The sequence below is a fragment of the Pseudomonas sp. 21615526 genome (assembly GCF_013386245.1).
GTDB lineage: Bacteria > Pseudomonadota > Gammaproteobacteria > Pseudomonadales > Pseudomonadaceae > Aquipseudomonas.
On record NZ_JACAOM010000082.1, the window covers coordinates 1 to 52,293 of the forward strand.

Consider the following 52,293-nt stretch of genomic DNA (forward strand, 5'->3'; position numbering starts at 1 on the left):
CGGATATACCTCCCCAAAAAGCTACCCCCCACAATTCCCACCAATCACCTCCCCCGCAAACGCCTTACGCACAAACAGCGTCGAGTCCACCAGCGAACCATTGACCGTAGCGGAGTGATCCAGCTCAGGATAAAAATGCCATTCAATCCGGTCCCCGCCCTTGCACGCATCCCTGACCAGCGCCTTTTGCCCAGGCACAAACACATCCTGATCCCGCCCCCCCGTACCGACAAAAACCGGAATATCCGTCTTCAACGTCGGATACGCCGACTCACGATAAACCTTGTCGAGCGCCTCTTTCGGCGACCGCTTGAAACTGTCATTGAAGCTGAGCCCATCAGCCATCACCCGCTGCTCAATGGTATGCAAACAATCCCGCCGGCTGCTCTCAAACGCAGGCACTGCACGCTCGCTCAAGTAATCCGCAGCCACAAACCCAGGATCAAACAACGTGACAGTACTCAGCCGCAGCAAGTTATAGGCAAAGGTCGGCACCACCGAACTGCGGGCCTTTTCCAACTCGGCACCGTCTCCCGTTTTATGGGCAGCCGCGTAAGGCGTACCGGTCGCCACCACCCCCACGATATCCAACTCGGGCGCATAGTCTTTCGCATAGACCGCCGTGGCAAACGCAGCACGGCCACCCTGTGACTGCCCAAACACCACCACACGTTTGGAGAGTTCGAAACCACCCGCCCCTACCGCGCGAATACTGTCGAGCACCCCATAGGCCAGCGGACTGGTCAGCCCATACGGATGCAGGCCAGGCGTCCCAAGCCCCTGGTAATCGGTAGCGACAATCGCGTAGCCCTGAGCCAGCCAATAATTGAGATAGCGCGTATCCCGAGGGCTGCGACCGGCGAACGACGGCGCGCAGATATCGGCACTCCCCACCGTGCCGTGGGCCCACGCCATCAGCGGCCAGCCACCCGGCGGCGGTGTGCCCTTGGGCAGGAACAGCGCACCGGAAACGACAATCCGTTTATGGGTATCGAGACCGTCGGTGGACGTGTACAGGATGCGAATATTCTGCCCCGCCTCGACCAGGCTTTGCTGATCGGTCAACGGCTCGCTGCGCAGCATCCGCCCGGGTGACGCGGGCACCTTGTCCGCCCAGGTATAGAACGCGGGAACACCACCATCACCGACGGGCGTTTGCGCAGCACTCACACCACTGCATCCCGCCAGCAACACCGCCAGCGCAAGCGATAACCGACGCGACATCACCAGCCCTCTTTCAACATCCGCAATTCAAGGTACTGCAACAACATGATGGTCTTGCCGTCGACGATCTCGGCACTGTCCACCATGGCCAGGGCCTCCTCGAATCCCAACTCCAGCACTTCGATATCCTCACCTTCATCCTCCAGCCCGCCGCCATCACTGACTCGGTCGCCAGGCTGATATTCGCCGATGAAAAAGTGAATGCGCTCGGTCACCGAGCCCGGGCTCATGAAGGCCGAATAGATCTTTTCTACATGGCCCACACGATAGCCCGTCTCTTCTTCCGCCTCCAGGCGAATGCGTTCCTCGGGGCTGGCGTTGTCCAGCAGGCCGGCGGCAGACTCGATCAGGTAACCGTGGTAGCCGTTAACGTAGGTAGGCATGCGGAACTGGCGAATCAGCAACACCGTGCGCCGCTCGCGGTTGTACAGCAGGATCGTCGCGCCATTGCCCCGGTCATAGATCTCGCGGGTCTGGGACTGCCAACTGCCGTCGCGGCGGCGCAGGTCAAAGGTGTACTTTTTCAGCACATACCAATTATCCGAGAGCAGTTCTTCGGCGTGGATGCGGACGGGACTGTTTTCCATGGCAGGACCTTTTTGTCTTGTGTTATTCAGCATGTCGTGCAAAATCGTGCACAGTCAAGAAAAAACGTGCAGGAAGCTTCCGATGCTGACCCAACAACGTAAACAACACCTGCTGGATACGCTGCACCGCGACGGCCGGCTGATTGCCAAGGAGTTGAGCCAGGCACTGGAGGTTTCCGAGGACACTATTCGGCGTGACCTGCGGGAAATGGCCAAGGAAGGTTTGCTGCTGCGGGTGCACGGCGGCGCCTTGCCGGCATCCCCCGCGATGGCTGATTTTTCGGTTCGGGAACACTTGGTACCCGAGGAAAAAATCGCCATTGGCCGGACGGCTGCGCAACTTGTGCAGCCCGGCCAGGTGGTGTTTATCGATGGCGGTACCACGTGCCTGCAACTGGCCCATCACTTGCCGGCGGACCTGAATGCCACCGTGGTCACCCACAGTCCGTCGATTGCCATGGCCCTGGTGGATCATCCGCAGATTGAAGTGATCATGCTCGGCGGGCGGCTGTTTCGCCACTCACTGGTGGGGGTGGGGGCGGCCACGCTGGAGGCCATCGGCCGGGTCAATGCCGACCTGTATTTCATAGGGGTGTGCAGCGTGCACCCGAATGCCGGCCTGTCTACCGGCGATTATGAAGAGGCAGTGGTCAAGCGCGCGTTGTGTCACGCGGCCGCAGAAACCATCGTGCTGGCCACCTCGGAAAAGCTCAACACCGCGTCGCCCTACCAGGTGGTGGAGCTGGCACACGTCAGCGCGATCGTCGCATTGGCCAGTACGCCGCGTGCCCTGCTGCAACCCTACGAAGCTCAGGGCCTGACGCTTTACCTGGCGTGACCGTCAACAGTCCTTGATGGCTTGCCATGACGCGGCGACTTGCACAGCGTCCGAGGCGTTGACCCGCGCCAGGTCAACCGGATACTCGACCCCCGGATTTTCCGCGAACCGCGTGGCGGTGAACTGGCCGTTGCTGGCACGCAGGATATAGCCGCTGTCCTGGCACGCTGCCGAAGCCAGGAAGATCACGCCAGGCGTGACCCATTCCGGCTTGAGGTTGTGCGGCTCGCCGGTCACGCCCCACATGCGGGTCTTGGCCACGGGTGAGATGGCATTGACCAGGATCCCGGCCTCCGCCCCTTCCCCGCTCAAGGCATTCATGATCCCCAGTTGCGCCATCTTCCCCGCGCTGTAGGCCGCCAGGCCCGGCTGGACGTAGCGCGTATACATCGCACGGTCGGAGGTGGTCAGCACAATGCGGGGTGCGGCAGATCGCGTGAGGTGCTGCCACGCGTGTTTGCACAGCCAGATCGGTGCATAGACATTGACGTCCATGGCCCGCCGGATGAAAGCCTCGTCGGCGGCCTCGATGGGCTGATAGCCGACCCAGCCAGCATTGTGGATCAGGATATCGAGCTGCCCGAAATGCGTGATGGCGCACTCGATCAGCGCTCGACACCCCGCTTCGCCGGACAGGTCACCCGCGTGGCCAACCACCCGCAGGCCTTCACCCTGCAGCGCCAGCGCGGCCGCCTGTACCACCTGGGGATCAGCCCCATCGCCGAGGGTGTCGGCACCGATATCACTGATTACCACCTGCGCGCCGAGTCGCGCCAACTCGCGCGCATAGCTGAACCCCAAGCCACGGGCGGCACCGGTCACGATTGCGGTTTTACCTGTAAAGTCCATCGTCGCGTTCTCCTGATAGGCACTCCACCCTAACAACCCGTGGCCGTCCTGTTTAATACTGAAAAACAGCGATATTGATACCTGCGCCGTATCAAGCCCCACACCGCCATCTACCTGAAGGAACAGCCCAGATGATCGAAACCCGCCTGTTGCGCCAGTTCGTTGCCGTTGCCGAAGCGCTGCACTTTCACCAGGCCGCAGAGCGCCTGCATATGGCGCAGCCAGCGTTGAGCCAGGCGATCAATCGCCTGGAGGCAAAGTTGGGGTTTGCCCTGCTGCAGCGTGACCGTCGTGGCGTGAAGCTGCTGCCAGCCGGGGCGGCGTTTCTTCAGACGGCCTACACCGTCCTCGGGCAATTGCAGCAAGGCATTGAGCAAGCCCGGCAGGTGTCCCAGGGAACCGCCGGCACGCTCACCATCACCTCGGTGTCGATCACCGGCTATCCGTGGTTGCTGGATACCCTCAGGCAGTTTCGCCTGGCGTTCCCCAGGGTTCAGTTGGTGATCAAGGAAATGCCCTCTGCCAACCAGGCCAAGGCCTTGTTGAGTGGTGATACCGATATCGCTTTTTTGCGCTACCTGCCAGGCCAGGCAGATAACATCGAATCCCGGCTGCTGCTGGATGAACCGATCCTGCTGGCGCTGCCCGCAGACCATCCGAATGCGGATGACGTCGCTATCGAGCTGAAGGACTTTGCCGGCGCCGATTTTGTGTTCACGCCCCAGGCATTGGGCAGTGGCTATCACCACCAGTTGATCGCTTTATGCGAGGCCGCGGGCTTCTCTCCAAGGGTGGTCCAGGAAGCCGATCAATTACCCACCCTGATTGGCCTGGTGGCGTGCGGGTTTGGTGTGGCGCTGGTGCCGCAGTCCATTGCCCGTTCGATGCCCCGTGACAAAGTGGCGTTTGTGCCCCTCGCCGCCGCGTCCTCCAGCATCGGGCTCTACCTAAACTGGAACACCAGCCATTCTTCCCCCTTGGCCGGGCACTTCTTTTCTCTGCTGGACGAGGCGATGTAATACTTTGCAAGCAATGTCCGGTGACGACCGTCTGAATATTTCCTGCGCGCCCAGGGCATCTGTTAAAACCCGTGCTTCGCCTGTGTCCTGGAACCTTCATGTCTTCACGTTTTCTGTCCCGTCTCGGCCTGCGCTGGTTTCCCCTGCTGTGCATGGCCGCCCTGATCATCGGCCTGCCCGTGGGTTGCGCCGTGCTGCAACACAAGGAACGCGAGTTGCTGTTTCGCGTGGAGCCAGGCACTGCCAGCTGGTACAGCGGGTTGCCGCGTGATGTGCAGGAATTCGACCTGAAACCCGCGAGTTTCAAGGCAGGGCAGAATATTCATGGCTGGTGGTGGCCAGCGGCACAGAAGGACGCGCCGGCGATTCTCTACCTGCACGGCGTGCGCTGGAACCTCACTGGCCAACTGTTTCGCATCGAACAGCTGCGGGCCCTGGGCTTTTCCGTACTGGCCATCGACTACCGCGGCTTCGGCCAGAGTCGAGGCGACCTGCCGTCGGAAACCAGCGTGTACGAAGACGCGCGCATTGCCTGGGAACGCTTCCAGGTGCTGCAACCCGATCCTGCCAAGCGCCTCATCTACGGGCACTCCCTGGGTGGCGCGGTGGCCATCGACCTCGCGGTGGAACTGGGCAAGCAAGCAGCGGATGATCATGTGCCGCCGCCAGTGCGCGGACTGGTCATCGAGTCCACCTTTACCTCCCTGGCAGATGTTGCCACGGCGGTAGCCAATACGTCATTGCCGGTGCGCTGGCTGCTGTCGCAGAAGTTCGATTCCATTGACAAGATCGCTGATATCCACATGCCGCTGCTGGTGGTTCACGGGCTCGCCGATGCCTTCGTGCCACCGCGCTTCAGCCAGCAACTGTTTGACGCCGCCCAACAGCCGAAACACCTGTTGCTGGTACCCGGTGCCACTCATAACGACAGCATGCGACTGGCCGGCAGCAGTTATCGCCAGGCGTTGGACAGCCTGATGCAATCGAAGCGCGCCACTCAGGTTGCCGGGCCCTCCACCGGGCGCCCAAACGACTCGTAAATCTGCATTTCGGCACCGGTTTCGCCGGTGCCTGTCAAGGCGCAAAGCCTGCCCATGCTGGCCATAAACAGTGACTGATCAAATATTAACCGCAGGTTAAATCGCCATACCCGCCGGGCTCAAGCGAAGTTATCCACAGAGATACCCACGGTTTTCGTGGACAACTCTTTTTACTTTTTTACGATTATTTTGCTCGGTAATGCCCTTCTGGAAAGCTTGGCGGCAGCAAAATCTCCTGCATCACTTCGCGAATCGAAACATGGGGTTCGGTACCGGACCGGGTGTGGTTTTTCCATGGTGCTCAGCTCACTCGGCAGGGCATCACCGACACCCCAACCCATTGCGTTTGCGCCTAATGCTGATTAATCTCGCATAAACACGCATCAACGAGCAAAAACATGCATAACACCCATGCTGCCATCGACCTGCCCTCCCTGCGCAAACAGAAAATCCTGTTGCTGCTGGAGCGCGACGGTAAAGTCACTGCCTCGGAGTTGGTGGAGCATTTCGCCGTTTCCCAGGACACCATTCGCCGCGACCTTGGCGAACTGGCCTCCGCCGGTCTGCTGCAACGCGTGCATGGAGGTGCGCTGCCACGGCCCAAGGACACCGGCAAGGATTTCTTCACCCGGTTTGGCGAAACCACCGCGACCAAACGCCACCTGGCGCAACTCGCCGCCGATCGCGTGGAGGACGGCCAGATCGTGCTGTTCGACTCCGGTACCACCACCCTGCAAATCGCCCAGTCACTACCGCATTCCATCAAGCTGACCGCCGTCACGCACTCACCGATGATTGCGATCGCGTTGTCCGAACATCCCAATGTGACGGTGATCCTTGCCGGTGGCCAACTCAACCCGGTGACCATGGCCGCCAGCGGGCATGAAGCATTGCGGCTGATCCAGGGCATCAAGGCCGACCTGCTGTTCACGGGTGTGTGCGCACTGCATCCACAGGTCGGTATCAGCTCGTTGCACTTCGAGGAAGTGGCGGTGAAACAGGCTATGCTCGACAGCGCCTCCCACGTGGTGGCAGTCACCCTGGCCGACAAGCTGGGCGCCGTGGAGCCATTTGTGGTGGCGCCGTGCAGCCGCATTCATACCCTGATTACCGAGTGGCACGTGCCGCCGGGCAGCGTCGAGGCTTATGAATGCCTGGGGCTGGAGGTGATGCAAGTGGATGCCTGAGGGGCGAGCATCGCTTGGAGGGCAAGCGCATCGACCAGCGCATGACCGCTGGCCGTATTATCGAAAATACACCAGGTCGGAATGCCCTCCTCCAGGGAGGCTCTCAATACCTCGGCCAGCGCGCACAAACGCTCGGTTTCGTAAGCGCTGTGATAGATACGCGGCGAACCATGCAGGCGCCAATAACGCACGCCTTGCCAACCTTTCGGTACATCCCCATAAGCGATCACCGGCGGGTCAGCGGCGACCCGTCCTATCTGGTAATCCTGCAAAAGCCCGCCGGCCTGCGCCCAACTGGCGTGTCGCGGCTCCAGCACCACAGGCCCAGGGAAGCGTTGACGCAAGGATGTGAAAAAGCCGCCGGCAATGATCGGGTCGTAGCTTAAAGAAGGCGGCAATTGCACCAGCAGGCAGCCCAGGCGGTCGCCCAATTGCAGGCACTGTGCAAGGAACTCATCCAATGCCGTATCGCAGTCACGCAGACGTAATTCATGGGTGATGTACCGTGGCAGCTTGACCGAAAAACCAAAGCCCGACGGCACTGACTGCGCCCATCGTTCGTAGGTCTGCGGGCGATGGGGGCGGTAGAAGGAACTGTTGATTTCAACCGCATTCAAGCACGCGGCATAACGTTGCAGATGAGTGCCCTGCCGGGGAAATCTTGGCCATTGCTCACGAGGCAGGCTCCAACCGGCACAACCGAGAAAAATCGGCATCAGAACAACACCGACGCCGCATCCCTCATGAAAATCTCCACCGTCTTCGGCCCGACGCCCTCGAACGCATTCAAGCGTTTTTCAAACTCCCCACGGTCGGCACTGGCATCGTGGATATGGCTGATCTTGCCCGCGTACTCCGCATTCAACTTGCTGCTGAGGTCGAGCAGGCGTTGCGCGGTGCTTTCGTCGTAACGCACGTAATGCGCCTCACCGAGCATGGCCACCAGTTCGCGAGAGGTGCAGTGTTGCAGTTTGCGCGGGGTGTCCCGGCCATGCTTCACCACAATCACCTGATAGGCCTGCGCCGCGATCTGCGCCTGAATGCGCTTGCCCATCAGGAAGCTGGCGACAAACCACTTGAACAGTGCGTTGTCATCACCGGGCTTGAGCTCAATACCCAGTTCCCCGGCGCTGATGGATCGCCCCATGACTGCCTCCGTTCTTCACTGACCCAGCTTGCGCTCGGCCTTGGCGGCTTGCTCGTTGATCTGCTCGGTTTGCCGTTGTGTGTCCTTGATGGACGTCGGCGTGATCACCTTATCAACGGTTTCAGTCTTGGGGTTTGGGCGCTGCAAGGAACTGTCCTTCTCGTCAAGCTGGCGACCTTTCTGCGCCTGTTCGGAGCTGATTGCATTGGGGGTTTTGTCAGTGGTTTTTTCAGTGCCCATGGTGATTCTCCTGCTGTTAAAAGATCAGGCTCCAGCGCGGAGCCGTTATGCAGCAGAGCCCATGATTTTTTGATAGTTCAAGGAAATTGCGTGGGCTGCGGCCCGGAGAAATAAGCGCAAATTAATTTAAACCTTTTGCTCAGGCACCCGCTCAACAGTCAGGTAACGGCATCGCGCCACTCTTCAGGAGAAGCATCATGAAGCACTTGCTGATGAAACAAATGGGACTGACCTTCGCGCTGGCCGCGGGCTCGATGGGTGTGGCCATGGCCGCCACTTCCAATGACTTCGTTGACGCCGCAGCCCAGGGCGGCATCACCGAAGTAGAAGCCGGCAAACTGGCGCTGGAAAAGAGCGGTGCCGCTGATATCAAGGCGTTTGCCCAGCACATGATCACCGACCACACCAAGGCCAACCAGGAGCTGACGGCCCTGGCGACGAAGCTCGACATCAAGGTGCCTGACGATGCCAGCCTCACCGACAAGGCCAAGAAAATGATCCTGGAAATCCGTGAAGAGTCCTTTGACAAGGCTTACGCCGACAACCAGGTAAAGGCCCACGAAGACACCGTGGCCCTGTTCAAAAAAGAAGCCGCCTCCTCGGATAACGCCGAACTGAAGGCTTTTGCCGAGAAGACCCTGCCGACTCTCGAAACCCATCTGAAGATGGCCAAGGAGTTGCAGTCCCAGCACGCCAATTAATCATTGACCCACTCAGGAGACACTCGACCATGAGTTCGCAACTGCACGGCAAGAAGATTCTGATCATCACCTCCAACACCGGTATCGAGCGCGACGAGTTGCTCAAGCCGCTGGAAGCCCTGCGTGGTTTCGGCGCCACGGTGACCCACGGTTCCAGCAAAGGTGGCAGCACCCAGACCTTTCTCAAGGACACCGAGAAAGACAGGACGGTAGAGTCCGACGCCAAGCTCTCGGACCTGCACGGCAGTGACTTCGATGCACTGGTCATCCCCGGGGGCACCGTCAATGCCGACACCTTGCGCCAGGACGCCGATGCACTGCGGCTGATCAACGACTTCGTCAAGGCCGGGAAAACCGTAGCCGCCATCTGCCATGGCCCTTGGGCCCTGATTGATGCCGGCGTGATCGGCGGCAAGACCCTCACCTCCTACAAAAGCGTGCGCACTGACCTGGTCAATGCCGGCGCAGCAAACTGGGTGGATACGCAGGTGAAGGAATGCCCGGCCAATGGCTGGACCCTGATAACCTCGCGCACGCCCGACGATTTGCCGGCGTTCAATGAGGCCATTGCCAAGACACTGGCGGCCTGACGCCCGCCAATGCAAACAGGCGCCCTCGGGCGCCTGTTTTTTTTCGATTCTGTCTTAGCCTTTGCCATGCTCAGTGGCATGTGTCGCCCGGTTCACACCCTTGGGTCCAAACAGCGCCCAGAGGATCAGCCCCAACAGCGGCATGAAGATCAGTACCACCAGCCATAACCCCTTGGTCTCCCAGCCACTGCCACTGCGCAGAACGCTGTTGATCGCCCACAGTTCCAGCAGCACCAGAATCACCGCCAAGCCAATCCAGACATATTCGATTTGCATGATTCATCCTCCTGAGGTCGTATGCGTTAGGTCAAGCAACGCGCCCGAGGGTTCATTAAAATTGCAACGGATGGCTCTCGCCCAACGGTTGCGGCACACGGGCCGTAACCTTCTAGACTCAAATGGACACTACCTTTTACCCCTCGGAGGCCCGGGATGACCGAGCACATCATCCACTTTCACTGCCAGATCGATCAGGGCACCACCGAGCGCTTTCGTGATTGCTGCCTGGACGCGATCGATCAAGGCGCCAGTTCGTTGCTGTTGAACCTGTCGACCACCGGCGGCAGCACCAATTTCGGTTTTACCCTCTACACCTTCCTCAAGTCCCTGCCGGTGCCGTTGTGTGCGATCAATGCGGGCAATATCGAGTCCATGGGCATCATCATGTTCCTGGCGGCAAACCGCCGGATCACCACGCCACACTCGCGCTTCCTGATCCATCCGATGAACTGGTACTTCAACCAGAACTCGGTAGACCACCAGCGCCTGCGGGAATACCTGTCGAGCCTGGACAACGACCTGGCGCGCTACGTGAAAATCTACGAACTGGAAACCGCCAGCGCCGAAACCCACCTGGATATTTTCAAGTGCCTCTCGGCCGAGGAAAAAGTCATCGCCGCCCACGAGTCACTGGCCTACGGGATTGCCCATGAGGTCGAGCAGATCGTGTTTGCCGACGACATCAAGCACTGGAAAGTCAGCGGCGGCTAGGCATTGTTTAATGCATGCAAGCCACCACTCGACCGTGCAACCTGCACGACCAGAGCCGCTTTTTATCACACATAACCTATTGTTTTATAAGCAGATAAATATTTTGTTCAACTTGGTACAACTCATGCTGTAGAGGTCTGCACAGGCGGGCAATTCGACCCGCCCTTTCGCTACCCGTGAGGTGTCACCCATGAATGCCATTGATCTTCTCAAGGCCGACCACGAACGCGTCAAAGCCATCCTGAACCAGCTGAGTGAGTCTACTGAACGCGGCGTCAAAAAGCGCACCGAGCTACTGGCGAAACTGGAAATGGAAATCAGCCTTCACACCCGCCTTGAGGAAGAAATCCTCTATCCGGCTTTTCGCAAGGCTGGGGGCAAGGATCAGGAAATCATGTACCACGAGGCCAAGGAAGAACATCGCACTGTCGACTCCCTCGTCCTTCCGGACCTGAAGCAGACTTCGCCATCCACCACCGAGTTTTCCGGCCGGGTGAAAGTCGTCAAGGAACTGTTGGAACACCACATCGAGGAAGAAGAAAGCGAGATGTTCCCGCAGGCCAGGAAGCTGTTGGGCAAGGCCTTGCTGGAAGAGCTGGGCGCGGAGATGGAAGCGATGAAAGCCGCGCACAAGAAAGCACCCGGCGCGAAGCCAATGGCGGCTTGATGTCCATTCGTCGCATGCCTGGAAACTATTTCAAACTTTGAATTGGGTGGAGGATTCCCAATTAGGCAACACCATTGATTCGCTCATCATTGAGGGTTTTCAAAATGGCTAATAGTGGAAAAACTACCCCAGGTGCTGGTCACAAAGACCAGAAAGACCCAAACCGTAAAAGCGGCGGCCAGGGTTCAGGCGGCAACTTCGCCAATGACCGCGAGAAGGCTTCTGAAGCGGGCAAAAAAGGCGGGGCTCATAGCCACGCCCCAGGCTCCAAGAAGTCTTGATTGAGGCGTCGCCGAAGCCTGGATGTGCTCCGGGCTTCGGTCCCCATCGCCACGAGGGATTGAGTCATGAAGACCAGCATTTCCCAAAGGATCGTACTTGTCGTCAGCCTGGCGCTCGTTCTGTATGCCCCCGCCTACGCAGCCTTCGGCGACAACACTGCCCCCGAGGCGCCCGCCCTGAGCGGCAACAGCGCTCCTGGCTCGGCACTGCCGCCCGGCACCTATCCCAGCAGCCCGTCCGGGGCTGACAGCAGTGGCAACAAGGACGCTGAAACGAAAGCACCTGCACCGTCTAAAACCGTGAAGAGCACGCGCCATAAAGGCACCTCGACCCAGCATCCCGGTACCAAGACCGGCAAAAAGGCCGTGCCAGAATCGGGCAGTTGACCGATTAGTTCTCGCTGGGGCCGCCGATAAAGTCCAGGCGCAGGTTCATCCACTGCCGAACGATTTCCCGGGCTGCTTGCCTGGCATCAGCAGCAGAGAAGCCGCGCTCGCGTTGCAGCCAGTCACTCGTCGCTTGCCGTGCGGGCTCAATGGCGGCCAGCGCTTGCTGGCGTTGCCTGGCAGGCCACTGTTTATCCGCGCCCCAGTTGCGCAGGGCTGATTCCGGGTCCTGGGACTGCGCTGCGGTGCCTGGCTGGAGAAACAGCCGAGGCGAAGCGGTGGCCTTGAGGGAAAGCGTGTTCCAGTCGGCGTAGCTGGCAAAGCGGATGGTGCCTTCGTTCTGCGATGCAGTGGACAAAGGCTCGGTAAACGAATCGTCCAGCCGCTTCCAGGCCGGCTGTGCAAACAGATCACCCTGAGGGGCACAAATCGGCGCAAAGCTGTCGCGGGTGGAGCCGTACAACGACCCGAACGACTCATACCCGACCTCACCCTGCCGGCTGAAAACGAAACAGTGCACATACGGGCGTTGGTCGGCGTACATCTCATACTGTTGGCGCTCGATCATCATGCGCAGCAAGGTCAACATCACCCGGTCACGGCTGACAGCAGGATCATTCTGCAGGTCCTGCCAGATCGACCAGGGAAAACTGTCTTCCTTGAGTGCTATGAGAACCTGCTTGCGATTCTCCTCGGCCTCATTCTCCGTAACGCCACTGTCAGGTTCAAAACGCTGCAGGTAGACAAGCCAGGCGGCGGCCAGATCGTTCATCGGGTAGCGCCGAAGCCCTTCAGCTGCCTGGGCCGGATGGTATGGAATACTGGCAATGATTGCGTCAAGGGCTGCGGTGTCTTTGTGGGTGATGGTTCCCACCTCGACCACTCTCTGGCTCAGTTGAGATTGCAGGCAGCCGGGCAATTGTTCGGGGGCACCGGCACACGCGTTGCGAGTCTGCAACCACGTGCGCTGGCCACGGCGCAATTCGTCGCGCTGGTCGGGTGCCAGTTTGGCCATTGCCTGGCTGTAGTAAACGCTCAGCGTAGTGTCGAGTTCGCTTAATTCAGGGCTGGCGCAAATGGCCTTTTCCACCGTGGTGGAGGCCTTTTTACAATCGAAGGACGCGCCACTGGCAGGCATCGCTGCGCCTATCAGCGCGCCAGCGAGCAACAACATTGGGTAGGCAGAATGAATACGGCGGGCCATGGCTTTCCTTGGGTGAGTTCCTTTCAAGGCGCTCATTGTGCCGACGCGATTGCCAATGTCCAGCCTGTCGGCACAGTACTACGAAGCACTGGCCATGGAGGGGCGATCACTTGCCAGTTCACGTTCAATCTGTTCGATGCTGGGCAGGCTGGTTTGCAGCTCTGCCGGCAGGGATTCCACCAGCTGATACTCGGCAACCCCAATAGGACGGGAGCTGTCACGCAGAGCGTATTCGGCCACTACTTCGTTCTTGCTCTTGCACAGCAGCAGGCCGATGGTGGGGCTGTCCTGCGGGTGCTTGAGCTGGGCGTCTACCGCAGCGAGGTAAAAGCCCAACTGCCCCAGATGGTCGGGTTTGAATTTACCGGCCTTGAGTTCGATCACCACGTAGCACCTCAGCTTGAGGTGATAAAACAGCAGGTCGACGAAAAACTCCTCGCCCCCTACGTCCAGCAATACTTGCCGTCCCACGAAGGCAAAACCGGCGCCCAGCTCCAGCAGAAAATCGGTGACATGTTTGACCAGGGCGTTTTCGATTTCACGCTCCTGCGCGTCAAGGGACAGGCCCATGAAGTCGAAACGGTAAGGATCTTTAAGCGATTCGCGAGCCAGGTCGGATTGCGCCTTGGGTAGAAGCCCCTCGAAGTTGCTGACCGCATTGCCGCTGCGCTCCAGCAGGCGACCCTCGATTTGCATCACCAGGACGTTGCGCGACCAGTTGTGCTCGATGGACTGGGCAATGTACCAGCGACGGGTTTCGCGCCCGGGCAGCCTGTCCAGCAACACCAGGTTATGGCCCCAGGGCAATTGTGCAGCAGCCTGTTGCACAAATTCGGAGTCCGGCCACGCCTCCGCAAATGCGCGCATGTACTTCAGGTTACGCGGCGAAAAACCCTTCATCTCCGGAAATGCTGAACGCAAATCCTGCGCCAGCCGCTCAATCACCTTGGTCCCCCAGCCCTGCCGCGCTTGCCGGGTCAGAATATCCTGGCCGATTTGCCAATACAGCAACACCAGCTCGCGGTTTACCGCCAGGGTGGCGCGTTGCTGGGCGCAGTGGATTCGACTCTTGAGATCGGACAGCCAGTCGCTGTATCCCTCGGGTGGTGTGTTCAGGCTATCGGGGGTCTCACTCATTCCTTTTCCCTCGTGGGTTGGGCAGGCGGCCGATAGTAGCGAGGGAAAAATGCGTGATGGGCCAGCAGAATGCTTTCGATACAAATCAACTGGAACCGTACCTTCAGGCGCATCAAGGGGTGCCTCAACATGCGTGCTGTGGTCAAATGAGCCGGTCACTTCCATGGTTATTCCCGATCTATGAACGCCACACCCACCGACGGCAGCCAGGCATCCACCGGGGACCGCATTCTGTTCCTGCTCAAGACCCGTGGCCCGCTGAAAACCACGGACCTGGCTGCACTGCTGGACATCACCTCCGAAGCCGCCCGCCAGCAAATCCAGAAGTTGCAGGTCGCGCAGTTGATCGTCGGCGTATCAGCCCCCATCTCGGGTGCCGGCCGGCCCTCGTTGAAGTGGACATTGACCGAAACCGCCCAAAGCAAATTCCCCGATTCCCACAGCGTACTGACGTTGCACCTGATCGAGTCCATTGAAGGAATTTTTGGCAGCGAAGGCGTGGAAAAAGTCATCGCCAGCATGGAAGCGACGGCCAGGCACGAATACACCCAGGCCTGCTCCGCCGCGTCGACCTTGCGGGAGAAAGTCGAGATCCTGGTACAGATTCGAGAACGCGCCGGGTACATGGCGCAGATGGAGCCGCTGGACGATGGCTGGCTGCTGGTGGAGAACCACTGCCCGATCTGCGTCGCCGCCCGTAAATGCCAGGGGTTCTGCCGCTCGGAACTGCAGATCTTCCAGGCAGCCCTGGGCGATGAGAATGTGGTGGAGCGGCGCGAGCATTTGATTTCCGGGGACCGGCGCTGCGCCTACAGCATCCAGCCCCGCCGCCTGTAAGAAAGAGGCTGCGATGGGCTGCGCAGCAACCGCAATTCCAGCGCCGCAGTGTCCCGGATACACCAACGGTTCAGGATTCACGAGCGCTGCGCAGTCCATCGCAGCCTAAGCCTCACGCCGTACTCAAGCCCATTGCAGGAAGGACAGATTCCGGTGTAGTGGCGCAATGCCCACCAATCATATAACCAAGAGAGATCTTGGATAATACGTTGAGCGCTTTGAATTACACAAGCCAATACTTTTTACGGTGCCGTAAACAGCCTAAACCCTGACCCCCAGCATGCCGCTGGTAATGATGATCGTGACTATGGCGCCCATGCCGATCACCAGCCAGGTCAACAGCGAACTGCGTGACTCGCTGACATTGTGATTACGCAATACACCTCGCAAACCACAACCCAGATGCCCAATCAGCAGGAACACCGCCAGCGAGTAATGCGGCAGCAGCCGAATGCTCCATGGATCCGCCAATAACCCTACGGGCTCGGCCACGGCCCAGGCGTAATCGGTGTCGGTGCCGAAGTAACGCGCCAGGGTAAACACCGAGTTGATATGGGACGCGATAAACAGCGAGAGATAGGTGCCGGAGGCGGTCTGTAACGCGTCCAGCAGGTCGGCACGCGTGACGGTCTTCGGGCGAATCAACACCAGCCCGCTGAGAATCTGAAAGAAAAACGTGACAATGATCACCGGCTCCAGCCAGCCATTGCGATACACCCGTCGCAGCACGTCCATCACCGACTTATGCACATCGGTACCCAGTACACCCAGGAGGTGGTTGAACAGGTGCGGCGCGAGAAACACCAACAGGATCGCCACCGAGGCGATGCCGTGGGCGACACGCAGCTTGATATAGGTCTTGTCCAAGGTCACCAGGCTGGTGCTCGGGCCCGTTGACGACACCATCGCAAAAAAGCCCGCCAGCGCCAGCCACAGCCAGCTCCATACCGCGATGTCGTGGCCCTCGATTTTCATCAGGTACAGCAAGACGCCCATAAGCGTGTACGCAGGAGGCGCAGCCACCGCCAGGCACGACAAGCGTCGCGCCAGGACCAGGCGTGCGCTCATGACCGGTTGAACACCGGTGACATACACACAGGCAAACGCCAACAGCGGCACCGCATAGGCACTCAGGATCAGCGCCAGGACGACCGGGGTGCCGGCGCCTGCCACATGCGCCTGGTTACTCCACGCCAGCGCCCACGGATAATACAGCGCCGCGGCGAACGGCAGCAGCCACAGCCATTCCAGCCAGGGTTTGATAGCTTTGCTTAACATATTGATTTCCCGGTGATAAATATCACCCGGATAGTGCCCAGCCATCGCCACCCGCGACAATTAGGCACCCAGGCAAAAGCCTTTTACCCAATGGTCATGCCTGGAAGGCTTGCACCATGTAGTCGACGAACAGCTTGACTCGCAGCGGTATCTTGTCGCGCTGCCGATAGCAGATGTAATGCCCCCTGCCCCGCGCCTGCGCCGCATAACCCGGCAGCAAAACGATCAAACGCTGTTGCGCGATCCAGTGCTGCGCCTGATAGCCGGCCAGCTGTGCCACACCACCGCCGGCTACGGCCGCGAGCGCCACTAGCTCCGGGTCATTGAACAACTGGCTGTAAGGCAACGGCAGCCGTATGAACTGCCCGTCGACTTCAAACTCCCACACATGCGGCTTGCCCGACTGTGCCAGGCGAAAGGCGATAGTCTTGTGCGCCGCAAGGTCTTCCAGGGTCTGCGGGTAGCCGGCTGAGTGCAGGTACTCAGGCGCGGCGCAGGTGACGAAACTCATCGGCGCCAGTTGCCTGGCGATCACATCGGCGTTCTCCAGCCGCCCGTTGCGAATCGCGACATCCACGCGACCTTCGGCGAAATCCACATGGCGATCATTCAGATCAAATTCGAGGGTGATGTCCGGGTGGGACTTACAGAACCCAGGCAACAGCGGCGCAATGCACTTGCGCCCAAAACCCACGGTAGAGCTTACGCGCACTACGCCGGACGGCGACTGGGTAGCGTGTTTCAGCGCTTCGGTCGTGCGCAACAGATGCTCGACACTGGGCAGGCACTCTTGAAAAAACCGGCGCCCTTCCTGCGTGACCGCTACGCTGTGGGTCGTGCGTTCCAGCAGCTTGATCGCCAGTTGGGTTTCCAGGCGCGTAATGCTGCGACTCACCGAAGGCACTGAAATGCCCAGGTCGCGTGCTGCCTCGCTGAAGCTTTCGCTGGCCGCGACTTTCATGAAGGCGATGACGCCGGCGAAGTTTTTTCCGATGGACATCGGTGAGGTTTCCTTGAAGGGCGCACGCCAAAAGCATCGACAGTACCCAACCGCAAACCCAAGCGCCCTAGCCAATCCGACGGTTTTTCGGTAGGCCAAACTGCGGCTTTACAGCCCTTTTGATCTGGCACAAAATCCCTCCTTATCTAGAAAATATCGGGATCGCGCCATGCTTGAACACCCATCGATTAAGTTTGGCGCGGCCCCCGTGCAAGGTTTGGTCCGGGAGTATTTGCCCGGCTTGCGTGAACCTCACGTTCACCCGGAACACGCGCAAATCATGTACGCCATCAAAGGTTCGATGACGGTACTGACGGCCGAAGGCATCTGGGTTCTGCCACCGCAGCGGGCGCTCTGGATTCCGCCAGGTGTCAGCCACACCTTCAAGCATTCGCGTCAGGTGTCGATGCGTACCGTATATGTGCGTCAGGGCGCGGCCAGCATTCCACCGTGGGCCCGCTGCGCAGTGTTAAATGTCGGGACGCTGGTGCGCGAGCTGATCCTGGCCTGCGCGCAACTGCCAGGCGAGTACCCCGAGCACAGCCGCGAAAGCCGCCTGGGCACCGTGCTGCTGGACCACCTGGCATTGCTTGAGCAAGACGCCTTTTACCTGCCTGAACCCTCGGATAAACGCGCGGTGCGCGCCGCCAACCTGATCAAGCAAAACCCCAACGACACTCGGCCGCTCAAGGAAATCGCCTTCGAGGTAGGCGCCAGTGCACGCACCCTGGAGCGGCTGTTTGCTGCCCAGACCCGCATGGGCTTCGGCGCCTGGCGCCAACGCTTGCGGATGATGGTGGCCCTGGAAAACCTCGCGGCGGGGGAAAGCGTCAGCAGCACCGCCGCCGCGATTGGCTACGAAAGCTCCAGCAGCTTTATCGCCGTGTTCCGCTCGGTGTTCGGTTGCAGCCCGGCCAGGTATTTCGCCCAGCGTTGAGCCGGCCTACAGCAAGGGAATGCTGTAGCTGACCATCAACCGGGCTTCGTCTTTGTCAGCGCTGTCATTACCCCGCAGCACCGCACCACGCCACATGAACCCAATCCCCTTGAAGGTGCCGGCAGGAATCACATAGTCAACCCGCACGTCCCGCTCCCACTCGGTATTGTCACGACCTGCCGTGCGGATGTGGCTGCCATGTATGTAGGTGACGCTGGTCTTCAGCCCCGCCACGCCCAGGTTCGCAAAATCATAGGCATAGCTGGCCACCGTGGCCTGTTCCCCGGCGTTGACGAACTTCAACGACTGGGAGTTGGTGATCAAATACACCGAGCGGCCCTGCCCCTGGTTGATATGGGGGAAGTCACTTTCGCCCGTGGTTTTCTGATACCCCAGGCTCACCGAATGGCCTTGCAGCGAATAAGTAAACAAGGCACTCCACAGGTTATTGTCGACCTTGCCATTGTTGACGCCCGGCCCGTAGTAACCCGAGCTGACGTAGCCCTCGGCACGCCCCGCCGCACTGGAGTTCTTACCGTCCGAGGTACTGTGGAAGTAGCGCAGGTCACTCTTGAACTGGCCCACCGGCAACTGCCAGTTGTGCACCAGGCCGAAGAAGTGTTGCTGGTAAAAGTTTTCAAGATTCGCGTAGTAATACTGCAACTGCATCTGCTTGCTTACGGCGTAATCCACACCACCGTAGTAAAACTGATTGCTGGACGTGCCCTTGACCGGATCGTTTGCGCCAGCGATGGACAAGCCCTGGCCGTTGCTGGAGTTACGGTCAAGCACCTGCTCGATTTTGCCGGCGACGAGGTTGAAGTCTTTCAGGTCCTTGGAGTCCACCTGGTAGCCACGAAAAGTCTGGGGCAACAACCGGCCGTCTTCATACATCAGTACCGGCACCCGGGGCATCAGCGTGCCCACTTTCAGTTGGGTCTGGGAGATGCGCACTTTGCCGGTGACCCCGGTCTTGCTGAAATCATTGGCAGCCTTGCCATCAGACAGCGGGAAGACGCTACCGGGTGTGTTGTCCTCCCCCACCTTGCCGGCACGCCCTGACGCATCCAGCCGTACGCCGTACAGCTCTTGCAGATCCAACCCCAGGCCCACCACCCCCTCGGTGAAACCGGACTGATAATTGAACATGAAGGCCTGGCCCCATTCCCGGTCCGAGGCCCCCTTGGCATTGCGCGTGTCCTGGTTGAGATAGAAGTTGCGCAGGTCCAGGGTCGCTTTACTGTCGTCGATAAAACCCGATGCAGCCGCCTGCTGTACAACGCCGAAAGAAACGGCCAGGGCCAGGTAAGTCTTGTGGTTCATGAAGGCTCCGAACAGTGAACACGACTGTCCCGTCGACCCAGTGATGGCAGCCGTTTTTTATTGTGTGTTGCAGTGTTTTCATTCGACGGGAGGCGCGCACGATATAGGCCTGGCGGTTGTGAAAACAGCCGCCAAAACGGGCATTCACTTTTCCAGTTTTTGTAACAATGAGGACGACGCGCAGGCGTCTGGAACGGGCTTTCCACGAAGGTCTTAAGTCAACTGCGAGTACAACGACTCACGCTGCAGTGCCGTCTCGCTCCGACAGCCAGCGGAGCTTTTCCAGCATGGGATCGAACATCGCGCGTACCGCCTCGACTGCCGCGTCTTCATCGCCAAAGATAATCGCCTGGACGACTTGCGCATGGGCTTCAAGCCCCGGCTCATACAACTCGTTGTCGGCAAAAATCGCCAGATACTGGCTGTGGAACGAAGAGCTGAATGCGCGGTACATCGACTGCAAGACCACGTTGTGGGAAGCCACGGCCACCGCACCGTGCAAGGCCTGGTCGCGGTCGACGAAATCGTCGAGTTGATCCCCGAGGTTATATTCGCCACGCCGCGCCAGGGCGTGCCACAACCGGCGGATATCCTCCAGGGTGCGACGGCGCGCAGCGAGTCGGGCGGTTTCGACTTCCAGCAGGTACTGGGCCTCCAGGTGGTCGCGGATCGCGCTACGTTGTTCACGAATGCCATCGATGATCGAGGCGACCCAGGCGTGATTGCAAAGACCGACGTACATGGGCCACTCCTGAAAGATCATGCCCCTCGAGTATGGAGATTGATGCTCACCCAGACTCCTTCCGGCCCGCCAACTAGTCGCTCGATTGCGCCACTTTTTCTCCCGGCTGGTTGTAGTGGACCAGCGGCGATTGCGGGTCGAGCAGCGAGGTGCGGATGAAGTGCAGGTAGCTTTCCACCCGTCTCAGGGCTGAAGTCTCAAAGTTCCCGGCGAATGGCTCATCGGTCTGTTGCACGCACTCAATGGCGTGCTCGACAGCCTCCAGCGCGCGCTGCAAATAACCGGGCCCAGGCTTGACGAACAACCGCACCAGTGCGCGACCCATTGCCCGGATGGCGAGGCGCCAGGGCATGCTCTCGGCGTAACAGGCCTGCGCCGGCAACCGGGCCTGCTCGCGGCGCAACTCGATGATCGCGTGCCCCACGTCCAGTACCACGAACGTCCAGCGCAGCAGGCGATGCTGCACCGATGCCCTGCCCGCCGCAAAGTTGTAGGCCTGGTTGAGCAGGTCGCGGGTGCCGCTTTCGAAACCGGAGCCCAGCGCCGGCAACGGCGCGCTGATGGCAACCACCACCTGGCGGCGCAGATCCTGTTCCAGCCGGCGCCACAGCCAAGGGCTGTTGGGTGGCAGGATAATCGCCCCCGCCGCGGCGCACACCAACATGCCAAACACCATGGCGAGATAGTCATTGATCAGCCCGTAGGGGTTGTACAGCGTCAGGTTGGCAGGCACTGAGCTGGTGCCGAAAAACACCAGCATGCCCAGGCCATAGCCGGCCAATTGCGGCCTCGCCAGCCAGAACGAACCCAGTACGATCACCGGCGCCATGACCACGCACAGCAACGGAAAACCGTCGATCATCGGGTACACGAAAAACACTTCGAAAATGCCAATCACCGCTGCCAGTAGCGTACCGCAGGCGATTTGAAACGACATGCGCCTGGGGTTGGCAGAGAACGCCGACAGGCCTACGGTCAGCGCCGACACCAGGGTCATGGCCGCGCCGCTGGGCCAACTGGTGGCAATCCACAACGTACTGAGCACCAGTAACACCACCGCGGCGCGCAACCCGGCCGCAAGGGTCGCCAGCCAGTTGGTCCGAGGTTGAAACGGTTCGTTCCATTGCTCTCGCACATGGTTGTGATCGGCGAGGGACGCATGCGTCTGGGCGTAGCTGTGCAGCTCGTCGACAAAGCGGTAGAGCAGTTCATACGCGGTGTGAAAGTCCAGCAGGTCATCGGCTACGGGAGCGGTATGTTGCAACGCCGCACGCAGGCGCCGGACCCGGTCTGGCAAGCCGGCTTTGTAGACTTTCAGTTCGGTGGACAGCACGGCCGCGTCACGGTCCGTCAATGGGTGCCCGGCGAAGGGTTTGAGCAGCTCGGCCAACGCGATCAACCCCGGATCGACGGCCTGGACCACCTCCACGCCACCGCGCAGGCGAACCCGTTCAAGCAGTTGATGCAGCGCGTTGAAACGCGTGGTGATCGCCATGAACTCGCTGTTGAGGCGGTTGATTCGCCCATTGCGCTGGCGCATGTAAGGGTCTTCGAACACGCTGACGCTGCGCATTACTTCCAGGCCAACGGCCTCGGCGATAAACCCCAGGTTGGCGCTCTCGAAGGCCGCCTGGTCACCGGTATCACGCAGGCGCTGCCGCACAAATCCGGCAAAGCGGCCAAAGCGTTGGTACAACGTGTTGCGCATCGCCACGCTGGAGGTTTTAGGCAATACGGTGGCGCTGATCAGCGTCGCGCAGACGATCCCCAAGGTGATCTCCAGCACTCGCCAGACGGCCGCCATGAATACCTGCTGCGGATGGCCCACCACGGGAAGCCCGACCATCACCGCCGTGTAGCCGGCGAGCACAAATCCATAGGCGCGGAAGTTGCGATTGCGCGCGGCACCACCGGAACACAACCCCACCCACAATGCCAGGCCCGCGAGAAACAGCTCGGTGCTCTGGGCAAACAGGGCCATCAACAGCACCATGAACGATGAGCCCACCAACGTGCCGATGAAGCGATAGATACTCTTGGCGAGGACGTGCCCGCTGTGGGGCTGCATCACGATAAACACAGTGGTGATCGCGGTGCTCGGTTGTGGCAGTTCCAGGCGCATCGCCAGCCACAGGGTCAGGTACGAGGCGATCAATACCTTGCCCAGGTAGATCCACATCACCCCATCGCTGCGGGCCCACTCCATGAAGCCCCGGCGCCAGGGCAGCGACACCAGCCAGCGGCCCGCTCTACCGGCGATATTGAAACGACGAACAGTGAGTCGAGGCACGCGACCTTCCGGCTGACGGGAAATGGGGCGGCGACTCTAGGGGCTTCCATGCGCCCCGGTAAGTCATCAGAAACGTGAATGACTGTTACGTAAAAATCCACAATAAATAGCGTTTACAGCCGTGGATGAGTTCATGCCACACTAAAAAACGTTCCACCTGGAGAGCATCGATGGACATCCTGCAGAACATGCGCATCTTCCGCTGCGTTGCCGAAGTCGGCAGTTTTACTGGCGCGGCAGTGCAGTTGAATAGCAACACCACCCATATTTCGCGCTCCATTTCCAACCTTGAAACCCACCTGCGAACCCGCCTGTTCAACCGCACCACACGCCGTACCGCACTGACCGAATCCGGCAAACGCTACCTGTTGCGTTGCGAGCAAATCCTGCGCTCCGTCGAGGAAGCGGAGCTGGAAGCCGGCGACGCCCACACACGCCCTACCGGCCAGTTGAAAGTGCACTCGATGACAGGCATCGGCCAGCACTACGTGGTGGACGCCATCGCACGCTACCGCAAGAACTACCCCGACGTGACGTTCAACCTGAGCATGAGCAACCGCACGCCGAACCTGGTCAACGAAGGGTTCGACGTGTCGATTGTGTTGGCCATTGACCTGCCCGATTCTAGCCACGTTTCACAGAAACTGGGCACGACCTACAGCATCGTCTGCGCCTCACCGTCCTACATAAAAAACCATGGTGCCGCGCAAACGCCGCAAGACCTGCTCAGCCACGCCTGCCTGCGGCTGGTCAGCCCGGTGATCCCGCTGGAAGACTGGACGTTCGACGGCCCCCGTGGCCAGGAGAGCGTCACCATCAGCAGCTCGCCGTTCCTGGTGGACTCGGTCGACGCCATGAAGACCGCCATCAGCAACGACATGGGCGTGGGCATCCTGCCGGTGCATGCGGCAATCAAGGGGCTGCGCAGCGGCACTCTGGTGCGAGTCCTGCCCGAGTACCGCCTGGAAGAACTGAGCCTGTACGCCATCTACCCTTCCCGGCACTACCTGGATGCAAAAATCAAAACCTGGGTGGAGTACCTGCGCAGTTCACTCCCGGAAGTGCTGGCCGACCATAAGGCTGTGCTGAAGATTCGCGACCGGGTCAGCTACGGCTGATCATCGCTGATAGTGCTGATTCAGCCATCCGAGTGCCCACCGGCGGGCACTGGCGTCGGCCTCCATGACGCCATACAGGTCCGTCACCGCCACCACAGGCTCCTTGTCCAGCACATGCCGGATGCACTCGGCGATCTGCATGAAGCCGATGCGTCCGTCCAGAAAGGCCTGCACCGCGACTTCATTGGCCGCATTGAGCGACGCCGGTGCCGTGCCGCCCACATCCGCCACCTCGCGCGCCAGGGCCAGGCAAGGAAAGCGCTTCTCGTCCGGTACTTCGAAATCCAGCCGGGCCACCTTGAACAAATCCAGTGGTTCAACCCCTGAATCGATCCGTTGCGGCCAGGCCAGGGCATGACTGATGGGCGTGCGCATGTCCGGGTTCCCCAACTGCGCGAGCATTGAGCCGTCGACGTAATCCACCAGCGAATGGACGACGCTTTGCGGATGGATCACTACCTCGACCTGGGACGGCCTGGCGCCGAATAACCAACAGGCCTCGATCAGTTCGAGTCCCTTGTTCATCAGGGTTGCCGAGTCCACCGAAATCTTGCGGCCCATGGACCATTTCGGGTGAGCGCAGGCTTGGTCCGGCGTTACGTTGTGCAGTTGCGCCATCGGCGTTTGGCGAAACGGCCCGCCGGAGCCAGTCAACAGAATGCGCCGCACGCCCGCGTGGGCCAGGCCGTGTTGAGCATGGGACGGCAGGCACTGAAAGATTGCGTTGTGCTCGCTGTCCAGCGGTAACAGCACCGCCCCACTGCTGCGCACCGCCTGCATGAACAACGCACCGGACATCACCAGTGCCTCTTTGTTGGCCAGGAGGATTTTCTTGCCGGCCTCGACGGCGGCCATCGTTGCATTCAAGCCCGCCGCACCGACGATAGCGGCCACCACCGTGTCCACATCCCGGTGACCGGCGACGAATTTCAGACCGCTTTCGCCGCCCACTACCTGAGTCTGAGAGCCCTCCTCCAACAGTTGCTTCTGCAGCGTCGCCACGGCTTGCGGCGTGGGCACCACGGCGTAGTCCGGACGGTGCAACAAGCATTGTTTTTTCAACAGCTCCAGTTGGGTGAACCCGCTGAGGGCGAAGACTTTATAGCGCTCGGGGTGACGCGCGATAACGTCCAATACGTTGACGCCCACCGAACCGGTAGCGCCCAGCACGCTGATGGCTTGCAAGCGTTGACGGGTGGCGATCACCTGGCGAATGACTTTTTTGCGCGGAATAAGCGACATGACGTAATGAGCCTGACGTAGAGAAAACAGCCGCCATTAACCAAGGAAAGTGCCAGCGCCGTCATCGCGATAACGCCAACAACTATCGCAAAAAAGCCAAGCCTTCGATCAGCTCGAAAACGGGCCTTGGTCATAACGACTACAGCACGTCATAAGGACTACATAACACTCGTGTCATATCGACTACAAAAAATATATCCAACTGATTTATAGGAACTTTTCATATGGCATGAATCCTGATCAGTGCTGCGCGCCCCTTTGGCAATCTATAAAGAGAACCCCATGAACAATGACTTCAACCACCGCCTTGCCGTAGTGACCGGTGCCAGTTCAGGTATCGGCCTGGCTGTCACCTGCAAGCTGCTTGAACAAGGTGCGCAAGTGGTCGCCATGTCGCGACAGATTGGCGAATTGGGCGCATTGGCGGAGCGTTTTGGCGAGCAGCTCTACTGGCTGGCGGGGGATGTCACCCAGGCTGCCGACCAGGCACGCCTGGCGCAGTTGACGGCGTCCATCGGACCGGTGGATTACCTCGTGCCCAATGCCGGGATCGCACAACTGGCCGATGGCCTGGACCTGGCCGCCTTTGACCGGCAATGGGCCGTCAATGGAGCCGCGGCTCTCAACACCCTCGGCAGCCTACGCGAGCAAATGGCCGCCCAGGCGTCGGTGGTATTTATCGGTACATTCCTGGAGCTGGCGACCTTCCCTGGGCTCGCCGCGTATATTGCTTCGAAGGCCGCCTTGCGGGCGCAAATGCGCACCCTGGCGGTGGAGCTGGCGCCCCATGGCATTCGTCTGAACATGGTATCGCCCGGCCCCACCGCCACGCCGATCTGGAGCACCTTGGGGCTCAGTGACGAAGCGTTGGGCGGCGTTGCCACCACAGTCAATCAGCGCCTGCTCAATGGGCAATTCCTGGAGCCGGGCGCTATTGCCGATGTGATCCTGTTCCAGTTGAGCCAGGGCGCACGCAGTGTGTTTGGCCAGGACTGGGTGGTCGACGGCGGCTACACCCTGCGTTGACCATGGCCCCGCAGGCCTAATGCGCAGCGCACGGGTCTGCGGGCAATGCCTTGGCGCCTCCGAACGCCAAGGCCTTCCACCCAATCACAAGCAATGACAGTGCGGCAAATATCAAGCCGCAGCCGATCACTCCGGTGGTGCCGAATGCATTGATAAACAGCCCGCCCACGGACGCCCCGATCACCACGCCGGCATTCGCCGAGGACACATACAGGCTGGTTGCGAACTCATGCGCCTCGGGCGCCGACGAGGTCAGCCAGACTTGCGTGACCACCAGCCCGCAGGTATGCGCAGCGCCCCACAGCAGCACAATCAAGCTCATCGACCACCACGACGGGCTGCCGAACGCGTACAAGACCACGTACGCCGCCGCCAGCACAATGGGGTACAGCACCACCGTCGCCACCATGCTTTTGCCCAATAACCGGCCCACCAACAGATTGCCCGTGACACCGCCCACGCCGAAGATCACCAGCATGATGCTGATGGCCTGGCCATCCATGCCGGTCTGGGTCCTGAGGTACTCGGCGGCATAGCTGTAGACCGAAAACATCGTGGTGAACACCAGCACCGTCGCGATGATCGCCAGCCACACCGACAGGCTGCGCAGCACCGCCAGTTGCTTGCCGAAACTCAGCGGCATCGGGCGTTCATGATGGGGCAGTTTCAACAGCAGTCCGACACCTGCCAACCCCGTTGCCAAAGCGCAGAAGAAGAACGATGCCTCATAGGAAATACTCGCGCCCACCCATGTGGTCAGCGGCACCCCAAGCACCAGGCCCAAGGTGGTGCCCACCACGGCCAGGGCCGTGGCATGCGCCGCGCGGTCCTTGGGGTACAAGGACACCGCGGTGGAAAACGCAGCGGCAAAAAACACCGGGTGCAGCATCGCCGGAATTACCCGCAACGCCATCAAGGTTTCGAAGTTCGGCGCAAACGCCGACAGCACGCTGCACACGGAAAAACCAAAGAGCGCGCCCACCAGGATTTTCTTGCGCGCCAGGCGCGACGCCATCAGCACCAGGAAAGGCCCCAGCACCGCCACGATCAGCGCAAACAAGCCCATCAGTAACCCGGCCTGAGACACGCTGATGCCGAAACGTTCGACGATCATCGGTAAAATGCCGACCACACCAAACTCCAGGGTGTACAGGCCGAAAAGACCCAGAATGATGTAGATCACCGGCCGACCTCGATCACGATCTTGCCAAAGGCACCGCGCCCGAGATGAGCGAAGGCTTCGGGCACTTGCTCGAAGCCGTAGGTGTGATCGATTACCGGCTCGATGCCGTGGCGGTCGATCATGGCAATCAGATCTTCCAATGCGCGGCGCGGCCCCACGGAGATGCCGATGATGGAGGCCCGCTTGCCCAGCAAGGCCATGACCGGAGCATTCAATTGGTCACTCTCCAGCAGGCCGATCACCGAGATGCGCCCACCGTTGGCTACCGCGTGCAGGGAACGCGTGAGGTTGTCACCGCCGGCCATTTCCAGGATATGTTCGGCGCCACGCCCATCGGTCAGCGCTTGCACCGCCGTGTGCCATTCCGGTACCCGGCTGCGGTTGATGCCATGGGTGGCACCCAGCTCTATGGCACGCGCGATCTTTTCATCGCTGCTACTGGTGATGATAACGCGGGCACCATTGGCCGCAGCCAGTTGCACCGCAAACAGCGAGACGCCACCGGTGCCCTGCACCACCACGGTATGGCCGGCGTGCAGGTGGCCCAGTTCGAACAGCGCCATCCACGCCGTCAAGGCGGCCACTGGCAAGGTGCTGGCCTGCCCTGCGGTGAGGCTGAGGGGCGCATGCACGCACCATTCGGCAGGTGTTGCCACGTACTCGGCGAGCATGCCGGGGAGCGGGCCACCCTGAGGCGGCGCTTCACTCCAGGACAGCGGAGCGCCATCGACCCATCCGGCAAAAAACGTCGACAGCAGCTTGTCGCCCACCTTGAAACGCGTAACGCCCTCGCCCACGGCGACCACCGTGCCCGCCATGTCGGAGGCCGGCGTGAATGGGAATGTGAGGTCGGCACCCATGCTGTTTTCGACCACTTCACCGTCGCGGTAATTGAGCGAGACGGCCTCGACGCGCACCAATACCTCCCCGGCCTTCGCGATGGGGCGTGGCACGTCGGCAAGGCGCAGTGTGTGCAGTCCCAATGCAGGTGTTTCCCAGCGTTTCATGGTGTCGGTCATCTTGGTATTCCTCGTGAATGGGCAATGCCACAAGGATATGGGCCTGTCCTCACGGGATTAAGGGGGCGCCGGCTCCACTGTCTACGGAGCTTTTGTTCCGCAATCGGGATAAGGTAGCCAGGCCTCGCCTCAGCCAAACCGGAGCCTCGATGGACAGCCTCAACACCCTGAATGTTTTTGTGCAGGTCGCCGAAACCCGCAGCTTTGTCGCCGCCGGGCGCGTGCTGGGCGTAACGGCCTCGGCAGTCGGCAAGAGCGTGGTACGCCTGGAGGAACGCCTGGGTGTGCGCCTGTTCAACCGCAGCACCCGCAGCGTCACGCTGACTGCCGAGGGCGAGCTGTTTCTGGAGCGCAGCCGGCGCATCCTGATGGAGATCGACGAAGCCGAAGCCGAGCTTTCGCAAACCGTGTCGGCGCCTCGTGGCCGGCTCAAGGTCAGCCTGCCGCTGGTGGGCCATCCGTTCTTGCAGGTGCTCGCGCAATTCAAGAAAGCCTACCCCGAGGTGCAGCTGGACCTGAGCTTTACCGACCGCCGCGTGGACGTGGTGGAAGAAGGTTACGACGCCGTGCTGCGCAGCGGTGAAGCGCCCGACTCGCGCCTCACATCGCGCCTGATCGGCGGCTACCGGATGCTGCTGGTAGCATCACCGGCTTACCTCGCCGAGCGCGGCACGCCGCAACGGCCGGAAGACCTGGCTCAGCATGCATGCATCAAGTTCCGCTACCCCAACACCGGCAAAATGCAGCGCTGGCCCCTGCGCCAGGACGGGGTGGAAGCTGATTTCCCACTGCCCGCCGCGATGGTCTGCAACAACCTGGAAGCGCGCATCTGCTTTGCCGTGCAAGGTATCGGCATCGCCTACCTAGCGGATTTCGCCATTCGTGAATGGCTCGACAGCGGACAATTGGTGCCGGTGCTGGAGGCGTGTTCGGAAGCAGAGAACTTCCGGATCATGTGGCCTTCGGGCCGCCATCCAACGCCCAAGCTGCGGGTGTTTATCGACTACCTGCATGCGCACCTGTTTCCCGAGGATGGGCCTGCGAGCAAACGTGCAGACTGCCGGCCCACGTCTTGATCACAGCGCCTGATCAGCGTCGAACTGCTCCCGGGATCGCCTGAATCCGTCGGCATTTTCCACCACCCACGTCCACAACGGAATCATGTGCACCAGCAGCTGTTTGCCCAACTCCGATAGCTGGTATTCGACCTTGGGCGGCACCTCCTGGAAGTCATGGCGCAGCACCAGGCCATCGCGCTCCAGCTGGCGCAAGGTCCGCGTGAGCATGCGCTGGGTGACGCCCTCCATGCGTCGGCCGATCTCGGCGTGGCGCAGCCGGCCGTTCACGCCCAACAGGTGCACGATGCCCAACGACCAGCGGTTTCCCGCATGGGTCAGCACCTGCCGTTTGAGCCCGTCTTCATCGGCGCTAAGGGCTTCACAGGCGGCTTGTGAGCGCCTGATGATCTCGTCGTTATCCACCTTCTACTCCCGGTATCACTGGTGTGCCTTCTTATGCGCGGTCGGCAATTCTGCAAGCATGGCATGACTTTCACCTGAACCGAGACCCCTATGACTGCTTCGATCCTTGTACTGGGCGCCGGCGAACTGGGCCTGGCGGTACTGCGCCAACTGTCCCGCCTGGCTGCACCGCAAAATGTGTCTGTGACGGTGTTGCTGCGCCCCGCCACACTGAACTCCCCCGACCCGGCCAAACAGCAGGAAATCATCGAACTGCGCGCCTTGGGCATTGAGCTGCTGGCGGGTGACCTGGCCAATGGCTCCGAGGCCGAGCTGGCAACGGTGTTCGCCGACTATCACACCGTGATCAGTTGCATCGGCTTTGCCGCAGGCCCCGGCACTCAGCGCAAGCTGACCCGCGCGGTCATCGCAGGCGGCGTGAAACGTTATGTACCGTGGCAGTTCGGTGTGGACTACGACGTGATCGGCCGCGGTTCGGCCCAGGACCTCTGGGATGAACAGCTTGACGTGCGCGACTTGCTGCGCTCCCAGCAAGGCACGCAATGGGTGATTGTCTCCACCGGGATGTTCACCAGCTTCCTGTTTGAACCGTCCTTCGGCGTCGTCGACCTGGCGCAGAATACCGTGCATGCATTGGGAGATTGGGACACCGCTGTCACCGTCACCACGCCTGAGGACATCGGCCTGCTGACGGCACGCATCCTGTTCAGCACGCCGCCGATCACCAATCAGGTGGTGTACACCGCCGGCGACACCCTGACCTACGGCGAGCTGGCCGATACCGTGGATGCGCAACTGGGGCTCACCCTCAAACGCGAACGCTGGTCGGTGCGCTACCTGGAAGCGGAACTGGCCGCTGCACCCGAGGACAACCTGATGAAATACCGGGTGGCCTTCGCCCAAGGCAACGGCGTGGCCTGGGACCCTGCCATTACCTTCAATGGGCAACAACAGATCGCCGTGACCAGCGTTGCCCAATGGATTGAGCAGAACCTCAAGGCACCGGCAACCACCCGCTGAACTGCCCCTGGCTGTCCAACGTGCACCAGGCGAAATCCCAGGGCAGCGGCGGCAGCCTTTGCAGCGCCACGCCACTGCCCGGCTTCCAGTCCACCACCTGAAGCGGCGCGCCTTGCCAGGCCACAACCACGCCCCGGGCCTGGCTGGTGTCATCGCTGACCCAACGGGCTGCCGCCGCCGTCATGAACGCTTCGATGGGCTCTTCATCGATCTGCGTGCGATACACCGAACCGAGCAGCCAACGGCACACGTTTACATGGTAGGTCCAGTCCAGGGAGGGACGGTTGCGGTAAGCCCAGGTCATGAAGCTGCGAAACAGGTTCAAGCCCTCCGGCGGGTCGAGCTTGAGCAAACCGGGGCAGATGTCGAACAAGGTGTGCCAATACGGCAGCAAGCGTGCATCCAGGTGGACGAAACAGCGGGCGTTACTCGGGTATTCGACAGACGGCAACAACACATCGCCGCGCGAAGGACGGCGCGACGCCTTGCTGACCAGACGGGCAGCGCCGGAAGGCAGGATAGAGCTCATGGAACGCACTCACACTCGTGACGATAGAACGCCTCCTGGTATCAGGAAGCCCGGGGCACACGTCAGAATGCAGGGGAAGCGCGAGGGTTGGCCGAAGGCCAGGAATACCGCGGAGGGGCCTTGTTGCGCCGCTCATGGGCCGGGCGCGGCTTTTGCCCCAGGCCCAACAGCCAGGCCAGGCAAAACAGGAAGACGATGCCCAGGGTCACGGCGGAGCACACCGGGCAGGCGAAGAAGTTCGACCAGCTGCTGGCCGTCGGATTGCCCAGGCCGGCATCCGAGGCCGGCGCCTTGGTACCCAGGCTTGAGCAGAACTGACCGCCCAGGCCATTGAGCTCAAGCCCCATCATCTGCCCATGGCCCAAACCGCAGACGAACACATTGAACAGGACGCAAAAATACAGGGTCCAGGCAATGAGTGAACGGTCCGGGCGGGAGAGTTTCATGGCGGCGACTTTACCATTCCCCCTGTAGGAGCTGTCGAGCTTTAGCGAGGCTGCGATGCAGGCGCCACGGTCTTGCAGGAATACCGAGCCGATCCCTTCGCAGCCTCGCTCAAGCTCGACAGCGCCCACATTTGGTCTTGCTCGGCAGGGCCTGTGACAGAACGTCGCAGATTACGCCCAGAGGCCCAGGTTGTTAGAATGCCACGCTCTCCTCGCCTGATTTAACGCTTCGTGGTACCCAGGCGCTTCACAGGATGCACAGTTGATGAGTACGTTATTCACCCGCCGCAAAGTCCTCTCCGGCATGGGATTGCTGGGCCTGGGCCTGCTGGCCGGCTGTGACAACAGCCCGAAACTGAACTTCAAGTACGGCAAGGATCTGAGCGACAAGATCATGGGCCGTACCTTCAAGCTCAAGAACACTGACGGCGAGACCGTCACCTTGAGTTCCTTCCGCGGCTTGATGCCAGTGGTGTTCTTCGGCTTCACCCAGTGCCCGGCCGTGTGCCCGACCACCCTGGCGCGCATGGCCCAGGCGAAAAAACTGATGGGCCGCGACGGCAAGATCATGCAGGTGGTGTTTATCACCCTGGATCCGGAACGCGACACGCCCAAGATACTCGACGCCTACGTCAAGGCCTTCGACCCCAGCTTCCAGGCGCTGTACGGCACCCCGGAAGAAATCGCCGTGGCCGCCAAGGAATTCGGGATCTTTTATGAAAAGATCCCCGCCGGCGACAGCTACACCCTCTCCCACACCGCCACCAGCTTTGTGTTCGACACCCGGGGCACCCTGCGCCTGGGCTTGTCTGCCTCGCTTAACGCCAAAGAGTGCGCAGAAGACCTGCTCACCGTCATGGAGGTCTGCTAATGACTGCCGTTCAACACCTCAAGCGCTTCGCCCTCGGTCTCTCCCTGCTGGGCCTCGCCGCCCACGCCAGTGCACAGGCAGTGGTCACCGACGCCTGGGTACGCGCCTCGGTACCGGGCCAACCGTCCAGCGGTGCGTTCATGACCGTCACCGCCGACAGCGACAGCAAACTGCTCAGCGTGGCTTCGCCGGTCGCCAAGACCGTGCAGATCCATGAGATGACCATGAAGGACGACGTGATGCGCATGGGCCCGGTGGACTCGGTGCCATTGCCCGCCGGCAAGGCCGTCAAGCTCGACCCGGATGGCTATCACGTGATGCTGATCGACCTCACCGCCCAGATCAAGGAAGGCGACCAGGTGCCGCTGACCGTCACCGTGGAAAATGCCAAGGGTGAAAAGCAGTCGATCGAAGTGAAGGCCCAAGCCCGTGCGTTGAATGCAACGGAAACCATGGATCACAGCAAGATGCACTAAAGCGCAGATCAAAATGTGGGAGCGGGCTTGTGTGGGAGCGGGCTTGCTCGCGAATGCGGTGTGACAGTCACCGGATGTATTGACTGATCCACNNCCCACATTCGCCCTTCAGTGCCTGAAAAATCGGGCGTCGGCTTCATACTTTTTTCGTCTCGCCTCAACACTTTCTATATATTTTCAATCTGCAATACAACTCGTTAGCCTGCGCAAGCCGGACGCGTCTCCCTGTCGCCGTCCGGCCAGATAATTCTAAAAATAAGCAGCAGACAACGGGAATAACAATGAACAAATCCCCCATTACCCTGGGCTTGACTTCGGCCACCCTCGGTTTGACCCTCGCCTTCCCAACCTTTGCCGAAGCTGACTTTTTCAAAGACAGCAAGGCCGACCTCGAATTTCGCAACTTCTACTTCAACAGCGATTACCGCCAGCCCAACGCGAGCCAGTCCAAACGCGATGAGTGGGCCCAAGGGCTGATCCTCAATTACCAGTCGGGTTACACCGAAGGCCTGGTGGGCTTTGGCCTCGATGCCATCGGCCTGCAGGGTTTGAAACTGGACTCAAGCCCCGACCGCCAAAACACCGGCCTGCTTCCCGTGGGCGAGGATGGCGCACCGGACAGCTACAGTCGAATGGGCGCCACCGCCAAGGCGCGGATCTCCAAAAGCGTGCTCAAATTCGGCACGCTGATCCCCAAGCTGCCGACCGTACTGCCCAACGATGGCCGGCTGCTGCCCCAGACCTTTCGCGGCACTCAATTGACCAGCCAGGACATCGCCGGCCTGACCTTCGATGCCGGGCGCCTGACCAGCAACACCCTGCGTAACGACAGCGGCCATGCAGACATCGAAGTCGACGGCAAAGGCATCAAGGGCGCCGTGCCCAGCGATAAATTCGACTTCGCCAGTGCCAGCTACAGCTGGACCAAAACCCTGGTCACCGGCTACCACTACGCCAACCTCGAGAACAACTACAAGCAACACATCTTCAACCTGGTCCATACCCTGCCACTGGGTGACGCGCAGTCGTTCAAGACCGACCTGCGTTACGCCGACTCCAGCAAGGAAGGCAACAGCAACATCGACAACCAGGCCTTCGGTGCCAAGTTCACCTACAGCCTCCACGGCCACTCGTTCGGCGCCGCCTACCAGCGCATGAAAGGCACCACCGGCTTCCCCCACCTGGACGGTACCGACTCCTACCTCGTCAACTACGTGATGATCTCGCCGGACTTCGCCAACCCCGAGGAAAAGTCCTGGCAGGCCCGCTACGACTATGACTTCGCCGCCCTCGGCATCCCCGGCCTGACCTTCATGACCCGCTACCTCAAGGGTGACAACTTCGTGCGTACCCGAACCCTGGAAGGCACCGAGTGGGAGCGCAACACCGATATCGGCTACGTGTTCCAGAGCGGTGCCCTGAAGAACCTTGAAGTGAAATGGCGCAATGGCACGTATCGCAGCAATGGTAGCGGCAGCGATATCGACCAGAACCGCTTTATCGTCAGCTACACCCTGCCCTTGCTGTGATTTTTCCCGGAGCGTTGCACATGAATAGCAGAAAAAGCCTGATCCACCTGGCCGTCGCCTTTGCCCTGTTCAGCAGTTACGGCGCCTACGCCGCCGACACCGGCGCGTTGCCCTGCAAAACCACCGAAGAATGCGCCGCCCAGGCGGCCAAAGTCGGCGCCACGCCGGGCTCCTCGCAAAGCGCCCACAAGGCCAAGGGCGACCCGACCCAAACCCAGTTCGCCTGGTTGAACCGCATCAACAAAGCCTCGATCGTGATGCTCACCGAAGAAGGCATCGTCAAGCCGGACATGGGCCACAAGATCGCCGGCGGCGTGCGCTTTGCCATCGACCAGGCCGACCAGCCCGATGGCAAGCGCCCGGAAGACGTGCTGCAACTGGAAAAAATCATGACCGACAAGATCGGTCCGGAAGCGTCGCTGATCCACTCCGGCCGCAGCCGCCAGGACATGCTCGCCACCTACCGCCTGGCCAAACTGCGCTCCCAGGTGCTGGCCTACAGCGAGGCACTGAACGCCACCCGCCAACGTATCCTGAACATCGCCGACAAGAACGTCGACACCCTGGTGCCCGCCTACACCAACGGCGTGCAGGCCATGCCCATCAGCTATGCGCACTACCTGCTGGCGTTCGAAGCCGCATTTGATCGCGACGGCCAACGCATCCGTGAACTCTACACCCGCCTCAACCTGAGCCCGATGGGCACCGCGGTACTGGCGAACTCCGCTTACCCGCTGAACCGCGAACGCCTGGCCGAGTTGCTGGGGTTCGACGGCGTGCGGGAAAACTCCCTGGATTCAAGCCAGGTGTCGACCTACGACATCCCGATCGAGGCGGCCAACCTCGCGGCGTCTTCGGCGATCCGCATCGGCGCGATGATTGGCGATATCCATACCCAGTACCATCAGATCCGCCCCTGGTTGCTGCTGGACGAAGAGTCCACCTACACCAGCAGTGCGATGCCGCAAAAACGCAACCCGGGGTTGTTGATGCGCACTCGGGAATCGGCCTCCGACGTGGTGGGCCTGGCGCAAACCGTGACCTTGCGCGCGCATAACGTCACCACCGGCATGACCGACTACAAGTTTGCGTTCGATTCATTGGGACTGTTCCAGTCCACCGATGACATGTTCAAAAGCATGGATGCCGTGCTGGATGCGCTGCAGATCAACCCGCAGCGAGCGCTGGATGAGCTGGAGTCGGAATGGACCACGTCCATGGAGTTGGCCGACACCCTGGAGCGTCAGTTCAAGGTGCCGTTCCGCATTGGCCACAGCTTCGCCTCGTTGATCGTCACCGAGGCGCGCAGCAATGGCACCACGCCGAAGACCTTCGCGTATGCGGACGCGCAGAAGCTGTACACCCAGGCCGCGGACAAATACAAATGGACGCCGAATACGTTGCCGCTGGATGAGGCCGGTTTCCGTGCTGCGCTGTCGCCGACCACGATGGTCAAGACTCGCAAGGGTACGGGTGGGCCGCAGCCGGAAGAGGTCAAGCGGATGCTGGTGGAGGCGCGCAAGAATCTCGACGCGGACCAGAGTTGGTTGAAGGAGCGTCGTGAGAAGCTGAAAGGTGCTGAAGGCAACCTGGACAAGGCCTTCGACAAGTTGCTCAACGCCAAGGGCTGAAATGCGATCTGAATGTGGGAGCGGGCTTGCTCGCGAAGGCGGTGTATCAGTTAGCAGATTTATTGGCTGACCCACCGCATTCGCGAGCAAGCCCGCTCCCACATTTGACCGCGTTTGGGTCTGGAAAGCATGTTCGGCTCAGTGACTCAGTTCCCGCTTCAACACCTCATGGTCAATCGACTTCTGCCACCCGCATATCGCCAGGCACGCCACGCAATTGCCCAGCACATTGGTCAACGACCGACACTTCATCAGCCGCTCCACTCCCAACAACAAACCCACCCCTTCCAGTGGCACCAGTTGCAGGATGTTCAAGGTAGCAATCAGGGTAAACAGCGCCGAGCCCGCCACACTGGTAGACCCCAGCGAGGTAAACAGGCAGATCACCAGCACCGCCAGCAACTCGGGTACGGCAATCTCCACTCCGGCGAGGTGCGCCAGGAACATAATGGCAGTAGTCAGGTAAAGATTGGTACCGGCCAAGTTGAACGTATACCCGGTGGTCAACACCAGGCGCACTAATTGGCGATCACAGCCCAGCGCCTCAAGTTTGCTGACGCAACCTGGAAGTGCGGCCACTGAAGAGCCGGTGAACGTCACCAACAACAACTCTTCTTTCAAGTAAGCAATTAGCCGGCTCAATTTAACGCCGAGCAGGCGGGTAATCGTGGCGAACACTAGAATGACGAACACCGCGCAAACCAGGTAAATAACAACAATGAACTTCAAGAGCGGCAGCACCGAACTTAAACCGTACTTTCCCACCACAAATGCCATCGCCCCAAACGCCGCCAGCGGTGCGAACTTCAGGATAAACCGCAGCAACCAGAACAACCCGGCGACCGCCGCTTCCAGCCAACCGAGGCAGCGGTTTGCGACCTGGCCGCCACGCCCCAGCAGCAGGCCGCACAGCACCGCCACCAGCATCACCTGGAGCACCAGGCTTTGGGTGAAAACCTTGTAAAGACTGGACGAAATCGAGGTCATCGACAGCTCGTGCAGCAGCGTTTCGGGCGCGGCAGGCGGTGTCAGATGATCAAAATCCAGGTTGGCCACTGCCGTATGATCCAGGCTGAACAACCACCCCGTCGACATTCCCAACACCAATGCAGCAAGGGACATCAGCTGGAAATACACCACGATCCGCCCCACTACATGCCGATGGTGGGGCTCGCGCTTGATACCTGCGACACCGGTCGACACCAGCACAAACAACAGAAATGGCATCAGTAACCCGACCACTTTTATAAAGGCGTCACTGAGCAGCTTCATCTCGATTGCCACGCCCGGATAAAACAGCCCTACAACCATGCCAAGAGCAATGGCAATCAAAATAGGCAAGGTGGCGTTATTCGAAAATCGGGTCGACATCAATGCTCCATGGTCTTTTTATTTATTGTTATTGTCGGATCAGGCCACTTTCGGCATATTGGTCGCCAAGGCGCATTCAGGCCACAAATAATAAAGTCTTGTCACGGGATATACCACCATGGAACTTCGCCATTTACGTTATTTCATCATGGTGGCCGAAGAGCGACATTTCACCCGCGCTGCCGCTCGCCTGAACATGCAGCAGCCGCCCCTCAGCCAACAGATACGTGCCCTCGAACAAGAGCTGGGATTCGACCTGTTCAAGCGCCACCCCAAGGGCGTCGACCTGACTGCCGGCGGGCTGGTGTTTCTCGATGAAGCGCGAGTGATCCTCGCCCGCGTCGAGCAAGGTTCACTCAAGGCGGCTCGCGCTGCCCAGGGTATCGAAGGCACGTTGGTCATTGCCTTCACCAGTTCCGCCGCCGCCCACCCGCTGATCCCGCGAATCATCCGCGCCTACCGCGAGCAATACCCGGGCGTGGAGCTCTCGATCAACGAAGGCAGCGCCCGGGAAGTCACCGAAGACACCATCGAAAAACGCATCGACATCGGCATCCTCCGCGCACCGGTGGGCGACCACCAAAGCCTCACGTTCCACCGATTGCTCAACGAAGAAATGCTGCTGACCCTGCCCGTCGGGCATGCGCTGCTCAAGGGCGCCGAGCCAAAAATCACCATGGCCGACCTCAAGGACGAACGCTTCATCCTGGTCCGCCGCCCCGGCGCGCCGGGGATGTACGCCAACCTGATCAAGGCCTGCCAGAACGCCGGCTTCGAGCCGAAGATTGCCTTTGAAGTCGAGCGCATGCTGACCAACGTCAGCCTGGTGGCCGCCGGCGAAGGCATCTCGGTGGTGCCGGCGTCGATGCGCGACGTGCATCGCGAAAGCGTGGTGTACTGCCGGATCAGCGATGCGCGACCCAGGTTGCTGGCACCGATCACCCTGGTGCGGCGCGCGTTCAATCCGTCGGCGCCGTTGCAGAATTTCATTGGGCTGGCGCGGGAGTTGGCGGGGGTTTATCGCAAGGGTTGAAGGGCGATGGAACGTCAATCGACCACAAATAACTTTGCGCCAATGGCAGTGGAGGAACGATGCCCCTCCATGTCATTGCCCACCTGATAACTCATCCCGGCAGTCAGCGTGAACTGCCGGCCATCTTCCAGTTCGGTGTGCAACTCACCTTCCAGGCACAGCAGGATATGCCCGCGCCAACACCAGTGATCCGCCAGGTAACCGGCGCTGTATTCGACCATGCGCACGCGGGTTGAACCGAACTGGCAGGTGCGCCAATACGCACTGCCGGTTTCGCCGGGATGCATCACCGGCTCGAGGGTCGACCAGTCGGTGGTGCCAAAGGGGATTGCGGTCAGGTCCATGGTTTTCTCGGCATTGAATAGGTATGGATGAACCGTATCTATAAGGTGAATGCCGCGATAGAGACAGATCCGCTGCATTTGCGGGATACAGGGCGATGACTCTTGGTATCCTGCCAAGCCTCTTCGCATGGAAGCCCGTCGATGAAGAACGATCCATCCTTTGTTGTGCATGAGACCGAGCACTGGCTGCTCAATCATCACCTGTCATCCGCACTGCCGGGCTACCTGATGCTGGGTGCCAAGGCGCCGGTTGACTCACTGGCCGAGATGCCCGATGCGGCGCTCGCGGAGCTGGGTGGGTTGCTGGCCAAAACCCAGCGGGTCATGGAGGCTCAGTTGAAGCCCAAGTGGCTTTACATCAGCCGGTTCGGGCATATGCCGGGCTTCCCGCTGCACTTTCATTTCATACCGGTGTATGGATGGGTTGAAGCGCTGTTCTGGCAGGATGAGCGCTATCGGGTGCTGCAGGATTTCGGGACGCAGCAGAAGGCTACCGACGGTGCGGAGCTGACGCTTTTTATCTGGCGGGAGTTTGGTGAGAGCCCTACGCCGCCGGTGGTTCAAGGAGCTTCGGTGAGCGAGGTGATCAGGTGTTTGCGTACGGAGTTCAATACCCAGGACGACACATGACCTGTGGCGAGGGAGCTTGCTCCCGCTGGGCTGCGCAGCAGCCCCAAGAAGGTCAGCGAGTTCTTTCAGTCAGATTGCGCTGGCTTTATTGGGGCCGCTTCGCGACCCAGCGGGAGCAAGCTCCCTCGCCACAGCAAGCGCCCTCACCACAGTTTTTCCGTGTCAGCGCAAACGGCGCAGGTGTTTACGCATAGGAATACAGGCCAACTGCAACCCCGATGGCGAGTGGTAGATCGCCTGCTCATCGCCCACATACCCACACCGCCGATAAAAATCCGCCGCATTCAACGTCGCGTCCAGGATCACTTCCTCGATCCCCAATTCCTGCGCCAACGCTTCCAGATACGCCAGTATCTGCTTGCCAATCCCGCGTCCGGTAAACCCGGGCAGCACAAACAGCGCACCGATTTCGTTGTTCGCCAGATCCAGCATGCCGGTGGCCACAGGTTCACCGTTTAGGCAGCCCAGGTAAAAATGCTTGTCCATCAGCGTGTCGTAACCGTCCTTGGCTGCGCCTCGCGTCCACAACATCATCTGCTCGGACGTATAGGCGCCGATGCATTGGCTGCGTATGGCCAACAGGCGAATGTCGAAGGCTGCCTGTGCATCTTCCAGCGTGGCGCGTCGTACCTCGAGCATCTGTCCCTCCATGGACGTCAGGCGTTCTCGTCACCCGGCCGGGTAAACGAATAGCGATCAATATCGGTCCTCAACTGCCAGCCCTGGCCCTGCCAATAACGGGCAGCGCTGTCGTTGGTCTTGAACACATCCAGGTGGCATTTGCGGATGCCCAATTGCGCCAGGCTGGTGAGGCAGCGCTCAACCAACGCGTTCGCAATACCCTGGCGCCGATACGCGGGCAGCACCAGCAGGTGCTGCAAATACCCGCGCCGGCCATCGTGCCCGCACATCACGCACCCAACCAGCCCCCCGTCGACCTCGGCGACGAAACTCATGCCTGGATTGCGCTCCAGGTAACGCTCAGTGGCCTCGCGGGAGTCGGCGTCGCGCAGGGAGATGCCAGGCGTTTTCTGCATCAGTTCGAGCACGGCGTCGTAGTCGGCAGTGCTCATTACGCGAATAGTGACCATGGTGTTCAAAGCCCTCTGGGTTCGCACTGATTTTGCCTGTAGTTGTGCCGGTCGCGCACGCATAAATACACGACCGGATAACCGCTTGAGTCAACGCAGCTGAAACCAGGTGGTTTTCAGCTGCGTGTACTTGTCAAAAGCGTGCAGCGACAAATCACGCCCGAACCCGGATTGCTTGCCACCACCGAACGGCACCGCCACATCCAGAGCGTCGATGGTGTTGACCGACACCGTCCCGGCATTCAGGGCACGGGCCACACGGTGCGCACGGTTGAGGTCATCACTCCAGACCGAGGCCGCCAGGCCGTAGAGGCTGTCGTTGGCCTGCTGTATCGCCTGCTCTTCCGTGTCGAAAGCGCTCACCGCAAGCACCGGGCCGAACACTTCATCACGGGACAGGGCCATGTCGCGGGTCACGTCGGCAAAAATGGTTGGCTGGATGAAGTTGGAGGAGCCATTGATGGTCAACTGTTCGCCACCGCACAACAGCCTGGCGCCCTCCCCCTGGGCCTGGCTGATGGCGTGCATGATGCGTGCGGTTTGCTGACTGTCGACGATGGCACCGGCCGCACTGCCGGGGTCCAGCGGATCACCCGGTATCCAGGCGCGCGACTTGGCGATCAGGCGCTCGACGAATTCGTCATGGATGGAGCGTTGCACGTAGAGACGGGAGTTGGCCGAACACACTTCGCCCTGGTTGAAAAAGATGCCGAAGGCGGCCTTCTGCGCCGCAAGGTCCAGGTCCTGGCAGTCCTCAAACACCAGGTTCGGGCTCTTGCCGCCACACTCCAGCCACACCTGTTTCAGGTTGGACTGGGCGGAATACTGCATGAAGTATTTGCCCACCTGAGTGGAGCCGGTGAACACCAGGCAATCCACGTCGGGGTGCAGCCCCAGGGCCTTGCCGGCACTTTCGCCGAGGCCGGGCACCACATTCAACACACCTTCCGGGACACCGGCTTCCAGGGCAAGCTGGGCCAGGCGCAGGGCAGAAAACGGCGACTGCTCGGCAGGTTTCAAGACCACGCTGTTACCGGCCGCCAACGCCGGCGCGAGTTTCCAGGCGGCCATGTCGAGCGGGAAGTTCCACGGCACCACCGCCGCGATCACCCCCAGTGCTTCACGCGTGATGGTTGCCAACGCGTTGTGAGCGGTGGGCGCGACTTGATCGTAGAGCTTGTCGAGGGCTTCGCCGTACCAGGCAAACACATTGGCGGCGCCGGGCACGTCAACGTTGTAGGCGTCCATCACCGGTTTGCCCATGTTCAGCGAATCGAGCAGCGCCAGTTCCTCGCGGTGGGTCATCAGTAATTCGGAGAGCCTGATCAAAATTTTCTTGCGCTCCACCGGCGGCATCCGTCGCCAGGGGCCGGTCTCGAAAGCCTGGCGAGCGCTGCGCACGGCCAGGTCGACTTCTGCGTCACCGCAGGCTGCAACCCGCGACAGCAACTGCTGGGTCGCAGGGTTAATGGCATCGAAGGTCGCCCCGGATGCCGCATTCACTGAGCGGCCACCGATCAGGGCGGTGTTGATGAACGTCTGGCGGGCAACACGCTGTTGCCAGTAGTTAAGGTCGAACACGTTGTACTCCCAATGAATGGCGATGGATAGACGAGGGGTTCACTCGGCGATCTGCAGTTCCGGCATCTTCACGCGCAGCCCCCGCGTGATGCCCAGCAGGCACAGGAGCCCAAGCCCCATCCAGCACAGGCCGATGGTGAACGACAGGCTGGAAAGGCTGCTCCATAGCCAGATCGTGCTGAGGAACCCCAGCGCCGGCACAACCGCGTACAGCAAGTAGTTCCTGGTACCGCGCAACTTCTGGTCGACCAGGTAGTGCTTGATCACCGCCAGGTTCACCGCCGAGAACGCAAACAGCGCACCGAAGCTGATCATGTTGGCGACGGTATCCAACGTGATGAACAAGGCAATCAGCGAGAACAGGCTGACCAGCACGATGGCCGTGGCGGGCACGCGCTTTTTCGTCACCAGCTTGCCGAGCACGCGGGGCAGCGCGCCGTCACGCCCCATGGCGAACAGCACCCGCGACACACTGGCCTGGGAGACCATCGCCGAGGCGAAGCAACCGGCGACATAGGTTGCGGTAAAGGCGGTCACCAGCAGTTCGCCGCCCACCCGGCGCATCACATCCACCGAGGCGGCATCCGGGTCGACGAAGCTGTTCCATTGCGGGAACACCATTTGCGCGAAATACGAAACCAGCAGGAACAGCAGGCCGCCGAACAGCGACACCACCATGATCGCCAACGGGATGGTGCGGCGTGGGTTGGGGGTTTCCTCGGCCATGGTCGACACCGCATCGAAGCCAAGAAACGACAGGCACAGCACCGCGGCGCCCGCCATGATCAGCGGCGCGCTGAAGCCTTCATGGTGGAATGGCGCCAGCAGCGACACGGGTGCGGACTGCTCGCTCAGGGTGTGCACCGACAACGCCACGAACACCACGATGAACACCAACTGAGCGACGATGAGTATCCAGTTGACCCGGGTGATGGACTCGATGCCCACCAGGTTCAGCGTGGTCACCAGGGCAATCGAGCCGAGCACCCACACGGCGGTCGGCACCCCGGGAAAATACTCGGACATGTAGATGCCGATCAGCAAATAGCTGAGCAACGGCAGGAAGATGTAGTCCAGCAACAGGGTCCACCCGGCGATGAAGCCGAAGTAGGCGCCAAACGCCTTGCGGGTGTAGGAGTAGACCGAGCCCGAATAGGGATGCGCCTGGACCATGCGCCCATAGCTGTAGGCCGTCAGCAGCATGGCGGCGAGGGTCAGCATGTAGGCGGTCGGCAAGTGGCCCTTGGTCATTTGGGTCACCAGCCCGTAGGTGGTAAACACCGCCAGCGGCACCATGTACGCCAGGCCGAACAGCACCAGCCCGATAAGACCCAGCGGCTGACGGAAGCGGCGGGACGAGGCGGCTTTGGGTGAGGATTGATGAGCGGGTGTATCGGTCACGTTTGTTATTGTATTCATGGGTGACTCCTGGAAATGGGGATGCAGGGCGTCGCGGCATTCGATGGCATCGATGCCGTTCAGCGTTGCCTGATGGAGGTTGCGCACCACCCCTCGCCTGGGGTGGCGCGCTGGTCACTTCAGCGTTTTCCCGCGATCCGTGCGGTGCGATCCACGGCGATGCGGGTCTTTTCAACCAGCTCGTCCAGCTCAGTGCGCGTGGCCACCAGTGCTGGCGCCATGATCATGCGGCCCAGCGTCGAGCGAATGATTACGCCCTCTTCGAAACCAAACGTGCGGCACTGCCAGGCCAGGTCGTTTTCGTTCTCGAAGCGCTTGCGGGTACTCTTGTCTTCGGCGAACTGCAAGGCCGCAAGCAGACCCGTGCCCTGGATCTCGCCGATCATCGGGTGATTGCCAAACACTTCATGGAGGATTTTTTGCAGGTACGGTCCGGTGTCGTTCTTCACCTGGCGCACGATGCCTTCGTCCCGCAGCGCCTTGAGGTTGGCCAGCGCCACCGCCGCCGCCACCGGGTGCCCGGAATAGGTCAGCCCGTGGGCAAACACGCCGCCGCGCTCCACCAGCGCATCGGCCACGCGCTTGCTCAGCACCAGGCCACCCATCGGCAGGTAACCGGAGGTCAGGCCCTTGGCGATGGACAGGGTGTCGGGCTCGAAACCGAAGTGTTGATGGGCGAACCATTCGCCGGTACGGCCAAAGCCACCAATCACCTCATCGGCACACAGCAGCACATCGTATTGCCGGCAAATGCGCTGGATCTCGGGCCAGTAGCTTTCCGGCGGGAAGATCATGCCGCCCGCGCCCTGGAACGGCTCGGCGATAAACCCGGCGACGTTTTCAGCGCCCAGCTCGAGGATTTTCTCTTCCAGCTGCAAGGCGCAGCGGCGGCCGAACTCGGCAGGCGTCAGCTCACCGCCATGGGCGTACCAGTAGGGTTCGTCAATGTGTGCCACGTCGGGAATCAGGCCGCCCATCTCGTGCATGAACTTCATGCCGCCCAGGGCAGACGCCGCCAGCGTGGAGCCGTGATAACCATTCCAGCGCCCGATCATGATTTTTTTCTGCGGTTGGCCGACCACTTGCCAGTAACGGCGCACGGTACGGATCAGTACTTCGTTGGCCTCGGAGCCGGAGTTGGTGTAGATCACGTGGCTGTAGTGGCCCGGCAACAGGCTGAAGAGCAACTCCGACAGCTCGATCACCGCCGGGTGGGTGGTGTGGAAGAACATGTTGTAGTACGCCAACTGGTCCATCTGGGCGGCAGCGGCAGCGGTCAAGTCCCTGCGACCGTAACCCAGCTGGGTGCACCACAGGCCCGACATGCCGTCCAGGTAACGCTTGCCTTCGCTGTCCCACAGGTAAAGGCCCTCACCGCGCACCATCACCCGCGGGCCTTCGGCATTCAGCGCTTTTTGATCGACAAATGCATGGATGTGGTGGGCCGCATCCGACTTCTGGTAGTCCTCGGTCAGGCGGTTCAGTTGGGCGGGTACGTTCATGGTATTTCTCTCTTATTAGTAGTGACGCAAGGGCGAGCAACGCCGCTCAGCGGTGCTTGCTCATGTAGCTTTCAAGGGGGTCTTTGCTCAGCACTCCCTGGGCTTCGGCCAGCGAATCGATAAACAGGGCAAACAGTTCCGATTGCGCGCCGATATCGAGCTTGGTGTAGATGTGTTTGCGGTGGGACTTGATGGTGTCTTCCGAGACGTCGAGGCGTTCGGCCAGCGAACGGGTGGAATGCCCGCGCAGGATCAGTTGGGCTATCCGGCATTCCCGCTCGGTCAATATCGACGAGCCGAAGTTGTTCAGCGCCGAGTGAATGCGCTGCTCCAGCAGGTTTTCGAATCGCGCCCCCTGGGCATCCAGGCCAACGAAATGCTTGCCCAGCACCGCCAGCACCCACGGCGCGATGCGTTTGAATTGGCCGGTGATGGTGGCGTCGAGCTTTTGCGTAAAGGCCAGCGACACCGCCAGGCTCGAGCCGTTGCTCGACTGCAGGATGTAGTTCAGCTCATCCTCCAGATGGGAGTGGCGGTAAAACGACTGGAAGTATTCGCTGAGCTCGAAGTGATCGGGGGCGACCTCGGCCAGCTCGTAACACCCGGAGCTGACGCCCTCCACACAGGCCCCGTAAAACGGGTCGAGCAGATAAAACCCCGACAGGTACTGGCGCACATTGCCTTGTGGCAACCATGGCCCGTCCAGCTCGAACAGCGCACTGGGCATGCCGCCGCGCGGGTAGAAATACAGCGTGGTGGCCTGGATCGGCTGGAGATAACCGAGAGCCTCGAACAAGGTCGCGGCGAACCCCGATTGCCCGATGCTATCGGTCACCCGGGCCATCTGTTCGAACCATTGCGCAGAAGAAAGCCGGTCGTTTTCCACTTCAAACACTCGCTGAAAGAACTGCAAGGATGGTTGCACACCCGCTCCATCCTCGAAATCACCCGATAGGGTGAGCCTGCATCCGATATTTATGCTCACTTCCCAGCTTAATAATATTTTATTAAAAACCGCTCTCCCCCTAGCCTTGAAGCCATGCCCAAGCTGAATCCAACTGCATTACGCAAGGACAGACACATGACTCAAGCAATAACAAAAACAGACACGCTGGTGGTGGGAGCCGGTCAGGCTGGCGTCGCCATGAGCGAGCACCTGAGCAAGCAAGGCGTGCCGCACCTGGTGCTGGAGCGCAGCCGTATCGCCGAGCGCTGGCGCACCGGCCGCTGGGACTCGCTGGTCGCCAACGGCCCGGCCTGGCATGACCGTTTTCCGGGCCTGGCCTTCGATAACGTCGCCCCCGATGGCTTTGCGCCGAAAGAGCGTGTGGCGGACTACTTCGAAGCCTATGCACGCAAGTTCAATGCACCGATTCGTACCGGCGTCGACGTGACCTCGGTGGTGCGCAATATCGGTCGCCCCGGCTTCACCATCCACACCAGCGAAGGCGTGATCGAAGCCAACCGCGTGGTGGCGGCCACCGGGCCGTTCCAGAAGCCGGTGATTCCGGCGATTGCCCCTCAAGACAGCGTGCTGCACCAGATCCACTCCGCCGACTACCGCAACCCCGCGCAACTGCCGGCCGGCGCGGTGCTGGTGGTGGGGGCGGGTTCCTCCGGGGTGCAGATCGCCGACGAACTGCAACGCTCCGGGCGCCAGGTGTACCTGTCGGTGGGTGCTCACGACCGCCCACCGCGTGCCTATCGCAACCGCGATTTCTGCTGGTGGCTGGGCGTGTTGGGTGAGTGGGACCAGGCCGCGATGAAACCCGGCCGCGAGCACGTGACCATTGCGGTGAGCGGCGCCCACGGTGGCAAGACCATCGACTTCCGCGAGCTGGCCCAACAAGGCATGACCCTGGTCGGCCTGACCCAATCCTTCAACGGCAGCGTTGCGAGCTTCCAGCCCAACCTGGTGGAAAACCTGGCCCGCGGCGATGAGAACTACCTGGCCCTGCTGGATGCGGCGGATGCCTATATCGAGCGTAACGGCCTCGACCTGCCGCCAGAGCCCGAAGCGCGTCGTGTGTTTCCCGATGCCGAGTGCATCAAGCACCCGATCCTGGAACTGGACCTGGCCAAGGCCGGTATCACTTCAATCATCTGGGCCACCGGGTTTGCCGTGGATTACAGCTGGCTGAAGGTCGATGCATTTGACGCCGCCGGCAAGCCGCAGCACCAGCGCGGCGTGGCCAGCGAGTCGGGCATCTACTTCCTCGGTTTGCCATGGCAGTCGCGCCGGGGCTCGTCGTTTATCTGGGGGGTGTGGCATGACGCCAAGTACGTGGCCGACCATATCGCCATCCAGCGCCAATACCTTGAGTACCGCGAACCGGCACCGGTTGTTCACACCTCACCTGTCAGCGCCTGATCACTTTTTTCTGGAGTTTTTTTGATGCCTACTCACACTCGCATCCGCATGTTCAACACCAAGGAAACCTACCCTAACCAGAGCCTGGACAATGACCTGTGCCAGGCCGTACGCGCCGGCAACACGGTGTATGTACGGGGCCAGGTGGGCACCGATTTCGACGGCAACCTGATCGGCCTTGGCGACCCGCGCGCGCAAGCCGAACAGGCAATGAAAAACGTCAAGCAACTGCTGGAAGAGGCCGGCAGCGACCTGAGCCACATCGTCAAGACCACCACCTACCTGATCGACCCGCGCTACCGCGAGCCGGTGTACCAGGAAGTCGGCAAGTGGCTCAAGGGCGTGTTCCCGATCTCCACCGGGTTGGTGGTTTCGGCCCTGGGCCAGCCACAGTGGCTGATGGAAATCGACGTGATTGCAGTCATCCCCGAGTAACCCAAGGAGGCACGACATGACCTTTTCAATCGTCGCCCGCTGCGCGGAAACCGGCCAGATGGGCATTGCCATCAGCTCATCGAGCATCGCCGTAGGCGCCCGCTGCCCATGGCTGCGGCCCGGCGTGGGTGCGGTCTCGACCCAGAACATCACCCTGCCCGCCCTGGGCCCGGACGTACTCGATCTATTGGAGCAAGGCCTTGCCCCTGCCGATGCCGTAGACAAGGCCCTGACCCGCAACGGCTACAGCCAATACCGGCAACTGACGGCGATTGATCACCTCGGGCGCACGGTGCATTTCAGCGGCAACGAAACCCTTGGCACCCACAATGCGGTGTCTGGCGAACAGTGCGTGGCCGCCGGCAATATGCTCGCCAACCGCGCGGTGATCGAGGCGATGGTCAAGGCCTTCGAGCAAGGCGAAGGCCAACTGGCAGACCGCCTGCTGGCCGCGATGCATGCGGCCATTGCCGCCGGGGGCGAAGCCGGGCCGGTGCATTCCGCCGCGCTGGTGGTGGTGGGCGAGCTGACCTGGCCGATCATCAACCTGCGGGTGGATTGGGCCGATGAGCAGCCGATCGCCGAGCTGCAAAAGCTCTGGGACGCCTACCGTCCACAGGTGCAGGACTACATCGACCGCGCCCTCGCCCCGGACCGCTCCCCTGGCTACGGCGTGGCCGGAGACGACCGATGAGCACCAGCCGCGAACTGCTGCAGGCGCTGGTGGGGTTTGATACCACCAGCCGCGAATCCAACCTGAAGCTGATCGAGTTCGTGCGCGATTACCTGGCAGGGTTCGGCGTGCCTTGCGAGTTGATCTACAACGATGAGCGCAGCAAGGCCAATCTGTTCGCCACCCTCGGCCCGGCGAATGTGCCCGGGATTGTGCTGTCGGGGCACACCGATGTGGTGCCGGTAGATGGCCAGCCGTGGACGTTGCCGCCGTTTGAGTTGACCGAACGCGACGGCAAGCTGTTTGGCCGGGGCACGGCGGACATGAAGGGCTACATCGCCTGTGTACTGGCGCTGGTGCCGGCCTTGGCAAGCGCAGACTTGCGCATGCCGGTGCACATCGCCCTGTCCTACGACGAGGAAGTCGGCTGCCTTGGGGTGCGTTCGTTGCTCAAGGTGCTGGAACAATGGCCGGTGAAACCGCTGCTGTGCATTATCGGCGAGCCCACCGAGTTGAAGCCGGTGCTGGGCCATAAAGGCAAGCTCGCCATGCGCTGTGAAGTGCATGGTGAGGCCTGCCATTCGGCGTATGCGCCCCAGGGCGTGAATGCGATCGAGTATGCGGCCGAGTTGATTGGTGAGCTGGGGCGAATCGGCCAGCGGCTCAAGGTGCATCAGGACGAGCGCTTTGACCCGCCGTTCAGCACCGTGCAAACCGGGGTAATCTCCGGGGGCAAGGCGTTGAATATCGTACCTGCCGATTGCCGTTTTGACTTTGAAGTGCGCGCCCTGCCCTCGATGGACCCGGGTGAAGTGGCCGAGGAGCTGCAAGCCTATGCGATGCAGCAGGTGTTGCCGCGGATGCAGGCGGTGAGCCGGCAGAGTGCGATTCGCTTCAGTGAGTTGTCGGCGTACCCGGGGCTGGCCACCGACCAGCGCAGCCAGGCGGCGGAGCTGATTGCGGCGTTTTGCGGCTCGCGGGAATTTGGCACCGTGGCGTTCGGGACCGAGGGTGGGTTGTTTGATGCGGCGGGCATTCCGACGGTGGTGTGCGGGCCTGGGAGCATGGACCAGGGGCATAAGCCGGATGAGTTTGTGAGTGTTGCGCAACTGAAGGCTTGCGATGCCATGTTGTTGCGCATGCTCGACTCGATTCGCGCCTGAAACGCGGGCCAAATGTGGGAGCGGGCTTGCTCGCGAATGCGGTGTGACAGTCACCCGATGTATTGACTGATCCACCGCTTTCGCGAGCAAGCCCGCTCCCACATTTTTAGTTCTGTGTCTAACCTAACAACCGCGCCAGCTCTTCCCGGCAATACTCCACAAACAACTGCACCGGCTTGGTCAACGGCGCCCGCCGCAACCACACCGCCGACAACCCCGACCCCGTCACCGTCTCCGCCAACGGCACGCACACCAGCTTCTGCCCGTCATAGGAATACGGCGAAAACGGCTTGGTCACCAGGATCGAAAACCCGAACCCGCGCCCCACCATCCCCCGCACCATCTCGATCGACGGCGAACTGAAGACAATATTCGGCGTCAGCCCACGCTCTTCAAAGATGCTCACGAAGTACGTCCGGCTCGGCAGCACATCCAGCAAAATCATCGGTTCCAGCACCAAGTCCGCCAACGACACCTTGGCCTGTTGCGCAAACCGGTGATCCGCCGGCAGCAACGCATAGGGTTGCTGCGGCGGCATCAGCGGCGTGGTCTCGATGGCGCTGCCCAAGTCATGCTCAAACAGCATCGCCACATCGATACTGCCGGCCGTCAGCGCCTGCACCAGTTCCTGCTGTTCGCCATCGCGCAGACGGATCTCCACCCCCGGCCAACGCTCCCGGAAACCGGCAATCAAGCGCGGCAAATACAGCGGTGCCACGGTTTCGAAGCAACCGATATCGATCTGCCCCGCCACCACGTCATTGTCTGCCAGGGCGTTCTGCTCAAACTCATGGGCCACCCGCAGCAGCTCCAGGGCCTTGCGATAGAACCGCGCACCGCTCGGCGTCAGTGACACCCCTTGGGCGTGATGGCGGATAAACAGCTGCACACCGAAGCTGTCTTCCAGTTGCTTGATGGCCGTCGACACCGACGGTTGCGCGATATAGAGCTTGCGCGAGGCCTCTGCCACGCTGCCGCACTCGGCCGTGGTTACAAAATATCTGAGCTGGCGCAGGTTATAGGCAGCCATCGGGACCTCCATAAACGTGGGATTTCGCCCCAAACAAGTGCGTGAAAATCGGCTTTTTCACACTGATTCAAGTGCATGCAACATACCGGAGCAAAAAACCCCGCGAGATATTATTTTTAAGGTCTATAGCAACAAACTTACTAATTTACCTCCCTGTGACCATTGCACATGATCACTCCAACAACAAAAGCGACGCACACGCGCCGCCCAGCGAAGTACGTCAACGTACTCACCTTGCCTTGGAGCTCGTCATGGTTACCACTGCAACATCCTCCGCCCCGCTTATCGAAAAACACACGATTGGATACGTGCCCCCGGAAGATCGCCACGGAAAGGTAAGAGACCTGTTCACCCTGTGGTTCGGCGGCAACATTGCGCCGTTGCCCATCGTCACCGGCGCGCTGGCCGTGCAACTGTTCGGCCTTAACCTGGTGTGGGGCATCATCGCCATCCTCGTCGGCCATCTCGTCGGCGGCGTGCTGATGGCGCTGCACTCGGCCCAGGGCCCGCAGATGGGCATCCCGCAAATGATCCAGAGCCGCGCCCAGTTCGGCTCCCTTGGCGCACTGCTGGTGGTGGTGATCGCCGGCGTGATGTACATCGGCTTCTTCGCCTCCAACATCGTACTGGCGGGCAAATCCCTGCACGGCGTCGTCGACGCGATCCCGGTACCGGTAGGCATCGTCATCGGCGCCATCGGCTCCGGGATCATCGGCATCATCGGCTACCGCTTCATCCACGTCCTCAACCGCATCGGTACCTGGGTGCTGGGCGCGGGCATCGTGCTGGGGTTCGGCTACATCTTCACCCATGTGCAGACGGCCGACTTCCTGACACGCGGTAACTTCAACATTTCCGGCTGGCTGGCCACCGTGTCATTGGCGGCGCTGTGGCAGATCGCGTTTGCGCCGTATGTGTCTGACTACTCCCGCTACCTGCCGGCGGATGTGCCGGTGGCGTCGACCTTCTGGACCACCTATCTGGGCACCGTGCTCGGTTCCAGCCTGTCGTTCATCTTTGGTGCGGTTGCGGTACTGGCTACGCCGGTGGGCATGGACACCATGGACGCGGTCAAACTGGCGACCGGCTCCATTGGACCGCTGATGCTGTTGCTGTTCCTGCTCAGCGTGATCAGCCACAACGCACTTAACCTGTACGGCGCCGTGCTGTCATTGATCACCCTGGTACAGACCTTTGCCTACCGCTGGATCCCGACCGCCAAGGCGCGTGCCGTGATCTCGGTGCTGGTGCTGGCGGCGTGCTCGATTGCGGCGGTGTTTGCGTCGAAGAATTTTATCGGGCACTTCGTGGACATGGTGCTGGTGCTGCTGGTGGTGCTGGTGCCGTGGACGGCGATCAACCTGATCGACTTCTACGCGATCCATAAGGGCAAGTACGACATCGGTTCGATCTTTCGCGTGGATGGAGGGATCTACGGGCGGTACAACCCTCAGGCGCTGGTGGCCTATGCGGTGGGGATTGTGGTGCAGATTCCGTTTATGAATACGCCGCTGTATGTCGGGCCGATTTCGGCGCATATCAACGGGGCGGATTTGTCCTGGTTGGTGGGGTTGGTGGTGACGT

Annotated in this window: 56 protein-coding genes; 27 read left to right on the top strand and 29 right to left on the bottom strand. The window is 60.7% G+C overall.

Annotated features, from left to right (window positions below; all coding sequences use genetic code 11):
• Nucleotides 1-21 precede the first annotated feature (21 nt).
• On the bottom strand, nt 22-1,224 hold the full coding sequence (locus HX786_RS23010) for a lipase family protein (RefSeq protein WP_178912634.1): 1,203 nt from the start codon (nt 1,222-1,224) through the stop codon (nt 22-24).
• Nucleotides 1,224-1,811, bottom strand: coding sequence for a GDP-mannose pyrophosphatase NudK (nudK, locus tag HX786_RS23015; RefSeq protein WP_087692406.1), 588 nt, complete (start codon nt 1,809-1,811; stop codon nt 1,224-1,226). The genes HX786_RS23010 and nudK overlap by 1 nt, the downstream gene beginning before the upstream one ends.
• Nucleotides 1,812-1,893: 82 nt before the next feature.
• Here nudK and HX786_RS23020 point away from each other — a divergent pair, with 82 nt between their 5' ends.
• A complete protein-coding gene (locus tag HX786_RS23020; protein WP_178912635.1) occupies nt 1,894-2,649 on the top strand; it encodes a DeoR/GlpR family DNA-binding transcription regulator in 756 nt (251 codons plus the stop codon).
• A 3-nt stretch (nt 2,650-2,652) separates the two neighbouring features.
• On the opposite strand, the gene HX786_RS23025 is transcribed toward HX786_RS23020, so the two are convergent.
• On the bottom strand, nt 2,653-3,498 hold the full coding sequence (locus HX786_RS23025) for an SDR family NAD(P)-dependent oxidoreductase (protein ID WP_178912636.1): 846 nt from the start codon (nt 3,496-3,498) through the stop codon (nt 2,653-2,655).
• Nucleotides 3,499-3,629: 131 nt separating this feature from the next.
• On the opposite strand from HX786_RS23025, the gene HX786_RS23030 reads away from it, so the two are divergent.
• From HX786_RS23030 to HX786_RS23040, 3 genes are all read left to right on the top strand, one after another.
• Nucleotides 3,630-4,517 (top strand): LysR family transcriptional regulator, encoded by an 888-nt coding sequence (locus HX786_RS23030; RefSeq protein ID WP_177068553.1) that lies wholly within the window; start codon nt 3,630-3,632, stop codon nt 4,515-4,517.
• A gap of 98 nt (nt 4,518-4,615) precedes the next feature.
• Nucleotides 4,616-5,557 carry an alpha/beta hydrolase gene (locus HX786_RS23035; RefSeq protein WP_178912637.1) on the top strand — a complete coding sequence of 314 codons (942 nt, stop codon included), beginning with the start codon at nt 4,616-4,618 and terminating at the stop codon, nt 5,555-5,557.
• A gap of 398 nt (nt 5,558-5,955) precedes the next feature.
• Nucleotides 5,956-6,744 carry a DeoR/GlpR family DNA-binding transcription regulator gene (locus HX786_RS23040; protein WP_003207411.1) on the top strand — a complete coding sequence of 263 codons (789 nt, stop codon included), beginning with the start codon at nt 5,956-5,958 and terminating at the stop codon, nt 6,742-6,744.
• Here the strand turns inward: HX786_RS23040 and HX786_RS23045 are convergent.
• From HX786_RS23045 to HX786_RS23055, 3 genes are read right to left on the bottom strand one after another with little or no spacing between them, the layout of a single operon-like run.
• Nucleotides 6,702-7,460 (bottom strand): DUF72 domain-containing protein, encoded by a 759-nt coding sequence (locus tag HX786_RS23045; protein ID WP_178912638.1) that lies wholly within the window; start codon nt 7,458-7,460, stop codon nt 6,702-6,704. The two genes, HX786_RS23040 and HX786_RS23045, sit on opposite strands and share 43 nt — an antisense overlap.
• The gene (locus tag HX786_RS23050) at nt 7,460-7,891 is read right to left on the bottom strand and encodes a hypothetical protein (RefSeq protein ID WP_008435015.1); all 432 of its coding nucleotides are present in this window, start codon (nt 7,889-7,891) and stop codon (nt 7,460-7,462) included. Before HX786_RS23050 ends, HX786_RS23045 begins: the two co-directional genes overlap by 1 nt.
• A 15-nt stretch (nt 7,892-7,906) precedes the next feature.
• Complete coding sequence (locus HX786_RS23055) at nt 7,907-8,131, bottom strand: hypothetical protein (RefSeq protein WP_087692412.1); 225 nt, start codon at nt 8,129-8,131, stop codon at nt 7,907-7,909.
• A gap of 197 nt (nt 8,132-8,328) precedes the next feature.
• Between HX786_RS23055 and HX786_RS23060 the strand changes: the two genes are divergently transcribed.
• On the top strand, nt 8,329-8,832 hold the full coding sequence (locus tag HX786_RS23060; protein WP_003207404.1) for a DUF4142 domain-containing protein: 504 nt from the start codon (nt 8,329-8,331) through the stop codon (nt 8,830-8,832).
• A gap of 29 nt (nt 8,833-8,861) precedes the next feature.
• Nucleotides 8,862-9,422 carry a type 1 glutamine amidotransferase domain-containing protein gene (locus HX786_RS23065; RefSeq protein ID WP_003207402.1) on the top strand — a complete coding sequence of 187 codons (561 nt, stop codon included), beginning with the start codon at nt 8,862-8,864 and terminating at the stop codon, nt 9,420-9,422.
• A 54-nt stretch (nt 9,423-9,476) separates the two neighbouring features.
• Here the strand turns inward: HX786_RS23065 and HX786_RS23070 are convergent, their stop codons facing one another.
• Nucleotides 9,477-9,698, bottom strand: a complete 222-nt coding sequence (locus HX786_RS23070) for a PLD nuclease N-terminal domain-containing protein (RefSeq protein WP_003207401.1) — start codon at nt 9,696-9,698, stop codon at nt 9,477-9,479.
• 156 nt (nt 9,699-9,854) lie between these two features.
• Here HX786_RS23070 and HX786_RS23075 point away from each other — a divergent pair, with 156 nt between their 5' ends.
• From HX786_RS23075 to HX786_RS23090, 4 genes are all read left to right on the top strand, one after another.
• A complete protein-coding gene (locus HX786_RS23075; RefSeq protein WP_008435011.1) occupies nt 9,855-10,412 on the top strand; it encodes an ATP-dependent Clp protease proteolytic subunit in 558 nt (185 codons plus the stop codon).
• A 190-nt stretch (nt 10,413-10,602) separates the two neighbouring features.
• The gene (locus HX786_RS23080; protein WP_008435010.1) at nt 10,603-11,079 is read left to right on the top strand and encodes a hemerythrin domain-containing protein; all 477 of its coding nucleotides are present in this window, start codon (nt 10,603-10,605) and stop codon (nt 11,077-11,079) included.
• Between the two features lie 104 nt (nt 11,080-11,183).
• A complete protein-coding gene (locus HX786_RS32370) occupies nt 11,184-11,360 on the top strand; it encodes a KGG domain-containing protein (RefSeq protein WP_177045051.1) in 177 nt (58 codons plus the stop codon).
• Nucleotides 11,361-11,426: 66 nt separating this feature from the next.
• Entirely contained in the window at nt 11,427-11,747 is a 321-nt protein-coding gene (locus HX786_RS23090) for a hypothetical protein (protein WP_087692413.1), read from the top strand.
• A 4-nt stretch (nt 11,748-11,751) separates the two neighbouring features.
• Here the strand turns inward: HX786_RS23090 and HX786_RS23095 are convergent, their stop codons facing one another.
• Both HX786_RS23095 and HX786_RS23100 read right to left on the bottom strand, forming a co-directional pair.
• Complete coding sequence (locus HX786_RS23095) at nt 11,752-12,951, bottom strand: lysozyme inhibitor LprI family protein (protein WP_178912639.1); 1,200 nt, start codon at nt 12,949-12,951, stop codon at nt 11,752-11,754.
• A 78-nt stretch (nt 12,952-13,029) separates the two neighbouring features.
• A complete protein-coding gene (locus HX786_RS23100) occupies nt 13,030-14,088 on the bottom strand; it encodes a YhcG family protein (RefSeq protein ID WP_178912640.1) in 1,059 nt (352 codons plus the stop codon).
• Nucleotides 14,089-14,268: 180 nt separating this feature from the next.
• Here HX786_RS23100 and HX786_RS23105 point away from each other — a divergent pair, with 180 nt between their 5' ends.
• Entirely contained in the window at nt 14,269-14,925 is a 657-nt protein-coding gene (locus HX786_RS23105; protein WP_178912641.1) for a metalloregulator ArsR/SmtB family transcription factor, read from the top strand.
• Between the two features lie 261 nt (nt 14,926-15,186).
• Here HX786_RS23105 and HX786_RS23110 read toward each other — a convergent pair whose 3' ends face one another.
• Nucleotides 15,187-16,203 carry a hypothetical protein gene (locus HX786_RS23110; protein WP_178912642.1) on the bottom strand — a complete coding sequence of 339 codons (1,017 nt, stop codon included), beginning with the start codon at nt 16,201-16,203 and terminating at the stop codon, nt 15,187-15,189.
• Between the two features lie 94 nt (nt 16,204-16,297).
• A complete protein-coding gene (locus HX786_RS23115) occupies nt 16,298-17,203 on the bottom strand; it encodes a LysR family transcriptional regulator (protein ID WP_177028170.1) in 906 nt (301 codons plus the stop codon).
• 208 nt (nt 17,204-17,411) lie between these two features.
• Between HX786_RS23115 and HX786_RS23120 the strand changes: the two genes are divergently transcribed.
• Nucleotides 17,412-18,140, top strand: coding sequence for a helix-turn-helix transcriptional regulator (locus HX786_RS23120; protein ID WP_158213527.1), 729 nt, complete (start codon nt 17,412-17,414; stop codon nt 18,138-18,140).
• A gap of 6 nt (nt 18,141-18,146) precedes the next feature.
• Here HX786_RS23120 and HX786_RS23125 read toward each other — a convergent pair whose 3' ends face one another.
• The 3 genes from HX786_RS23125 to HX786_RS23135 form a co-directional block, all read right to left on the bottom strand.
• A complete protein-coding gene (locus HX786_RS23125; RefSeq protein WP_003207383.1) occupies nt 18,147-19,463 on the bottom strand; it encodes an OprD family outer membrane porin in 1,317 nt (438 codons plus the stop codon).
• Nucleotides 19,464-19,701: 238 nt separating this feature from the next.
• Nucleotides 19,702-20,205: a FadR/GntR family transcriptional regulator gene (locus HX786_RS23130; RefSeq protein ID WP_178912643.1), complete on the bottom strand. Its 504-nt coding sequence runs from the start codon at nt 20,203-20,205 to the stop codon at nt 19,702-19,704.
• Between the two features lie 73 nt (nt 20,206-20,278).
• Nucleotides 20,279-22,411, bottom strand: a complete 2,133-nt coding sequence (locus HX786_RS23135; RefSeq protein WP_087692419.1) for an FUSC family protein — start codon at nt 22,409-22,411, stop codon at nt 20,279-20,281.
• 254 nt (nt 22,412-22,665) lie between these two features.
• Here HX786_RS23135 and HX786_RS23140 point away from each other — a divergent pair, with 254 nt between their 5' ends.
• A complete protein-coding gene (locus HX786_RS23140) occupies nt 22,666-23,613 on the top strand; it encodes a LysR family transcriptional regulator (protein WP_003207376.1) in 948 nt (315 codons plus the stop codon).
• On the opposite strand, the gene ispC is transcribed toward HX786_RS23140, so the two are convergent.
• Nucleotides 23,614-24,855, bottom strand: a complete 1,242-nt coding sequence (ispC, locus tag HX786_RS23145; RefSeq protein WP_087692420.1) for a 1-deoxy-D-xylulose-5-phosphate reductoisomerase — start codon at nt 24,853-24,855, stop codon at nt 23,614-23,616.
• Nucleotides 24,856-25,137: 282 nt separating this feature from the next.
• On the opposite strand from ispC, the gene HX786_RS23150 reads away from it, so the two are divergent.
• Nucleotides 25,138-25,881, top strand: a complete 744-nt coding sequence (locus HX786_RS23150; protein ID WP_003207372.1) for an SDR family NAD(P)-dependent oxidoreductase — start codon at nt 25,138-25,140, stop codon at nt 25,879-25,881.
• A 16-nt stretch (nt 25,882-25,897) separates the two neighbouring features.
• Here the strand turns inward: HX786_RS23150 and HX786_RS23155 are convergent, their stop codons facing one another.
• Both HX786_RS23155 and HX786_RS23160 read right to left on the bottom strand, forming a co-directional pair.
• Complete coding sequence (locus HX786_RS23155; RefSeq protein WP_178912644.1) at nt 25,898-27,064, bottom strand: MFS transporter; 1,167 nt, start codon at nt 27,062-27,064, stop codon at nt 25,898-25,900.
• Nucleotides 27,061-28,083, bottom strand: coding sequence for an NAD(P)-dependent alcohol dehydrogenase (locus HX786_RS23160; RefSeq protein ID WP_003207368.1), 1,023 nt, complete (start codon nt 28,081-28,083; stop codon nt 27,061-27,063). The genes HX786_RS23155 and HX786_RS23160 overlap by 4 nt, the downstream gene beginning before the upstream one ends.
• Before the next feature lie 149 nt (nt 28,084-28,232).
• On the opposite strand from HX786_RS23160, the gene HX786_RS23165 reads away from it, so the two are divergent.
• On the top strand, nt 28,233-29,159 hold the full coding sequence (locus HX786_RS23165) for a LysR family transcriptional regulator (protein ID WP_003207367.1): 927 nt from the start codon (nt 28,233-28,235) through the stop codon (nt 29,157-29,159).
• Here the strand turns inward: HX786_RS23165 and HX786_RS23170 are convergent, their stop codons facing one another.
• Entirely contained in the window at nt 29,160-29,564 is a 405-nt protein-coding gene (locus tag HX786_RS23170; protein ID WP_003207365.1) for a helix-turn-helix domain-containing protein, read from the bottom strand. It abuts the gene before it with no gap.
• A 90-nt stretch (nt 29,565-29,654) separates the two neighbouring features.
• Between HX786_RS23170 and HX786_RS23175 the strand changes: the two genes are divergently transcribed.
• Nucleotides 29,655-30,584, top strand: coding sequence for an aromatic alcohol reductase (locus HX786_RS23175; RefSeq protein WP_177028169.1), 930 nt, complete (start codon nt 29,655-29,657; stop codon nt 30,582-30,584).
• Here HX786_RS23175 and HX786_RS23180 read toward each other — a convergent pair.
• Complete coding sequence (locus HX786_RS23180; RefSeq protein ID WP_177122353.1) at nt 30,559-31,113, bottom strand: putative natural product biosynthesis protein; 555 nt, start codon at nt 31,111-31,113, stop codon at nt 30,559-30,561. The two genes, HX786_RS23175 and HX786_RS23180, sit on opposite strands and share 26 nt — an antisense overlap.
• A gap of 62 nt (nt 31,114-31,175) precedes the next feature.
• Entirely contained in the window at nt 31,176-31,559 is a 384-nt protein-coding gene (locus tag HX786_RS23185) for a DUF2946 domain-containing protein (protein ID WP_003207359.1), read from the bottom strand.
• Nucleotides 31,560-31,824: 265 nt separating this feature from the next.
• Here HX786_RS23185 and HX786_RS23190 point away from each other — a divergent pair, with 265 nt between their 5' ends.
• The 4 genes from HX786_RS23190 to HX786_RS23205 all read left to right on the top strand — a co-directional run bounded on the left by HX786_RS23190 (nt 31,825) and on the right by HX786_RS23205 (nt 36,066).
• Nucleotides 31,825-32,430, top strand: a complete 606-nt coding sequence (locus tag HX786_RS23190) for an SCO family protein (protein WP_003207358.1) — start codon at nt 31,825-31,827, stop codon at nt 32,428-32,430.
• The gene (locus HX786_RS23195; protein WP_003207356.1) at nt 32,430-32,906 is read left to right on the top strand and encodes a copper chaperone PCu(A)C; all 477 of its coding nucleotides are present in this window, start codon (nt 32,430-32,432) and stop codon (nt 32,904-32,906) included. The genes HX786_RS23190 and HX786_RS23195 overlap by 1 nt, the downstream gene beginning before the upstream one ends.
• Before the next feature lie 281 nt (nt 32,907-33,187).
• Nucleotides 33,188-34,435 carry an OprD family porin gene (locus HX786_RS23200; RefSeq protein WP_008435327.1) on the top strand — a complete coding sequence of 416 codons (1,248 nt, stop codon included), beginning with the start codon at nt 33,188-33,190 and terminating at the stop codon, nt 34,433-34,435.
• A gap of 20 nt (nt 34,436-34,455) precedes the next feature.
• Nucleotides 34,456-36,066: an argininosuccinate lyase gene (locus tag HX786_RS23205; protein WP_178912645.1), complete on the top strand. Its 1,611-nt coding sequence runs from the start codon at nt 34,456-34,458 to the stop codon at nt 36,064-36,066.
• Between the two features lie 138 nt (nt 36,067-36,204).
• Here the strand turns inward: HX786_RS23205 and HX786_RS23210 are convergent, their stop codons facing one another.
• Nucleotides 36,205-37,437, bottom strand: coding sequence for a cation:dicarboxylate symporter family transporter (locus HX786_RS23210; RefSeq protein ID WP_177049684.1), 1,233 nt, complete (start codon nt 37,435-37,437; stop codon nt 36,205-36,207).
• 118 nt (nt 37,438-37,555) lie between these two features.
• Between HX786_RS23210 and HX786_RS23215 the strand changes: the two genes are divergently transcribed.
• Nucleotides 37,556-38,470, top strand: a complete 915-nt coding sequence (locus HX786_RS23215) for a LysR family transcriptional regulator (RefSeq protein WP_102368851.1) — start codon at nt 37,556-37,558, stop codon at nt 38,468-38,470.
• Between the two features lie 14 nt (nt 38,471-38,484).
• Here HX786_RS23215 and HX786_RS23220 read toward each other — a convergent pair whose 3' ends face one another.
• Entirely contained in the window at nt 38,485-38,814 is a 330-nt protein-coding gene (locus HX786_RS23220) for a DHCW motif cupin fold protein (protein WP_087692424.1), read from the bottom strand.
• Nucleotides 38,815-38,955: 141 nt separating this feature from the next.
• Between HX786_RS23220 and HX786_RS23225 the strand changes: the two genes are divergently transcribed.
• Nucleotides 38,956-39,444 carry an HIT family protein gene (locus tag HX786_RS23225; protein WP_178912646.1) on the top strand — a complete coding sequence of 163 codons (489 nt, stop codon included), beginning with the start codon at nt 38,956-38,958 and terminating at the stop codon, nt 39,442-39,444.
• Between the two features lie 162 nt (nt 39,445-39,606).
• Here the strand turns inward: HX786_RS23225 and HX786_RS23230 are convergent, their stop codons facing one another.
• The 6 genes from HX786_RS23230 to HX786_RS23255 all read right to left on the bottom strand — a co-directional run bounded on the left by HX786_RS23230 (nt 39,607) and on the right by HX786_RS23255 (nt 45,923).
• On the bottom strand, nt 39,607-40,083 hold the full coding sequence (locus tag HX786_RS23230; RefSeq protein WP_003207340.1) for a GNAT family N-acetyltransferase: 477 nt from the start codon (nt 40,081-40,083) through the stop codon (nt 39,607-39,609).
• Nucleotides 40,084-40,100: 17 nt separating this feature from the next.
• Nucleotides 40,101-40,598, bottom strand: a complete 498-nt coding sequence (locus HX786_RS23235) for a GNAT family N-acetyltransferase (protein WP_256344370.1) — start codon at nt 40,596-40,598, stop codon at nt 40,101-40,103.
• 27 nt (nt 40,599-40,625) lie between these two features.
• Nucleotides 40,626-42,116 carry an aldehyde dehydrogenase gene (locus HX786_RS23240; protein ID WP_178912647.1) on the bottom strand — a complete coding sequence of 497 codons (1,491 nt, stop codon included), beginning with the start codon at nt 42,114-42,116 and terminating at the stop codon, nt 40,626-40,628.
• A gap of 39 nt (nt 42,117-42,155) precedes the next feature.
• On the bottom strand, nt 42,156-43,535 hold the full coding sequence (locus tag HX786_RS23245; RefSeq protein ID WP_023658770.1) for an APC family permease: 1,380 nt from the start codon (nt 43,533-43,535) through the stop codon (nt 42,156-42,158).
• A gap of 119 nt (nt 43,536-43,654) precedes the next feature.
• Nucleotides 43,655-45,037, bottom strand: a complete 1,383-nt coding sequence (locus HX786_RS23250; RefSeq protein WP_134326381.1) for an aspartate aminotransferase family protein — start codon at nt 45,035-45,037, stop codon at nt 43,655-43,657.
• Nucleotides 45,038-45,083: 46 nt separating this feature from the next.
• Nucleotides 45,084-45,923, bottom strand: coding sequence for a helix-turn-helix transcriptional regulator (locus HX786_RS23255; RefSeq protein WP_177022031.1), 840 nt, complete (start codon nt 45,921-45,923; stop codon nt 45,084-45,086).
• 153 nt (nt 45,924-46,076) lie between these two features.
• On the opposite strand from HX786_RS23255, the gene HX786_RS23260 reads away from it, so the two are divergent.
• Genes HX786_RS23260 through argE form a run of 4 tightly spaced genes read left to right on the top strand, consistent with a single transcriptional unit; the run spans nt 46,077 to nt 49,679 of the window.
• Nucleotides 46,077-47,408 carry a flavin-containing monooxygenase gene (locus HX786_RS23260; protein ID WP_372847311.1) on the top strand — a complete coding sequence of 444 codons (1,332 nt, stop codon included), beginning with the start codon at nt 46,077-46,079 and terminating at the stop codon, nt 47,406-47,408.
• Nucleotides 47,409-47,432: 24 nt separating this feature from the next.
• Complete coding sequence (locus tag HX786_RS23265; RefSeq protein WP_003207327.1) at nt 47,433-47,843, top strand: RidA family protein; 411 nt, start codon at nt 47,433-47,435, stop codon at nt 47,841-47,843.
• Between the two features lie 16 nt (nt 47,844-47,859).
• Nucleotides 47,860-48,537 carry a DUF1028 domain-containing protein gene (locus HX786_RS23270; protein ID WP_177122347.1) on the top strand — a complete coding sequence of 226 codons (678 nt, stop codon included), beginning with the start codon at nt 47,860-47,862 and terminating at the stop codon, nt 48,535-48,537.
• Nucleotides 48,534-49,679, top strand: a complete 1,146-nt coding sequence (argE, locus tag HX786_RS23275) for an acetylornithine deacetylase (protein ID WP_102606138.1) — start codon at nt 48,534-48,536, stop codon at nt 49,677-49,679. The genes HX786_RS23270 and argE overlap by 4 nt, the downstream gene beginning before the upstream one ends.
• Before the next feature lie 118 nt (nt 49,680-49,797).
• Here the strand turns inward: argE and HX786_RS23280 are convergent, their stop codons facing one another.
• Nucleotides 49,798-50,709: a LysR substrate-binding domain-containing protein gene (locus HX786_RS23280; RefSeq protein WP_003210159.1), complete on the bottom strand. Its 912-nt coding sequence runs from the start codon at nt 50,707-50,709 to the stop codon at nt 49,798-49,800.
• A gap of 251 nt (nt 50,710-50,960) precedes the next feature.
• Between HX786_RS23280 and HX786_RS23285 the strand changes: the two genes are divergently transcribed.
• Nucleotides 50,961-52,293, top strand: a 1,333-nt coding sequence (locus HX786_RS23285) for a cytosine permease (protein ID WP_178912649.1), incomplete at its 3' end; no start/stop codon positions are given.

Excerpts from the sequence above, each read along its gene's own strand:
- HX786_RS23010 (WP_178912634.1), bottom strand. The coding sequence starts at position 1,224 with ATGTCGCGTCGGTTATCGCTTGCGCTGGCGGTGTTGCTGGCGGGATGC.
- nudK (WP_087692406.1), bottom strand. The coding sequence starts at position 1,811 with ATGGAAAACAGTCCCGTCCGCATCCACGCCGAAGAACTGCTCTCGGAT.
- HX786_RS23020 (WP_178912635.1), top strand. The coding sequence starts at position 1,894 with ATGCTGACCCAACAACGTAAACAACACCTGCTGGATACGCTGCACCGC.
- HX786_RS23025 (WP_178912636.1), bottom strand. The coding sequence starts at position 3,498 with ATGGACTTTACAGGTAAAACCGCAATCGTGACCGGTGCCGCCCGTGGC.
- HX786_RS23030 (WP_177068553.1), top strand. The coding sequence starts at position 3,630 with ATGATCGAAACCCGCCTGTTGCGCCAGTTCGTTGCCGTTGCCGAAGCG.
- HX786_RS23035 (WP_178912637.1), top strand. The coding sequence starts at position 4,616 with ATGTCTTCACGTTTTCTGTCCCGTCTCGGCCTGCGCTGGTTTCCCCTG.
- HX786_RS23040 (WP_003207411.1), top strand. The coding sequence starts at position 5,956 with ATGCATAACACCCATGCTGCCATCGACCTGCCCTCCCTGCGCAAACAG.
- HX786_RS23045 (WP_178912638.1), bottom strand. The coding sequence starts at position 7,460 with ATGCCGATTTTTCTCGGTTGTGCCGGTTGGAGCCTGCCTCGTGAGCAA.
- HX786_RS23050 (WP_008435015.1), bottom strand. The coding sequence starts at position 7,891 with ATGGGGCGATCCATCAGCGCCGGGGAACTGGGTATTGAGCTCAAGCCC.
- HX786_RS23055 (WP_087692412.1), bottom strand. The coding sequence starts at position 8,131 with ATGGGCACTGAAAAAACCACTGACAAAACCCCCAATGCAATCAGCTCC.
- HX786_RS23060 (WP_003207404.1), top strand. The coding sequence starts at position 8,329 with ATGAAGCACTTGCTGATGAAACAAATGGGACTGACCTTCGCGCTGGCC.
- HX786_RS23065 (WP_003207402.1), top strand. The coding sequence starts at position 8,862 with ATGAGTTCGCAACTGCACGGCAAGAAGATTCTGATCATCACCTCCAAC.
- HX786_RS23070 (WP_003207401.1), bottom strand. The coding sequence starts at position 9,698 with ATGCAAATCGAATATGTCTGGATTGGCTTGGCGGTGATTCTGGTGCTG.
- HX786_RS23075 (WP_008435011.1), top strand. The coding sequence starts at position 9,855 with ATGACCGAGCACATCATCCACTTTCACTGCCAGATCGATCAGGGCACC.
- HX786_RS23080 (WP_008435010.1), top strand. The coding sequence starts at position 10,603 with ATGAATGCCATTGATCTTCTCAAGGCCGACCACGAACGCGTCAAAGCC.
- HX786_RS32370 (WP_177045051.1), top strand. The coding sequence starts at position 11,184 with ATGGCTAATAGTGGAAAAACTACCCCAGGTGCTGGTCACAAAGACCAG.
- HX786_RS23090 (WP_087692413.1), top strand. The coding sequence starts at position 11,427 with ATGAAGACCAGCATTTCCCAAAGGATCGTACTTGTCGTCAGCCTGGCG.
- HX786_RS23095 (WP_178912639.1), bottom strand. The coding sequence starts at position 12,951 with ATGGCCCGCCGTATTCATTCTGCCTACCCAATGTTGTTGCTCGCTGGC.
- HX786_RS23100 (WP_178912640.1), bottom strand. The coding sequence starts at position 14,088 with ATGAGTGAGACCCCCGATAGCCTGAACACACCACCCGAGGGATACAGC.
- HX786_RS23105 (WP_178912641.1), top strand. The coding sequence starts at position 14,269 with ATGAACGCCACACCCACCGACGGCAGCCAGGCATCCACCGGGGACCGC.
- HX786_RS23110 (WP_178912642.1), bottom strand. The coding sequence starts at position 16,203 with ATGTTAAGCAAAGCTATCAAACCCTGGCTGGAATGGCTGTGGCTGCTG.
- HX786_RS23115 (WP_177028170.1), bottom strand. The coding sequence starts at position 17,203 with ATGTCCATCGGAAAAAACTTCGCCGGCGTCATCGCCTTCATGAAAGTC.
- HX786_RS23125 (WP_003207383.1), bottom strand. The coding sequence starts at position 19,463 with ATGAACCACAAGACTTACCTGGCCCTGGCCGTTTCTTTCGGCGTTGTA.
- HX786_RS23130 (WP_178912643.1), bottom strand. The coding sequence starts at position 20,205 with ATGTACGTCGGTCTTTGCAATCACGCCTGGGTCGCCTCGATCATCGAT.
- HX786_RS23135 (WP_087692419.1), bottom strand. The coding sequence starts at position 22,411 with ATGGAGTGGGCCCGCAGCGATGGGGTGATGTGGATCTACCTGGGCAAG.
- HX786_RS23140 (WP_003207376.1), top strand. The coding sequence starts at position 22,666 with ATGGACATCCTGCAGAACATGCGCATCTTCCGCTGCGTTGCCGAAGTC.
- ispC (WP_087692420.1), bottom strand. The coding sequence starts at position 24,855 with ATGTCGCTTATTCCGCGCAAAAAAGTCATTCGCCAGGTGATCGCCACC.
- HX786_RS23150 (WP_003207372.1), top strand. The coding sequence starts at position 25,138 with ATGAACAATGACTTCAACCACCGCCTTGCCGTAGTGACCGGTGCCAGT.
- HX786_RS23160 (WP_003207368.1), bottom strand. The coding sequence starts at position 28,083 with ATGACCGACACCATGAAACGCTGGGAAACACCTGCATTGGGACTGCAC.
- HX786_RS23165 (WP_003207367.1), top strand. The coding sequence starts at position 28,233 with ATGGACAGCCTCAACACCCTGAATGTTTTTGTGCAGGTCGCCGAAACC.
- HX786_RS23175 (WP_177028169.1), top strand. The coding sequence starts at position 29,655 with ATGACTGCTTCGATCCTTGTACTGGGCGCCGGCGAACTGGGCCTGGCG.
- HX786_RS23180 (WP_177122353.1), bottom strand. The coding sequence starts at position 31,113 with ATGAGCTCTATCCTGCCTTCCGGCGCTGCCCGTCTGGTCAGCAAGGCG.
- HX786_RS23185 (WP_003207359.1), bottom strand. The coding sequence starts at position 31,559 with ATGAAACTCTCCCGCCCGGACCGTTCACTCATTGCCTGGACCCTGTAT.
- HX786_RS23190 (WP_003207358.1), top strand. The coding sequence starts at position 31,825 with ATGAGTACGTTATTCACCCGCCGCAAAGTCCTCTCCGGCATGGGATTG.
- HX786_RS23195 (WP_003207356.1), top strand. The coding sequence starts at position 32,430 with ATGACTGCCGTTCAACACCTCAAGCGCTTCGCCCTCGGTCTCTCCCTG.
- HX786_RS23200 (WP_008435327.1), top strand. The coding sequence starts at position 33,188 with ATGAACAAATCCCCCATTACCCTGGGCTTGACTTCGGCCACCCTCGGT.
- HX786_RS23205 (WP_178912645.1), top strand. The coding sequence starts at position 34,456 with ATGAATAGCAGAAAAAGCCTGATCCACCTGGCCGTCGCCTTTGCCCTG.
- HX786_RS23210 (WP_177049684.1), bottom strand. The coding sequence starts at position 37,437 with ATGTCGACCCGATTTTCGAATAACGCCACCTTGCCTATTTTGATTGCC.
- HX786_RS23215 (WP_102368851.1), top strand. The coding sequence starts at position 37,556 with ATGGAACTTCGCCATTTACGTTATTTCATCATGGTGGCCGAAGAGCGA.
- HX786_RS23220 (WP_087692424.1), bottom strand. The coding sequence starts at position 38,814 with ATGGACCTGACCGCAATCCCCTTTGGCACCACCGACTGGTCGACCCTC.
- HX786_RS23225 (WP_178912646.1), top strand. The coding sequence starts at position 38,956 with ATGAAGAACGATCCATCCTTTGTTGTGCATGAGACCGAGCACTGGCTG.
- HX786_RS23230 (WP_003207340.1), bottom strand. The coding sequence starts at position 40,083 with ATGCTCGAGGTACGACGCGCCACGCTGGAAGATGCACAGGCAGCCTTC.
- HX786_RS23235 (WP_256344370.1), bottom strand. The coding sequence starts at position 40,598 with ATGCGTGCGCGACCGGCACAACTACAGGCAAAATCAGTGCGAACCCAG.
- HX786_RS23245 (WP_023658770.1), bottom strand. The coding sequence starts at position 43,535 with ATGAATACAATAACAAACGTGACCGATACACCCGCTCATCAATCCTCA.
- HX786_RS23250 (WP_134326381.1), bottom strand. The coding sequence starts at position 45,037 with ATGAACGTACCCGCCCAACTGAACCGCCTGACCGAGGACTACCAGAAG.
- HX786_RS23260 (WP_372847311.1), top strand. The coding sequence starts at position 46,077 with ATGCCCAAGCTGAATCCAACTGCATTACGCAAGGACAGACACATGACT.
- HX786_RS23265 (WP_003207327.1), top strand. The coding sequence starts at position 47,433 with ATGCCTACTCACACTCGCATCCGCATGTTCAACACCAAGGAAACCTAC.
- HX786_RS23270 (WP_177122347.1), top strand. The coding sequence starts at position 47,860 with ATGACCTTTTCAATCGTCGCCCGCTGCGCGGAAACCGGCCAGATGGGC.
- argE (WP_102606138.1), top strand. The coding sequence starts at position 48,534 with ATGAGCACCAGCCGCGAACTGCTGCAGGCGCTGGTGGGGTTTGATACC.
- HX786_RS23280 (WP_003210159.1), bottom strand. The coding sequence starts at position 50,709 with ATGGCTGCCTATAACCTGCGCCAGCTCAGATATTTTGTAACCACGGCC.